Origin of the sequence: Embleya sp. NPDC005575 (assembly GCF_040605455.1) — a bacterium.
Lineage (GTDB): Bacteria > Actinomycetota > Actinomycetes > Streptomycetales > Streptomycetaceae > Embleya.
The window spans coordinates 1-45,204 of record NZ_JBEXCV010000063.1; the positions used below are offsets into that span (position 1 = coordinate 1).

Below are 45,204 nucleotides of genomic sequence, written 5' to 3' on the forward strand. Positions count from 1 at the left end.
CGGCCGGGCCCGGGGCGGTGGTGGTCATGATGGGCGTCCTTGCCGATCGGGGGCGGTGGGGCGGCGTGCCGGCCGGGGGAGGGCGGCGTGTTCCACGCGCGTGCTTGGGGTGCGCCGGGTGCTGCGGCTACTTGCTGTAGCGGCCGCTCGTGAACTCCTCCTGGAGCTTCTTCGCCTCGGAGGAGGGGTCGGATCCCTGGATGACCTTCTTGACCGTGTCGCCGGCGACCACGGTGAAGTCGCTCATGTTGTTGCGCTCGCCGACGGAGGAGTCCACGAGCTGCTGGAGCGCGGTGTAGCCGGTCTTCGCGGTCTCGGTGGACAGCACGTCCGGCGCGAGCGCGAAGTCCTTCTTGCTCGGGAACAGGCCCAGGTCCGCGCCCCATACGGAGACGCCGTCGCCGACGGTCAGGAACTTGAGCAGCTCGGCCGCCTCCTTGGGGTGCTTGGAGTTCTTCGGGACGGCCAGGCCGGTCTCGATGAAGCCGCGCAGCGAGGGGGTCGCGGTCGGGTTCAGCACGGGCAGGGCGGCGGCGCCGACGTCCTTGATGTCGATCTTGTTGGCGCTGCGGTAGCCGGGGGAGAGCATGCCCGCGTCCCAGGTGCCGCCCACGTAGAACGCCGACTTGCCGGACGCGAACAGCTCGGTGGCGCGCGTGCCGGTCAGGTCGAGGGTGTCCTTGCTGAGCGTGCCGTCCTTGTACAGGCTCGCGTAGTCGCGCAGCGCGCCGACGTACGCCTCGTTGTCCCAGCGGCCCTTGCCGTAGCGGATGTCGTTGAACAGCGTGGGTGTGCTCTGCCCGGCCACGGTGAGCGCGACCTCGTCCTGGAACCACGAGTCGCCGGCCATCACGACCGGGATGCTGTCCGGCGCGGTCGCCTTGACCTTGGTGACGGCCTCCTTGAGCTCGGCCATGGTCTTGGGCACGGTGGTGACGCCGGCCCGGTCGAGCATGTCCTTGTTGTAGAACATCGCGGCCGAGCCGAGTCGGCCCATCGGGATGAAGTAGAGCTTGCCGTCCTTGACCAGCTTCCGGCTCTGGTCGAGGGCCTTCGGCGCGAGTTGGCTCAGTACGTCGTCACCGATGCCCAGGTCGGCGATCGGGGTCAGCTTGGCGTGCAACTGCTCGGCCATCGCGGAGGTCTGCACGCCGACCAGGTCGAGCTTCTGACCGCTGTTCAGAGCCAGCGGAAGCTTTTTCTGGTAGTCGGAGTTCGTGCTGAGCTGAAGGTCGACCTTGATGTTCGGGTTCGCGGCCTCGAATGCGGCGATGGTCTTCTTGAGCGTCGCATCGGTCGGAAACCAGGTCGAGTACTTGAGGGTGACCTTGCCGCCGGTCGAGGACGACGAGCCGTCGTTGCCGCATGCCGAGGCCAGCATGGCGAAGGCCGCGACACCCGCCACCGTGGTGGCGAACCGCCGTATCCCTGAGCTCTTCATGGTTCTCCGTAAGTTGTTGGATGGCTCGCGGCTCGGACCGACCCCGTGATCGAGCCGCGCAGGGCACCTTTTGAGGCATCTGCGGAGGGATGTGAGGGTTTGCGGGTCACCCTTCAGGCGATCCCTTGCTGGGCTGGAGCTTATACATCCGATCTCTGGCCGCACAAGGGTTACAGAGCGCTGCGGCCGACTCGATACCTCAGGTCCCATTTCGCGGGCAATCCTGGCCTCGACGGTGCTTACGATTGCGGTTTTGGTGGTGAAATGTGCGATCTCGGATCAAGGGTGGGGTCATTGCTTCCGTACTGACAGTGACAAATACATCGGCTCTTTGTGATGGAGAGGAGTGTGCGTCGCGTTGTGACGTGGAACGGGCCGGTGGCGTCACAGACTCCAGACCAGGGGTAGGGTCGCCTCCTTGCCATCGGCCGAATAGTCGTGCGGTACCGCCGTCAATTCGCCCATGCGGGCCTGCCATTCGATGTTGACCGGCAGGTCGGCGAGGGAGGTGAGCAGTGCGGCGTAGTCGTCGCATTCGAGTACGTGGAACAGGTCCAGGCCGCTGCGCCAGATGTTCCACTCGTGCACGCCGGCCGCCCGGATCGCGGCGATCAGTGCGTCCGGCACCTGGCGGTGGGCCTGTTCGTACTCGCTCTCGCGGCCGGCCGCGAGTCGGGTGTGCAGGGCTACGCGCATGATGTGAACTCCCCGGTGGGTGATGGGTGATGGGTGGTGGGTGGTGATTGACGGTGACCGGTGTCGAGCCTTGACAGTAGGTCGGCCGTCACGCTTCAGTGATCGGATCAATTCTTCGGAGTTGCCTCAGCTTCTTGAGCAACTCGGACTCTAGACAACCCAATGATCCGATGACTACCTCTCATGTACAGGAGATCCGGGCGTGACCGTTTCGGTGCGAGTGGACGCGCATCATCACCTGTGGGACACGGCCGAGCGCGACTACGGGTGGATGGACGGCGCGTGGGCGGACCCGCTGCGCGGCCGGTTCGGACCGCACGAACTCGCGGCGGCCGTCCGGAACCGGGGAGAGGTGGCAACGATCGCCGTCCAGGCGCTCGCCGACGCCGCGGAGAGCGCCGAGTTGCTGGCGATCGCGGCCGATCCGAGCACGCCGGTCGCCGCGGTCGTGGGCTGGGTGGACCTGACCGCCCAGGACGCCGCCGATCACATCGCCGCGCTGCGCGCCGGCCCGGGCGGCGCGCACCTGGTCGGCATCCGGCACCTCGTACAGGACGAGCCGGACCCCCGATGGCTGCTGCGCCCGGATGTGGGCCGCTCGCTGGCCGCGCTGACCCGTGCGGGTCTGGTGTACGACCTCCTGGTCAAGCCGCCGCAACTGGCCGCCGCGGGCCGGGTGGCCCAAGAGCATCCGGAACAGTCCTTCGTGCTCGACCACATCGGCAAGCCCGAGATCGACGCCGACGGTTGGGAGCCGTGGGCCGAGGCGATCCGTGACATCGGCGCGCTGCCCAACGTCACGGTCAAACTGTCCGGCGTCGTCACCGAAGCCGATTGGCAGGACTGGACGTTCGATCGGCTGCTTCCGTACGCGCGCCACGCGCTGCAGACGTTCGGCCCCGAACGCACGATGTTCGGCTCGGACTGGCCGGTTTGCACGCTCGCCGCTTCGTACGACGACGTGCTCTCGCTCGCGGAGCGCACCTGCGCGGACTTGTCGACGGCCGAGCGCGATCGGGTCTTCGGCGGCACCGCTCGTGCGGTGTACGGGTTCTGACGGCCCGTTGGGGAAGCCGCTCCGGGCGGTCGACGTGCGGCAGGCCCAGCCCTTGCGAATCGCCGGTGCGCCGGCCTGGAATCGGCTGTCCGCATCCAACAGGGTGAGCACGTCGCCGACCCGGCGGCAGTAGGTGCGCTGCCGATGCCACGGACCGCGCCCGGCGCGGGCGTTCGCTCAGACGCCGTCACGATCGCTGCCAGTGTCCCGCAGGCGGCAATCATTCGGGCAGGTGCGGCGGGGAGCGGACGGCCCGTGGGCTGGGTGCGGGGCCGTATGGGGGCGTCGGCCGGGGCGACGGCTCGGGTGTGTTCGGTGTGTGGTCGGGTCAGCAGGCGTTGAGGATCGTGGTGAGCGCGCTCTTCTCGGTGGAGTCGATGGTGAGCGCGTAGTCGTGCTTGACCTGGACCCAGGCGCGGGCGTAAGTGCAGCGGTAGGACGCCTGCGGGAGCCACTCGGCGGGATCCCGGTCGCCCTTGGAACGGTTGGACGAGGCCGAGACGGCGATGAGTTGGGGTCGGTCACGTCGTTGGCGAAGGCGCGACGTCGGGTCGTGGTCCACGCCCAGGCGCCGGATGCCCAGGCTTCGGACAGCGGTACGAGGTGGTCGATGTCGAACGTCGACGGATTCGTGGTCACCACGTTGTCGTAGGCGCTGGTCCAAGTGCCGGAGGTCGCGGTACACGCGCTGTTCGTGGTCACGCCGGCGCCGTCGCGCTCGAGGATCCATTCGCGGGTGTCACAGGTCCCGGAGATGGTGATCCAGGTCGGGAACAGTGCGGTTCGGTGTCCTCGGCTACGCGGCCTACACGTCGGCCGTGGCCGGCGGCCGAGAGCCGTCCGCGCTCGTGGACGTGTTGGAGTTCACCGTCCGCGCCCTGACGACCGGCCTGGAACTGGGCCACGCCGAACCGGACACCCTCATCGAGGCGGCGAAGACACTGGCCGACCGCTACGACGAAAGCAACCGCCCCGACGACGCGGCGGCCGTCAGACGAGCGGCCGAGGGCATGGCCGAGCTGGACTGACCCGGTTTCCGCGGCGTCGCGTACCCCCGCAGGCAGCGGTCGTGCGGCCGAACCGCCGCCGGACCGCGCGGCGTTCGTATCGCGTTGCACGCCCGACGCCGTCATCCCGCCCCGCTCCGGGTGGCCCGCCGCACCCCGCTCGGGAGTTGGAGCGTGGTGCGGCTTTGTCGGCGTCGGCGTTGTGGTCGGCGGGTTCGTTCAGAGAGGGGTCACTTCGGTGTCGGTCACCGATACGTTGACCGAGCGAGTGCCGCCGAGAAGGCCCGGGAGGGTGAAGGCCACGTCGAGGCGTTTGTCGAATCGGTGGCCGACGACTACGCCCAGGGTTCCCGCCGGGACCGACTGGGCGAGGGCACCACCGAGGTCTTGGACGGCTTTGACCTTCGTTCCGATCTCCACAGTGGGCCTTCCCTGTCACTGGTGGGGTAGGGGTCTCGTGCTCCCGGCCCCGATGCCGGGCCTCGTGCCGGATGGGGTGGGCGGTTGGGCCTGCCAGCGGGTGGTGCGCTCGGTCACGGCCGGCCGTGCGATTCGGTGCCGCGGTCCTGTTGCAGGCGCCACAGTTCGGCGAACAACCCGTCCGTGTCGGACAGGAGTTCCTCGAACGCACCGCGTTGGACGACACGTCCCGATTCCATGACGACGATCTCGTCGGCCACCGCCACATTGGCCAGACGATGGGTGACCAGGACCACGGCGCTTTCCCGGGCGATGCCGCGCAGCCCGGCGAAGATCCGGTGCTCGGCCCGGGGATCGAGGGCGGAGGTGGGTTCGTCCAGGCAGATCAGGCCGGGTTCCGCGTACAGGGCGCGGGCGATGCCGAAGCGCTGCCACTGACCCACGGACGGATCGATGCCGCCCCACCACTCCCGGGCCAGGAGCGTGGCGAGGCCGCGGGGGAGCCCGGCGATGACGTCGTCCGCGCCGGAGGCCGCCGCCGCGCGATCGAGGGCTTCGGCGTCGTCGGCGCGGGGTTGGCCGAGGTTGATGTTCAGGCGGGCGGACAGCGGCCAACGGGCGATTTCCTGCGGGACGTACCCGAGGTGGGCCCAGGCGGCGTGCGGGTCGAGGTCCGCGATGTCGTTCCCGTCCCAGGTGATGCGGCCCGCGTGCGGCAGGTAGAGGCCGCACAGGAGGCGCGAGAGCGTGGACTTGCCGGAGCCGTTTTCGCCGACCAGGGCCAGGATCCGGCCCTTGCGCACCTCCAGGTCGACGCCGTCCACGGCAGCGGTCGCCTTGCCCGGATAGTTGTATGTGACGTTCTCCGCGCGTACGACGACCGGCGATTTCGGCGTGCGAGTGCCCCGCTTCATGCCGTGGCCGCCTGCTTCGTCGAGGAAGCGGGCCCAGTCGTCGAGGTAGAGGCCGACGCTGTACAACCGGCTGCCCGAGACCACCAGACCGCCCAGTGCCGTTCCGACGGTGCGCAGCGCGATGACGGCGGTGCCCGCGGCGGCCACCGACATCCGGCCGGTGGACAACAGGTAGGCGAGCGCGGCCCACACCAGGCTCGCGGCCAGGCCGCCCATGGCGGCACCGATCAGGCCGATCTTCGCGGTGGTCCAGGCACCGGCCTGGGTGACGCGTTGCACGCGCTCGGCGGCGATCGAGTACCGGTTCAGCAGGTACGGCGCCATCGTGCAGGCGCGCACCTGGTCGGCCCAGCGTTGGTCGGAGATGTGCCACCGCAGCATGTTGAGCAGCCGCCGCTCGTCCTGGGTGCGGAGCGTGGTCAGGTATTCGACCCTGGCCCCGCGTACCGCGGCGACTCCGCGGGGGAGGGCACCGAGCAGGAGGAGGGGGAGCAGCACCGGGTGCAGGATGGTGAGGACGGACGCGGCGGCGATCAGGGAGGCGCAGGCGGCGAGTACGTCCTGCGATTGCGGCATCAGGCCGCGCATCGACTGCAGGCCGCGATCGGCCGCATCCCACCGGTCCTGATAGCCGGGGTGGTTGTAGGCGGCCAACTCGGCCCGGGAGGCGGCCTGGAGGAGGAGCCATTCGGATTCGCGAGTCAGGCGAGGGGTGACCCGTGCGGACAGGCCGACGACGGCGATGCCCAGCACGGCGCGCACGCCGACCGCCGAGGCGAGCAGGACGATCGAGGGCAGCGCCTCGCGCAGCCGGTCGGCGACGTTGCCGGCGGAGATCAGCGCGGTGATCGTGCCCGTCGTCGCGAGCAGGCCGCCGGCTTCCAGGAGACCGGCGAGGGCCTGGCACACCAACAGCGCGATCAGCGCGCCCGGGTCGGCCCGCCAGGCCAGGCGCATCGCGCGCATGATCAGTCGGGGCAGGCGGGCCGCCATCGCCCGGGTGGTGATCCTGGTCAGCGCGACCTGGGTGTCGCGTCCGGGCGGTGCGAACCGCGGTTCCTGGTCCGCCGGTTCGTCGGCGCTCGGGGTGTCCGGCGCGGGCGGTCGATCGGTGCCGCTCTGGTGCGGAATGCCGGTCGACCCGGGTTTCGAGTGTGCCGAGGAGGGGTCTCCTCCGGTGGCTTTCGTGGTCATCGCGGTGCCTCCTGAACGTGCGGGCGAGATCGCCTGCGGGAGTGTCCGCTCATGCTTCTGGCGTGTGCCCGGCCCCGGCAGAGCGCACGGATGTGCGAGCAAGGCGCGGGGGTGACGAAGGCGCCCGGACCGGACGCTCCACCAACCGAGTCGCTGCCGGGCGTGATCGGACAGCCTCACGGAAGGGCCGTGCGGGGTCCGGGATTTCGTCGGCGCCGCCGCAGTGCGCCGGGCGCACGCGGGCGGCGCACGAGACCGGCTCCATCTCCGCGAACAGCGGCGTCGCGGACGGTTGCCCGGGCACGGGCGGTGCCCGGCGGTCGGATCAGCCCGCGGTGCCGCCGGTGGGGATCGTCCGCTCGAAGAAGGTTTCGAGCACGACCGTCGCCTGCGTGCTGCTGACCCCCTCGATCGCGTGGATGCGGCGCAGCACATCCTGCATCGCCTCGGTGGACGTGGTGCGGACCTTGAGCAGCACCGAGGCCGTTCCGGCGATCACATGCGCCTCCTGGATCTCCGTGACGGCCGTGAAGGCCGGTCCGGAGTCACCCATCCAGGCCACCGAGTCGACGGTGACGAAGGCCAGGACGTCCAGGCCCACCGCGGCCGGGTCCACGTCGACGACGGTACGGCGGATGACACCGCTCGCCCGCAGCTTGCGTACCCGCTCGTGCGCGGCACCGGCGGATAGCCCCACCTCTCTGCCGAGCTCGGCATAAGTACGGCCGGCGTCCCGCTGGAGCAGCGCGAGCAGGTCCCGATCGATGTCGTCCAAGGGGTTCCTCCGTAGTCGCGCCGATCGAGGCGGCTCGATGGTAGCGAGCCGTCCCGGACGCCCCGCGACCGAGTACGCCCGCGGCGCCGCCGACCTGCCGGGCCCCGGCCGGTCCGCTGCGCAACGGATCCGCCGGACGCCGGCCGAGCACTCGTCCGTGCCTCCGCACCCCCTGCGGCACGAGATGAAGTTCGATGACACCTTGACTTCGCCGAATCATATTCTGTATTCATGCAGAGAAGAAAGATGATGTTCGGTAGCCACGAGGAGTCGCGAGACGATGCCCGACGCCCGCACCCCGATCTACGACGTGATCGACGAACGTTTCCGCACCGAGCGCTGCATTTTCGGTGACGACCGGCTGGAGGCCCTCTACACCGGCGGCCGCTGGTCGGAGGGGCCGCTCTACTTCCCGGCGGGACGCTTCCTCATCTGGAGCGACATCCCCAACGACCGCATGCTGCGCTGGGACGAGACCAACGGCGTCGTCAGCGTCTTCCGCTCGCCTGCCGGACACCCCAACGGCAACACCCTCGACGGACAGGGTCGCCTGGTCACCTGCGAACAGGGCAACCGGCGCGTCACCCGCACCGAACACGACGGCTCCGTCACCGTGTTGGCCGACCGATTCGGGGGCAAGCGGCTGAACAGTCCCAATGACGCCGTCGTGCACTCGGACGGCTCGATCTACTTTTCCGACCCGGACTTCGGCATCACCACCGACTACGAGGGACACCGAGCGCAGAGCGAGATCGGGGCGACCAACGTCTATCGCATCGACCCGGTCACTGCCGAAGTACGCCTGGTGGCCGACGGGTTCGCCGGACCGAACGGGTTGGTGCTGTCCGGGGACGAACAGCGGCTCTACGTCTCGGACACCCGGGCCAACCACGTCCGGGTGTTCGACGTTCGCCCGGACGGGACCCTCTCGGACGGCGCGGTCTTCGTCGAATGTCGCCCGGGCGAAGGCCGGTTCGACAACATCCGCTTCGACGACCGGGGCCGCCTGTGGGTCGCCGCGATGGCCGATGGCGTGCACTGCTACGACCCCGACGGCACCCTCCTCGGCCGCATCCGCACTCCCGAACCCGTCGCCAACATCACTTTCGGCGGCCCCAAACTCAATCGCATGTTCCTCACCGCCAACAACGCGCTGTACTCGCTGATCATGGCCGTCACGGGCACTCCACGACTGCCCGGTCGCCGACCCGATCGGCGCGCGAGCTGATCACCCGCGACCTCGCCGGGAGATCGTCCGGGCGCGGCGTCGGGCCGCGCCCGTGGCAAACGCTGCGGGCGCCGCCGACGCCTTCCGAGTCGGTCTACCAGGGAAGCGTGCCCTCGGCGTCGAAATAGCCCCCCGTGGGGCCGTCGGGACCCACCCGCGCCATGCGCACGATGATCTCGGCGCCCTCCTCGACGGTCTGGATGCCGGTGTTGTCGTTCAAGTCGGTCCTGGTGAAGCCGGGTTCCACCGCGTTGATCCGCATGTCGGGGAACGCCTTGGCGAACTGCACGGTGATCATGTTGACTGCGGCCTTCGACGCCGGATAGGCCACGCTCGGGTAGTCGTACGCCGGTGTGCCCGAGGTGGCGACCCGGGCCAACGAGGCCAGGCCGCTGCTGACGTTGACCACGACGGGGGAGGCCGAACGCCGCAGCAGCGGGAGGAACGCGTGGGTGACGCGCACCGTGCCGAAGACGTTCGTCTCGAAAGTGCGCCGCATCACGTCCGCGGTCACCTCCGCGGCGCCGACGACCCTGCCGTCGGTCATCTCCGCCTGCACGCCCGCATTGTTGACCAGTACGTCCAGCCCTCCCTCGGCCTCGACCACCCGCACCGCGGCGGCCACGGACGCGTCGTCGGTGATGTCCAGGCGTACCGCCCGCGCGCCCAGTCGCCCGGCGGCCAGGCGCCCGCGTTCGGCGTCCCGGCTGCCGATGTAGACGGTGTGGCCCGCGGCGACGAGGCGGCGGGCACACCCGATGCGCACGACCGGCTCGGAGCGCGCCGAGGATGCGTCCCGCGTCCCGCTTTGCTAGCGGACGGCCAGCATCGGGAGCCGTGAGCGGGCGGAGTGCCCGGCGATGGTGGCCCAGATGTTCACCAGGTCGATCACCCCGTTCGCGTCGGGCGCCTCGCAGCGTACGGTCAGTTGGTCCACGCGCTCCGCGCCCGGCGTCGACGCCGCGATCTCGGCGGCCAGCGGGATCTGGAACCCGACCTCGAAGACGAACTTCTCCGGCAGTTCCAACGGCTCCACGGTCGCGGCCTTCTCCACGGCCGCAGCCGCGCCGGCCCGGATCAGGTCCTGGGCCGTGGACGGGTGCACGCTGTTCGCCGCGTGCACGCCCTCGGCGGTCTTGACCGGGACGGTGATCACGCCCGGGAACGCCGCGGCCGTCGCCGCACAGACCTCGTTGTCGCCGGTCACCAGCCCGATCGGGACGCCGTGCTGGGCCGCGAGCAGTCCGTTGACCTCGGCCTCGGTCACGGGCCGGTTGTTCAGCCGCACCGCCCCGAAGTCGGACGAGAAGGTGTGCGCGAGCACGCCCGGTGCCCCGGCCGCCGCGTGGTAGCCGATGAACAGCGCCACCCCGTGGTTCTCGCCCAGGCCACTCGCCATGCACTGGGCCTTGGGGCTGCCCTGGATCACCCGGGCCCGCCGGTCCAGGTCACGCGCGAGCAGGTTGTCCATCGTGCCGTGGCTGTCGTTGATCAGGACGTTGTCCGCGCCCGCCGCGAACGCGCCCTCGATGGCCGCGTTCGCCTCGCCGGTCATCATCTCCTGCGCATTGCGATAGCCGCCGCCCCCGCGCACGATCTGGTCGATGGTGGCGATGCCCGCGATGCCTTCCATGTCGATCGAGATGTATACGTCCATCGGGTTCTCCCGTTCGTTGCGCCCTGCTTCGGCCGGCCCGCGGGGGTGTGCGACGCCCCGCCGAGCATCACGCACATCACCCCGTGCGGGCGTTGGCGATTCGTACAGGTTCGCTGTCGGTTCTTCGTCGCGGGCGACGAGCCGAGGTTCTCGGGTGCTGCCTACCGTGAGCGCTCACCGCGGCGCTCCCGCCGCCGACCCAGGAGGTGCTCGTCCATGGCACGATCCGCCCAGCCCCCGGCCGCCACGCCGTCGTCCGGCCGCCCGGATCTGTCGAGTTCGACCGCGTCCCTGCCGACGCCCGAATACCTCGAGGCCAGGCTCGCCGAACTGGCCGAGAAGGCGGGCATACCCGGCGCGAGCATCGCGGTCCGCCTGGGCGATCGCACCGTGGCCGCGGCGGTCGGCGTGCTCGACGTCGAGACCGGCTATCCCGCGACGACCGACTCGCTGTTCCAGATCGGCTCGATCACCAAGGTGTGGACCACCACCCTGGTGATGCAACTCGTCGACGAGGGTCTGCTCGACCTGGACGTCCCCGTCCGCACCTACCTCCCCGACTTCCGACTGGTCGACGAGGACGCGGCCGCACGGGTGACGATCCGTCATCTGCTGTGCCACACCGGCGGCTTCGAGGGCGAGCTGTACGACGACCACGGCCCCGGACACGATGCCCTGGAGCGCCTGGAAGCGAGCCTGGCGACCGCCGGCAAGCCACTGTTCCCGCCGGGCGAGACGTTCTCGTACAGCAACAGCGGATTCGACCTGCTCGGCCGCGTCGTCGAGGTGCTGACCGGACGTACCTGGGAAGTGGCCCTGCGCGAACGCGTGTTCACGCCGCTGGGACTCACCGAGGTGGCCAACGACGCGGGCGAGTCGATCCTGCACCGCACGGCGATCGGCCACCTGGGCGGACCCGACGGGCCGGTCAAGGCGCCCATCCACCACATGTCCCGCGCCGGCGGCCCTTCCGGGGGCATGCTCGCCGCGAGCGCGCGGGACCTGCTGGAGTTCGCCGCCGCGCACATCCGCCGCGGGCTGCTCCCGGACGGCACGCGCCTGCTGTCGGAGGAGTCCGCGCGAGCGATGTGCGAACCGCAGGTCGAGGTCGTCGGGGACGGCCGACTCGGCGGGTCGTGGGGTCTGGGCTGGAACCTGTACGACTGGCCCGGCGAGCCCGTCATCGGCCACGACGGCGGCACGATCGGCCACGGTGCGATGCTGCGCGTGGTGCCCTCCCGCGAGTTCTCGGTCGCGCTGTTGACCAACGGCGGCGGGCTGTACGTCGCCTTCGACCTGGTCCGCGAACTGCTCGCCACCGTCGGCGGCGTCGAGGTCCCCGACCTGCCCGCGCCGCCCGCCGAACCGGTGTCGATCGACGTGGGCTACGTGGTCGGCTGCTACGCGTCGCCGGCCATGCGGATCGACATCGCCGAGACCGAGGACGGCCTGACCTTCACCGCGCGCCCCACCGGGGCCATCGCCGAACTGGTCGGTGACGAGGCCGCCACCAGCCGGGTCGTGCCGTTGGACGAGCGCACCCTCATCACCGCCGAACCCGAGGGCGGGCGACACCCCTCGTACGTGTTCCTCGGTGACGGCGAGCAGGCCGAATTCCTGCACATGGGGCGGGCGTTGCGCCGGGTCAGGGAAGCCGCGACCCCCGCCGCATGAGGGGGCGCCGGCGCGGCGCAGCCCATGCGCCCGTCGGCGTCTCGGACCGCTACGTCCATCCAACGGGCCGGGTTCTTGCGGGAGTCCAGGGGCCTGCGGCAGTTGGCGAGGAATTGCCCGACGGGATAATTGTTGACGGCGGCGGTCTTGGGCGCCGCGAGGTGGCCGTGGACGGCGAAGTACGCCCGGCACATCGCGAGTCCGTCCTCGAACGCGGTGTCGTCGGTGTTCCAGACCATGCCCAGCGCCTCTAGCAGCTCGATCCGGCGCAGCGTGATCGCGCCCGCGGCCCAGGCCCGACGCTGTTCGCTTGATCCACTGTCCGATCGGGAAACCGGTGCCGGTCTCGGGGTCGTAGTCGATGGCCTCCAGCGGGACGCGCAGATCTCCGTGGACGGCGTGCCGGCGGCGGGCCGCCAGGTAGCCGCGGCGCCAGTCGCGGCGCTCGGGGTCGATCACCCGCAGGTTGACGAAGTCGGCGAAGAGGGCGGGATCGCGCTCGGTCATGAACCGCACGAGGAAGCGTTCCTCGGCGTCCCGGTCGGCCGCGCGCTCGTCCCCGTCCGGGTACTCCCGGTCGTCTCGGTCCTCGGTGTCCACGCGCGCCTCGTGACTCATTGCCGGCTCGGGTCCGGAGTTTCCGGTGTCCTCGCCCGGGGTGTCGTCGTCGCGGGCCGGGCCGGCGTCGGGGGACAGGAGCCGAACGCCGCTGCCGCTGGGCGCGGGCGTGGCGAGCATGTCCAGGACGTGGCTGTCGTGCGCGGCCAACGCGTGCAGGACGCGCACCAGGAAGTGGTACGAGTCGGACACGAGCATGTCGTCCGGCTGCTCGCCGGCGGCCAGGAAGACCGGCACGATGATGGTCGCCAGGCGGCCCTCGTGCGGCTCCTGGCGCAGGACCCGGCCGATCGCCTGGACGATTTCGATCACGCTGAGCTTGGGGTCCATGAACGCGACCGCGTCGGCGCGCAGGTCGACGCCCTCGGCGAGCACACGCACGTTGGAGAGCACCGCCCGCCGGGTCGTCGTCTCCCGGTCGGCATCCATCGCGTAGTCGGCCGACGGCGCTCCGGGATTACCGGCTCGGCTTCGGTGCCGGTCGATCCCGTACGGAGAGCAGCACCAGCACGATGGACAGCACCGATCCGGCCGTGAGTACCGGCCACACCTGATGGCCGAGGCGGATGAACAGCCACCCGCCCACGACCGGGCCGACCGCCGCGCCCAGGCTCCAGGCGAAGTGGAAGCCGCCGATGTAGTGGCCCTTGAGGTGCGCGGGCCCGGCGACCACCGGATAGGCCGTGGTCGCCGGGCCGCCGAGGATCTCGCCGACGGACCAGATCAGTGTGCCGAGCAGGATGACCGCCGGGCCGAGCGGCAGCCCGTACACGCCGACGCCGATGCCGACCAGGACGAGCGCCCACGCGATCGTCAACCGTTGTGACCACGCCTGCGCGTACTTGGTGACCAGCAATTCGAACGAGATGACGATGAAGCCGTTCAGCGATACCGCGAGTGTGTACCAGAAGATCGCCACGCCGCTGTCCCGCACGTCCAGCGGCAGCGTGGAGAGGTACTGCACGTAGACGACGCCGAAGAAGAAGATCGCCACCAGGTAGAGCATGTAGCGCCGATCGCGCAGCATCGCCCGGTAGCCGGCCCGCCCGGTCTTGGCCTTCCCGTCCGCGTCCTCCTCCGCCACCGGTTCGGCCCCCGCAGCCGCGCCGTCGGCGGCCCGTGCCGGCAGGGTCAGCCACGCGAGGGTCGCGTAGAAGAGCGAGATCAGCGCCTCGACCCAGAACACCAGGGCGTAGCTCTTGGCGGCCAGGTTGTAGAGCGCGAAGCCGAACAGCGGCGCGACGGTGGTGCCCAGGTTCAGGCCGAAGCGGTACATCGCGAAGATCATCACCTGGCGATTCGCCGGGGTGAGATCGGACAGCAGCGTCGCCGACGCCGGGCGATACAGCTGCCCGGCCAGGCTCACCAGGGCCACGGCGACCAGGATCAGGCCGAACGAGGGCAGATAGAGGATGGCGGCCAACGGCACGCTCGCCCCCACCATGCTCAGCACGCTCGCGTTGCGCGCGCCGAGCCGGATCGACAGCGCCCCGCCCAGCAGCACCCCGACGATGGCGCCGCCGCCGTACACGCCCAGCGCGAACGCCGCCTGTCCGGCGGAGTAGCCCCGGGAGGTCAGGAAGAGCACCAGGAAGATATTCAGGAACGCGCCGAGGCGGTTCACGAACGCACCCGCGAGAAGCGTCTTCGCCGGGAGCGGAGCATGTCGGAACGTGGCCAGCACGGCGGCCCGTTCGCTCGGGTGGGTCTCTCCTTGGACGACGTCGGTCATGGTGTCAGCCGGTGACGACGCGGATGGCGCCGCGGACCCGCTGCTCCAGGGCGTCGAGTCCGTCGGGCGTGGGCGCGTCGATGAAGAAGGTGACCGAGCGATCGTCGGAACTGGAGAGCGGCACCAGCGAGCTGCCGCGCGCCTGGAGGACGAGCACCGCGCGCAACGTCGGTTCGTCGCCCGGTCCGCCGGGCTTGATGTCCGGCCAGACACCACTGTCGCCGATCCACTCCGGCCGTACGCCCGGCCAGTCCAGGAGGACGTCCTCCAGGATCCCGGGCGCGTGTTCGAGGTAGACCTGCCGGGTGTACCGGCGCGCCGGTGGGTAGTCGGCCGGTTCGCCGAGCGCGATGCGCAGGATCTCCGGTTCCAGCGGGCGTCCGGTGGCCAGTTGATAGAGCGTCAGCAACCCGTCGCCGGGGGTGCGCGCGGCCACCTCCATCAGGCGAGGGCGACCGTCCGCGCCGACCCGCCACTCCGAGTGAGTGATCCCGTTCTCGAACGCGAGGGCGTCGAGCAGTCGACGGTTGGCCGCCAGCAGCCCCTCCCGCAGGTCCTCTCGGACACCGGGCACGCTGTGTGCCATCTCCACGAAGGTATGCGCGTGGCTGTCGGTGGTGACCTTGTCGGTGACCGACGCGAAGATCACCCGGCCCTGCTGAACCAGGCTCTCCACGGAGAATTCGGGGCCGATCACCTTCTCCTCGACCAGGACGACCTCGTGGTCGGGATACGCCGACAGCCTGCGGCGCAGCGCGGCCACGTCCTCGACCGTCTCGACGCCGGAACTGGAGGCGCGCGAGGCGGGCTTGACCACGACGGGGAAACGCATCGCGGCCAGGTCGACGCTCTCGCGCTCACCCGCCGGGACGGTCAGCGAGGCCGGGCTCAGGTCGGGGGCGTACCAGCGCTGGAGGTACTTGCTGCGGCAGGCCCGGCTGGCCCGTAAACCGGGGGAGCGCACGCCGAGTCCGTCGGCGAGCAGGCCGGTCGGCTCGGCGAGATAGTCCCCCACGGCATAGGCGCCGGCGATGGCGTACCGCTCGCGCCAGACCGCGGTGCGGGCCACCGCGCCCGCGACGAAGGCACCCTGGACGGTGAAGTCGCCGGTGACGTAGGCGATTTCGGTGATCTGCGACGCCGGGTTCGAGGTGTCGGCCATCGCCGCGGTCGCCTGCTCCCGGTAGGACTCCGCAGTGATCACCAGGATCTTCAACCCGCGCCCGGAGAGTTCGGTCAGGTACAGCGGATTGCGGCGGATCACCGGGAAGGAGCCGGTCAGGATGAATGCCTCGGGCCGGCCGTCGGGAATCCGCGCATCGAGTCGGGCGTCGGTCATGCTTGGGTGTCCTCCTGCGTCGGCACCTGATCGGGGTGCGTTGCCGTGTGCTTTCGCGTTGTGCCGGCTCGCGACGCTCCGGCGTCTGTCGGCTCGGCGTGCGTCGGCTCGTCCCGTGTCGCCTCGGCAGGCGTCGCCCGGTCCTGCGTCGCCTGGTCCCGGTTCGGCGCGGAGCGCGTCGTCTCGGCGAAGCGGTAGTCGACGCCGTTCGCGCTCAGGAACGCCAGCCACCGGCGGGCGTCCTCGGCGTCCTCGGCGGCCTGGCGCAGCCCGGCGGGCGCCCGCCCGTCGAGAATCTCGGAGACTCCGTACGCCAGGGGCAGCGACACACAGCGCGCCATCGCGCTCTCGGTTGCCTCGCCGATCGCGTCGAGGACGTATTCCCCGCGCCAGGAGCGGCCGTTCGCGCCTCGGACGTCGAGCGCCACGGCGAGGATCACCCGGTCGCGGTCGGCGTCCGTGGTCGGGTGGCGGGCGGCGAGTTCGTCGGCGAGCGCGGTGATATGGGCGCCATCGCCGGTGCGCAGCGTGCCGAAGACGTCCTCCCACGCCCGCAGCCAGCCGTCCAAGCGCAGGGTGCCCCGGACGAACACACGCGCTTGCCACGCGTCGGGCAGGGCGTACTGGGTGAGGTAGGGGACGCTGTCGCGGTTCGGGTAGACCTCGAACGTCTCGCCGTTCAGCACGTGCGGGCGGGTGGCCGTCCACGGCAGCGCGACGGTGCGCTCCGCTCCCTCGTCGATGTATCGGGCCGGGGCGAGCAGCGCGCCCAGCACCCCGCGCGGCGCCCAGCTGAACCGGTAGCGGAACTCGTTGGGCACGGCGGGGACTCCACCGCAGTACGAGGTGAACTCCACCATGGCCGGTCCGTCGCCGACCACTTCGCGGCCCCTGGCCACCAGCAGGTCGGCGAACAGGTGGTCGATGCCCGGGTCGAGGCCGGCCTCGGTCAGCACCACCAGGCCGGCCGCGGCCGCGGCCGGCACCTCGGCCAGGATCGCCTCGGAGACGTAACTGCTGCACGCGAAGTGCGCGTTGCGCTCGATGCACAACCGCAAGAGCGCCACGTGCTCGGTCGCGGGCAGCATCGACACGACGATGTCGCCGGTGTGCAGTTCCTCGGCCAGTCGTGCCCGATCGTACGTGCGTGCGCCGGCCCGATCGCACAGGCCCAAACGAGCCAGGCATTGTTCGGCCTTGGCCTCGGTGCGGCCCCACACCAGCACGCGTGGTGCCCGTTCGGCCAGCACGCGCAGTCCGCTGCCGGAGGACAGGCCGGTGCCGATCCAGTGCACGGTCTTGCCGGCGGGTATCGCGTCAGACATGGGTGCTCTCCGTTTCCAGGCCGTTCGCTTCGCATGCCTCACGGAAGACCCGCAGGCAGCGCTGCCACGGCAACCCGGGTTCCGCCAAGGTGAGCAGATGGGGCGTCAACTCGGCCGAGAAGGCGACGCCGGCCTCCTCGGGCAGCAGCGACGGCAGGTTGTCGATGGCGATGATCCCCAGGGGGGCGCCGACGTCGGTCGACAGGCGTACCGGATCGTGCCATTCGGTGATCCGGTCGTAGATGGGCAGGACGTTGTTCCGCGAGGTGACGTCGCACGTGACGTCCGCGATCAGGGACAGTCGGCGAGGCCCCTGGCGCAGCAGGTCGGTGGTCACGAACGGGGGCGTCGGGGCGGTCACCAGGACGGTGTTGACGAGGATGTCGTGATCGAGCAGCGCCGCGTGGTCGAGCGAGGCGGTCTCGGCGACGTCCCAGCAGGTCGGCTCGATCCCGGCGATCGCCAGTGCGTCCCGGGCCCCGCGTCCGCATCGGCCGAGGGCGCCGACGACCAGGACCTTCGCCGGTGTGCGGGTGGCGGACGCGCGCAACTCCCGGTCCAGGGCCGGCTTCGCCAGCGGACGCAGCGGGCGGGCGAGGCGGCCCCGATGCTGCAGCACCGCGAGCGCGGCACCCACGTATCCGGCCCAGTAGCCGAAGGCGGCGAGCCGGCGCCCGTCCGCGTCGGTGAGGTACTCCAGGTCGAGCAGCGCACCGCCGCCGGCGGCGAACCGGCCCAGCAGCGCCGCAGCGTCGCGCTGGCCCTTGTACGCGTGACCGAAGTACACATGCCGATGCACCAACTCCGCCGGTTCGTGCGGTAGTTCCTTCAGGCCGACGATGAAGTCGGTCGCCGGGGCGTCGCGCCAACCGCCCGCCTCGGCGGCGATGCAGCCGGCGTCGAGGTAGTCCGCGATCGGGAAGGCCCGCTGCGGGGAGTGCTCGACGGTCAGCGCGACGCCGCTTCGGACCAGGAGCGCGGCGTCGGCCGGCACGATCGGAGCCCGCCGCTCGCTCTCGCGCACTTCGTGTCGCATCGTGATCCTGAGGTCGGCCATCGGTCTCCTGGGATCGGCCATGTGGTGCCCTCCGCTTGCCGGTTCGAGATTGCGCGTGCGCCGGGCTCAGATGACCAGCTCGGCCATCGTGTCGTCGTCGGAGTCGTCGGAGTCGACGGAGTCGTCGGAGCCGTCGGAGTCGTCGGAGTCGCTGGAGCCGCTGGAGCCGCTGGAGCCGTCGGATTCGGCGGCGGATATCCGCTTCAGCATCGGCTGTTCGAGGAAGTACGCGAACGACGCGTAGCCCCGCCAGATTCGGTGCCACTGCGCTGCCACCGCCGCCTCGCCCACGGTGCGCCGCACCCGGTCGAGGTAGCCGACGATGATGTCGGCGGCCTGTTTGGCGTGTCCGGCGGAGAAGTTGTCGATGGTCAGGTGCGCCTGCTCGTAGCAGTCGTCGATACCGTGATGGCGCAGCTTCTGTAGCTCGTGCAGCCGCATCTCGCCGGAGCCGAACATCTCGATCGCGAGGTTGTAGCCGAGGATCTCGTTGTGGAACCGATCCGGGAACAGGCACATGCACAGCTGTTGGATGGCGAACCCGTAGAGGTCGTCCGGAAGTTCGTTCTGTTCGATGAACGCCTCGTCGCGAATGTGCGGCAGTTCGAGACCCACGCTGGCCAGGACCCGGTGGGTCAGCGTGATGTGGTTCTTGCGCAGGTCGCCGTTGCCCATCTCGTCCGCGTAGATCGCGAACAACATGTCGTCGCTCTCCCGCTCGTCGCGGCCGAGATTGCCGAGCCGGTGCAGCCAGGCGCCGTCGATCAGATAGGTGAGGTAGTACGTGGATTGCCGGAAGATCACCTCGTCGCGGTCCGGGATCTCGCGCAGCGGCTCGTACGGATCGACCAGCTTCTCCCAGTAGACCCGCTCCGCCCGCTCGTACAGCGCCTGGGCGCTGTAGTCGAACCAGGTCGCGTCGGTGTATCTGCCGCCGGCGCCGTGCACGAAGAGGATCTCCGCATCCTCGAAGCAGCGTTGCGCCCGCTCGGCCGCCATCGGAAGGGTGTTGGCGAAGTTCTCGATGTTGACCAGGCGATGGAACAACTCGCGATGATCGCGTGGTTCGGCCTCGGCGAGCACCACGTCGGCGGGCGCACTGCGCGCGATGGCGGCCTGCCGGCGGCCGGCCGGCCCGTCCCCGGCGGTGTTGGACCCGATCTCGATCGCCGGCCGCTCGCCCGCCTGTACGCTCACCGCCCAGGCCCGGAAGGTCGCCGCCTCCCGCTCGTCGAAGATTCCGAACATCGGCCCGCCGAATCGCATCGCGTCGACGAGCCGGCAACTGCCGTCGCCGGGCCCGCGCAGGTACGGCGATTCGCGGAGATCGCCCAGGAACCGGACCGGGTCGATCCGGGCGGCGCCGAAGACCTCGGACAGCAGTTCGCCACCGACCCGGACGCCGCCGTGCTGTCGGCCGGCCAGTGGCGCGTGTCGCGCGATGATCTGTGCGACCCGGGCTTCGAGTGTGAGCCCGGCGTACCAGGCGCCGAGTTCGGCGAGCATCGCGATGTGCTCGCGCTCCAGGTCGAGTGTCAGACGCACGGCCGCGTACAACCGGCGCCGAGCCGCGGGGCCGGCGAGCGCCAGGTGTTCGGCCAGGGTCTCGCGCAGCACCGGTTCGGACAGCAGCGGCGGGGTGCCGGTCAGCAGGTCGTCGGTGCCCAGTGCCTGGAAGGTGTAGTGCACGCCCGAGACCTCGGGCAGGAAGTTGGCCGGCAGCCGGGACAGGGCCAGGTAGAAGCAGCCGTGCAGCGCGGTGAGCGGGCGGGCCCGGGCCTGGTCCAGGAAGTCGGCGGCGGCGATCTCCGGCAGGTGGATTCCGGCCTGTTCCAGTGCGCGGCGCCGCAGCCGCGCCTGCCCCTGCCGGGCGTTGCCGGTGCCGCGCAGGGTCAGGTGCTGGGCGAAGAGCCGGTTGACCACGATCGAGGGTTGGGTCGCCGGTTGCGAGACGGTGTCCAGCCAACACCCGGCCGGCATGGCCAGCGGGGCCCGTTGGCGCAGGACGGCTTCGCGCGGTTCCGGATCGAGGTGGGTCAGCGCGTCGATCGTCGCGGCCGATTCTGCGCGGGCCCGGCGTACTCGGGCGGCGATCGCATCGGCGTCCGCCTCCGCCTCCGCCTCGGCTTCCGCGTCGCCGGGCGTGTCCGCCGGGACGCCCATCGCGCCGCCCATCGCGCCGCCCGTCGCGCCGCCCGCCGGGCCGAGGAAGGCCTCGATGACGCGTCGCGCGATCAGCAGGGTCGACTCCGACTCCTGGTCGCGTAAGAGCCGCCGGTACAACTCGTCCGGCTCCGCGAGCACGGCCGCCGCCGCCTCGTCCCAGGCGGCGCGGCCGAACTCGAAGGATCGGTGCGGCAGCGCGTCGACGGTGTCCGGAAGCACGAAGGGGACGAAGGCGCGACCGCGGTCCGGGGTGTTCGGTGCGGTGGTCATGCGGGATCTCCTGCTCGGGTGTCGTCCGGTGTCATGCGCGGGCCCGGCGCAGCAGCACTCCGATCCGTTGACCGGGGACGCCGGCGGCCAGCATGTAGTGGCGGTCGGGTTCCACATGCCCCGCCGCGGCCCGGTCGACCAGGTTGATCAACGGGTCGGCGGCGAAGCAGTGCCCGATCCGGGTGATGTTGTCCAGGTGGAGCTGGGCCGGGGTGAAACCGGCCTGCCGCTCCTTCATCACGACCACGGGTTTGAAGATGTTCGCGTGCATCAGGCCCGCGACATCGCCGAGTTTCATGCCCGCAGGGGTGAGCAGGCGGTCGTTCACCGTGCGGGCGAGATCCGAACTGATCTCGTTGGCGTGGGCCAGCGAGCCGCGGTCCTGGGCGCTTGCGCACGCGAGGATTCGGTAGCCGCCCTCGATCTCGCCCTCGGCCGCGACCAGGCAACTCGCCGCCCCGTCGCTGAACAGCGCGTAGCCGGCCACCCGGTCGTCCTCGTGCGCGGCACGGTCGGTGGTGACCACCAGCACCCGTCGGTAGCGACCGGCGTCGACGAACGCGGTCGCCGTGTCGAGCGCGGCCAGCAGGTTCACGCAGCGGTTCAGGTTCTGTCCGTAGAACGGGATGTCGCCCAGACCCGTCTCGGTGAGGAAGGTCTCCATGAAGCTGCCGTGACCCTCCGGGGGCCCGGGAATCCGAGTGGAGCACAGCACGACCGCGTCCACCTCGGACGGGTCGGTCGCCGCGGCCCGCATGGTCGCGATCGCGCTCTCGGCCGCCAGCGCCTCCAGGCTGCGCTCGGTCCGGCGGACGTTGCCCCACCCCCACAGGTCGGGTGCCGGCGCCATCCGTAACTCCTCGGCGCGCGCGCTCAGATTGGCGATTCCGGTGTGGTGGACCTCGTTCTCGCCCAGGACGTAGCCGGGCCCGTGCAGATACGCCGCGGATGTGCTCACGAGCGCTCGCCCGTCGCCGGCTCGGACATCAGCGCGTTCAGTTCGCCGTAGGGCACGGCCTGCTCGGCGAAGGCGAACGTCCCGTGCTCGTGGACCTCGCGGGCCGCCCGCAGGAAGCCGCCGATCGCGGCTCGGGCGAACGCCGAGCCGAGGCTGATCCGCCGGGCCCCGCACGCCGACAACTCGGCGACCGACAGCGCCGGGCCGACCCCCGCGAGCACGTTCACCGGCTTGTCGAGCGTCGAACACACCGTGCGGATCGCCTCGACATCGGGCAGGCACGGCGCGTACAGGACGTCGGCGCCCGCCGTCTGGTACGCCTGAAGGCGCGCGACGGTGTCCTTGAGATCGTCCCGGCCGTACAGGAAGTTCTCGGCCCGCGCGGTCAGTGTGAACGGGAACGGCAGTGCCCTGGCCGCGGCCACGGCGGCGGCGACCCGTTCCACCGCGACCTCCACCGGCAGGATCGGATCCCGGGGATCGCCGGTGGCGTCCTCGATGGAGGCGCCGACGAGACCGGCCTCCGCTGCCAGTTCGATCGTGCGGGCGATCTCCTCGTCGGATGTGCCGTAGCAGCTCTCCAGGTCGGCGCTGACCGCCGCCGGCGTCGCGGCCACGATCGAGCGCGCGTTGTCCAGCGCCTGCTCGCGAGCCAGCAGGTTCACGCCGTCCGAGCGGCCGAGTGAGAAGGCCAGGCCGGCGCTGGTGGTCGCGAGCGCGGTGAAGCCGAGCTGCGACAACAGGCGGGCGCTGCCCGCGTCCCACGCGTTCGCCACGACGAACGCCCGATCGCCCTCGTGTGCCTTCCTGAAGGAGACGCCCCGTCGATACTGGTCTGCCGGGTCGAGCCGCATTGCCATTCCTTCCGATTCGATGCCGTCGGATCGCTTCCGGATCGTTTTCAGTGGTGCGGTACTAGATCACTTCGATGTGCTGGTCGGCCCGAACGCCGGCCAGCAGCAGGTCGATCACCGCGGACGGGCCCTTGTCGCGAAAGTGGAAGTGGCCGCCGTCGACCCAGTGGCACGCGGGCGGTGTCGCGCATTCCCGGTTCCACAGCGCCAACTTGTCCGCGTCCAGGTAGGCGTCGTCCCGGCCGGCGATCAGGGTGACGCCAACGGTCAGTGGAGGCGCCGGACGGTATCGGTATCCGGCGGCCATGCGAAAGTCCGCGATCACGCCGGGCAGCAGCAGGTCCAGCAGATCCTCGTGGGCCAGCACCTCGGGCGGGAGGCCCTCGAAGAATTGCAGCGCCTCGGCGAACTCCCGGCCCTCCAGCGCGGCGAGATCGCACACCCGTTGCGAGGGTGCCAGCGAGGGGGCCGAGACGCCGGAGACGAACAGCCGGCGCAGCGCGGGCAGATCCCGCAGCCGGCGTGCGGTCTCGAACGCGACGAGACTGCCCAGGCTGTGCCCGAACAGGTAGACCGGCCGTGCGTGCTCGGCTCCGCCGTCCCGGGCCACGATCGCGGCTGCCGCGCCCCGGGCGAACTCGGCCAGTGTGGGTCGCGGTTCGCGGGCCCGGTGGGCTCGACCGGGCGGGCACACCGCGACCAGCGCGGCCTCGTCGCCCAACTCGTCCTGCCAGGCCAGAAACGAGCGGGAGTCGCCGCCCGCGTGCGCGAAGCAGTAGATGCGCGGGACGTGCGCGGCGGCGTCGGTGCGTGAGACGAACCAGCCGGTGTCGTCCGCGGATACGGATACGCTCACGTCGTTGCCTCCGCCGGCTTCGGCACCGGAATCGTCCCGGGGGCGCGCAGCGTGAAGGAGTGTGTGCGGTTGTGCGCCGGATCGCCCGGGCGTACGTGCAACTCGCCCAGGTCCGGCCGCATCACGACGGCGGCCACCGTGCGCTCCCGGCGGATGTCGCCGTTGCCCTGGACTCGGATCGGCGCCGTCGACAGCAGTGCGAAGTGCTCCTCGACCCCGGCATCGGCCGGCAGCGCGGCCACACGCGTGGTGCAGGTGTCCAGCCGCTGCCGGGAGAAATTGCGTGCGAAGACGTTGAGTTCGTCGTGGGCGAGGAAATCGGGGTGCAGGAAGTGATTGGTGTGCACGCTCACCTCGGCCTCGGTGACCCGCTGTTGGTCCCCGAGGATCTCCACCCAGGCCGTCTTGCGGGAATCGCACAGCACCAGGTTGCGTGAACTCGCGGGCCTGAGGCCGCCCAGGATCCGCACCGCCTCGTCGACGTCGGCGGCGCTGTCCAATAGGTGCCGGATGGCGAGATAGGGCGGCAGACCCGGGCGCCACTCGCCGCCCAGCACCAGGTTGAGGCCCACCGCGAGACCGTCGCTGTTGACGCCGAGGTAGCCCAGGAGCCCGCCGAAGCCGAGCACGAGCACCCGGCGCGGCGAACCGGACCGGGCGATGTGCAGCACGCAGATTTGATCGTCGAGATCCCCGTTGAGGTCGACGGTCTGGGCCAGCACCGGGCCGGCGGCGCCGCGTCGGGCGTACGTCGTACAGTCACCCATGGTCGGTATTCGATGATATCCCATGATTTCCCGCCGCAGCTGCAACAACAACGCCTCGTCGGCGCTCAGCCCCGCACCCTCGGCCAGGCCGTGCAACTCCTGTGCCAGCAAGGGCGTCTGGGTCTCGATCTCGGCCCGGTAGGCGTCCAGCGTGGGGCGCAGCGCGGCCAACGACACCGGGCCCGACACGATCCGGTCCAGTCGGGTGAGCCCGTCGTCGAGGAAGCCGCGCAGGCTCTCGGCCCGCGCGACGCCGTGCTGCCGGCCGCATGCGAAGGCGTCGCCGCAAACCCGTACGAACGGCACGTGCGGCGTGTCGGCGTCCGTGGTCATCCGGTCCCCTCCGGCCGGGTCACCTTGGCCCGGGAGAGCAGCTGCTCGCGGATCGAGGGCCATTCGGCGCGCAGCACGCTGTAGTAGATCGCGTCGCGGCGCCGACCACCGGGCATCGGGTTGAAGCTGCGCAGCACGCCCTCCTCGGTGGCGCCGATGTTGCGCAGTCCGGCGCGGGCCTGGAGGTTGAGCACGTCGGTCTTGAACTCCACCCGCTCCGCCCCCAGTTGTTCGAACGCATGAGCCAACATGAGGAACTTCGCCCAGCGGTTGATGCCTTGACCGCGGAACTCGGCGCCCAGCCAGGACCAGCCGATCTCCAGGCGCCCGGCCGGCTCGACGATGGCGCAGAAGCTCATGCTGCCCGCCGAGCGGTCCGTGCGCTTGTCGATCACGTTGTAGACGACCCGCAGGCCGGCGGCCTGGTCGGCCAGCGCCGCATCGAAGAACGCGTCGAACTCGGCGTCCGTCGCGATGATCTGCACGAAGTAGCGCCAGATCTCCAGGTCCATCGCCTGCTTGCGCAGCCCCTCGCGGTCCTGTGGCGCGATCGGCCGCAGCAGGACGTGCTCGTTCTCCAGCGTCGTCGACGCGGTCTCCACCCAGCCCATCTCAGGCCGCCCTTCCGGCGTGGCGCGACAGCGCCTCGGTCACATCGCGCAGCGTGCTCATGGCCGCCACGTCGGGTTCGGTGAAGCTGGACAGGTCCACTCCGGCATCGTCGCAGGCGGACATGAGGAACAGGACCTTGTTCAGCGAGGTCAACCCGTAGCCGCCGACCATGTCCTCGTCGAGGTCGATGTCCGCCGGGTCGACGGCGGTCTCCAGGACCCGGGCGAGGTTCTTCCTGGCCACGGTCTCAATCTCGGACTGCATGGATGCTTCCCTGGTTGTCGTGGATCCGCGAGCGGTAGGTGTCGTGGATGCGCCCGCGCCTGGGCTTGAGCTGAGAGGTGAGCAGCCCGTTTTCGACGCCGAACCCCGGGTGCGCCACCACGACGTAGCGAATCTGCTCGTCCGCGCCGAACGCCGCGTTGGTCCGGGCCAGTTGCTCGGCGATGGCCTGCTCCTCGGCCGGTCCGACCGGCTCGACGGCGGGCGAGACCACGGCGACGAGATGGGTCTGCGTCGGGCAGAACACCACACACTCCTCGATCGCCGGGCTGATCTTCATGTGTTCCTCCAGCGGCCGTACGGCGATCTTCCGGCCGTTGTCCAGCACGATCACGTCGTCCGCACGGCCGTGGATGTAGAGGAAGCCGTCCTCGTCGAGCCGGCCGATGTCGTTGGTGCGGACCGTTCCGTCCGCGGCGAACACACGTTCCGAGACACCGGGCGGCGCCTGCTCGTAGCCTCGGCACACCGGGTGCTCGGCGCGCACGTGGATCACACCCTCGGCATCCAACAGCACCTGTTTGCCCGGCAGTACCCGCCCGACGCTGCCCTCCCGGTGCGCGCCGGGGTGGTTCTTGGCGACGATGCAGGTCTCGTTGAGCCCGTAGCCCTCGAAGATGGGCAGCCCGGCGTCGGTGAAGAAGCGCAACGTGCCGGCGGCGGCCGGCGCCGAGCCGGTCCACAGGTAGCGGATGCGGTCGCCGAACAACTGCCGGACGGCGTCGCGGCGCGCACCGTCCTCGTCGCCGCCCGCGGCGTCGCCCATCCGAGCCTGGATGTGCTTCCTGGCACTCTCGAAGAACCCCGGCACGCCCATCACCACCGTCGGCCGGATCAACCGGAGCGCGGGAAAGGCGGACTCGTACGTGCAGATGGTGACGTCGTGGCCCCACCGCAGCGCGGAGTACGTCCAATACCGCTGCTGCACCACCGACAACGGCAGGAACACGAGCAGGTTGTCGTCGGCGCCGTGCGCGAACATCTCCTGCACGGCCCGCAGGTCGTCGTCCACGCTGCCGACGCCCGCGGTGAGCGTCTTGGGCTCGCCGGTACTGCCCGAGGTGAGTTTCAACGACAACACGTCGTCGGGCGAGTACACGATCGGTTCGAGCACCTCCCCGGGACGGGGCCGCTCAGCAGCCGGGCCCACCTCGCCCAGCGACCTGCTGCCGGGCGCGGTGGGAGCACCGTCGGTGAACAGCACGCTCAGGCGGTAGCGCTCGCACAGACCGGTGTCCGTGTCGAACTTGGCCGGGTCGAAACCCACGCTCACCGCGCCCAGGCGGATCGCCGCCAGGTCCAGGAGCATCCATTCGAGACAGTTCGCAGCCAGGATGCCGATCCGGTCGCCCCGGCCGATGCCCAGCTCGCGCAACCACAGCGCGAGCCGACCGGCGCGGGCGTGGAAGTCGGTCAGTTCCACGGTCTCGATCCCGCCGAGGCGGAAGAAGGAGATGTGGTGTCCGGGGGAGGGGGCCTGCGCGACGAGGCGATTGATCACCGAGTCGGTCATGTCGCGTCCGCCTCCTTCCCGCTCGTCCCGGCCTTGCGGTCCCTGTCGGCGAGACTTCGCTCGATGTGCGTCGCCATGGCCCGCACCGTGTCCACCTCCGGCAGTCGGTCCAGCGTGATGGTCAGGCCGAACTGCTTGCGCACCCCGGCGAGGATGCGCGCGGCCACCAGCGAATCGCCGCCCAGGTCGTACAGCGGGCGGGTGACGTCCAGGTCCACGTCCGCGATCCGCAACAACCTCGCCCACAATCCGGTGATCCGCAGTTCCAACTCCGAGTCGGCGGCGGTGGGCGCGGCGGAGGACGGCGCGACGGCATCCGCCGCGGCCGTCAATCTCACCCGGTCCACCTTGCCGTTGCGGGTCAGCGGGAGGCCCGCGTGCCAGTGCACGGCGGCCGGGATCATGTATGGCGGCAGATGCCGGCGCAGCGCCTCGCGCACCGCCTCGACGCCCGGGCGGCTGTCGCCGGTCGGGACGAGATGGGCGATCAACCGGTCGCCGCGGACGCCGCTTTGCCGGGTGACCACCGCCCGCTCCACGGCAGCCAACGCCACCAGCCGAGTCTCCACCTCACCGGCCTCGATGCGATAACCGTTGACCTTGATCTGGAAGTCGCCGCGGCCGAGGATGTCGATCTCGCCGTTCGGCAGGTAGCGACCCAGATCCCCGGTGCGGTACAGGCGTTCGCCGCGCATCGGATCGATGACGAAGCGCTCGGCGGTGAGCGTGTCGTCGCCCCAGTACCCGCGGGCCAGGCCGACCCCGGCGGCCCAGATCTCTCCGGTGACCCCGTCGGGCAGGTCGCATCGGTGTTCGTCCAGGACGTACGCCCGGTTGTTCGCGTTCGGCCGGCCGTACGGGATGCTCCGCGAGCCGTCCTCGTCCTTGCCGATCGGGTGCAGCACGTTCCAGATCGTGGTCTCCGTCGGACCGCCCAGCGAGACGATCTCCAGATCGGGCTTGAGCCTGCGCAGGTCGGCGGGCAGCGTCGGGGGGATGCGATCCCCGCTCATCATCACCAGGCGCAGCGAGTTCAGCGCATCCGTGCCGTCCGCCGTCGCCTGGTCCCGCAGCAGCGACACGATTGCCGGAACCGAGTTCCACACGGTCACGCCGCCGTCCTGGCACAACTGCAGCCAGTGCGCGGGGTCGCTCGCCTTGTCCGCGTCCGGCAGCACCACCGCAGCGCCCGCGCACAGCGCGCCGAAGACGTCGTAGACGGACAGGTCGAAGTTGAACGCGCTGATCCCGAAGAACCGGTCCCGCGGCCCGACTCCGAACCGCGCGTTGCAGTCGGCGACCACGTTGGCCACGCTCCTGCGGCTGACCATCACGCCCTTGGGCTCGCCGGTGGTCCCGGAGGTGTACAGGACGTAGGCCAGGTGTTCGTCGTCCGCGCCGCCGGGCACCGGGCGCGGATCGGGCACCGGGCCGGGCGGAAGCGGGCCGTCCGGGTCGAGCACCAGGACCTCGCGTCCCGGGTCGTCGCCGTCCCGCGCCGCGGCCGGGTCGGTCAACACCAAGCGGGCTCGCCCGTTGGTGAGCATGTACTGCCGACGCGACGCCGGAAGCGCGGCGTCGACCGGCAGATAGGCGGCACCGGCCAGCATCGTGGCGAGAATCCCGACGATCTGCGCGGGGCCGCGGTGCAGTACGAGCCCGACCGGTTCGTCTGGACCCACCCGCCGGGCCCGCAACCAGGCGGCGGCGTGTGCGGCACGTGCGTACACATCCGCGTAACTCAGCGTCCCGGCCGAGGTGAGCACGGCCGGCGCGGCCGGCTCGCGCTCCACGTTGGCCAGGAACGCGTCCGTCAACATCCCGGGCGAAGGCAGCGCCGCGGCCGTGGCGTTGGCCGCCCGGCGCCGTTCGCGCTGGTGCTCGGGAAGCAGGTCGAACGTTTTCGCCGACCACGCCGAGTCGCCCAGGAGGGCGTCGAGCAGCCGTTGGTAGCCCGACACCAGGTCTTCGACCAGCCCGTCCGGAAACAGCCCGTCGACGCTGTCGAACTGCACCACCACGCCGCCGTGTTGTTCGAAGGCGGAGGTGTCGAGCCAGACCTGCGGCGTCTGACTCGAGGTGTACACCTCGGGACCGAAGAGTTCCAGGGCCGAACCGTCGATGTCGGCGTGCACGTAGCCGAGCGCGCTGTTGAACGTGTACGGCATCTGCCCGCGTGCCGCGCCGTCGCCGCGGCGGGCCAGTTCGCGCATCACCTCGATGCCGGTGAAGTGCCGGTTGTCCAACTCCTGGCGCAGCCTGGCCTGGAGGGCCCGTGCCCGGTCGAGGAAGGTGGTGTCACGGTCCACGGCGACCTCGACGAGCATCGTCTCGCAGAAGTTGCCGAGGGCGTCGAAGATGCGCGGGTGGATCGGCGGGCGGTTCGCCACGGTGGTGTTGACGGTGAACCGCGAACCGGCGCCCCACGCCGCGAGGGTGTCCGCGTAGACGGCGAACAGCAGTGCCGAGGGGGTGAGTCCGGCCGCGGCCGCCCGGGCCTTGAGCACCGTCCAGGACGGTTCGGCCAGCCGGGCGAAGTGCGCCGAGAAGCGGGGGGCGACGATCGAGGACGGGCTGGTGCGCAGCGGCAGGTCCGGATACGGGGCGAGGTCGTCCAGCCGGTCCAGCCAGTACCTGCGGGCCCGCTTGGCCGGGGCACGGGTGCGCGCGGCCTCCAGGGCCGCGACGTAGGCCGCGAAGGAAGCCTCCCCGAGCGGGTCCGAGGTCTCGGCGGCATCGGTGTCCGGATCGGCGTCGGACCGGTAGGCGGACCACCACTCCCGGAAGAACAGAAACATGCTGATCGCGTCCAGGATCAGCCCGTCGTGGTCGACGTGCAGCACCATGCGGTCGTCGGCCAGGATCGTCACGTCCGCCGTCAGCAGTGGGGCCCGGTCGGCGGGCAGCATGCGATGCGAGCGCGACTCCCGTTCGGCGAGCCGGTGTTCGTGCCGCGCGGACTCGGACGCGCCGCGCACGTCCAGCCGCCCGATGCGTACGTCGACGGCGTCCTCTTGGACCTGTCGGCCGTCGGCGGTGAAGCGGGTCCGCAACGCGCCGTGTCGCGCCACCACCGCGCGCAGTGCCCGCTCCAGGCGGTCGATGTCCCAGACGCCCTCGATCTCGTGGTAGACGTGGCTGGCCACGTTGCCGATCTCGACGTGCTCGCCGCGGCCGACCAGGTAGCTGCGCTGCAGGTCGGTCGGGGCGAAGCCGTCCGGCGCGTCGAGGTGGGCGATCAGTTCGGCCTTGTGCGCCTTGATCAGGCGCAACAGATCGGCGTCCATGCGCTCGCGCGGCCCCTGCAGGCGCAGATCGGTGCCGGCGGCGGTGATGGTCAGACCCCTCGCCTCGATTTCGCGCAGAACCTGCATGTGGCTCACGCGCGAACCTCCGCGTGTGCGGCGACCACCTCGGGGTCCAGGCCCCGCTCGATGAGCGCGCTCAATTCGGCGACGGTGTGCGCGCCGAGCAGGTTTTCGATCGAGACGTCGGCGTCGACCTGCTCGGTGAGCCGGTACTGCAGGGCGATGGCCTGGAGCGACTCCATGCCGAGCAGCACGAGCGACTTGTCGTGGACGGGCTCGTCGTCCGGCAGACGCAGGAGCTCACGCACCAGGCCGCTGAACCACGGGAGCAACGGCGACGACGGCTGCCGGCCCGGGGTCCGGTTGGTCTCGTCCGGGTTCGATGCCCGGTCCGGGGGCTGCTCGGATGCCTCCGGAGCCGCGAAGAAGACCCGGCCGGTCAGGTCGACGGCGGTGCCGGCGGGCAACAGGTCGACCGAGGTCGGCCATCGGGTGGGCGCAGGTCCGCCGAGGGCGGCCGAGAGGCGGTTCGCGAACCTCGGCATCACCGGCGCGACGCACGTGGCCAGCAGCCGCGCGGCCGCGAGTTCGAGGGCGATCGTGGTGCGCGCCTCGTCCTTCCAGGTCGCGACCTCGGCGGCGGGGGCCTGGCGCCTCGCGAACGTCGTGACGTCCTCGACGATGCCGTTCAGCAGCTCGGCGGCACGGTTGAGCGAGAAGCCGTCCTGGCCGAGAGCGCCGGTCAGCGCCGAGCGACGCCCCTCCAGCCGGGCCAGGAAGGCCGCGTGTTCGGGTCGCCATACACCCGCGTCCGGCGCGGCGCCGCCGTGCCGCTTGGCGACCCGATCACCCAGGTCGTTCAGCCAGTGTTGCCAGCCGCCGACCAGCGTGTCGCGGACGAAGGACTCGTACGCGTCGGGTGCGAAGCTGGTGCGTCGGCCCTCGGGGCGGGTCAATGCCAGGTAGAAGCGGATGGAGTCGACCGTGCGCGGATTGAGCACGTCCTTGCCCCAGATGGCGTGACCGCGGCTGGTGGAGAACTTGCTGTCCTCCAGCAGGTAGAACTCGTTGATGTGGTAATCGATGTCCGGACTCCACTGCGGATGAGCGATGCGGTAGAGCGCCGGGATGAACATCGGGTGGAAGAAGCTGCCGTCCGAACCCAGGAAGTGCACGATCTTCCAGTCGGCATCGGGTGCGTCCGCGTCCCAGTCCCGGCCCAGATCCCGGCCGAGCGCGCCGATGCCGTACAGGATGCTGAAGGCGTAGTCCAACCAGGACCAGATGACCTGGCCCGGCACATCGGACTCGGCGGGTGCGACACCCCATTCGGCCGGGTGCGTGAGCGGGATGTCCAACCGCTCGCGGTGGGCCAGCCGTTCGGCCAGTTCCTGCACCGCGGCCGGGACCCGCCCGAGCCGGTGGTGCTCGGTGATCTCCTTCCCGAGTTCGTGCAGCGGGAGGGTGTAGCGGGTGATCGCACCCTCGCGGGGCGCGACATCGGACCCGGCCGAGCGCGGCCCGATCAGGTCGGTGCAGACGTTGGGTTCCAGGCACGCCTCGCACACGTTCCCGCCGCTTTCGCTGCCGCAGGCGGGGCAGTCGCCGCTGACGCCCGACTCGTACAGATACTCCCCGGTGTCGGCGGCGAACAGTGCGATGCCCTCCCGGGGCGCCACGACGCCCGAGGCGGTCAGCCGGGAGAAGAACGCGCGCAGGGCGGCCGGGTAGTCGGCGTCCCGACTGGTCGCGGTGTACCGGTGTACGTCGATGTCCATCAGTTCGAGGGTGGCCAGGATCTCGGCGCTGTAGTGCGCGGCGGTCTGTGCCGGGGTCCGACCCTCGCGACGCGCGGCGGCCACGACGTAGTTCTGGTAGTCGTCGCTGCCGGTGATGTGCCAGGCCTCGGCGCCGAGCATGCGCTGATGGCGGACGAAGACGTCGGCGCCGAAGAACGGGCCGGACAGGTGTCCCAGGTGCAGGTCCCCGTTGGGGGTCGGCGCGGAGGAGAAGACGAACAGCGGGCGCTTGCCGAAGCCTCGGTGCCCGGTGTCGTTCGCCGCGTGTACCGCGCGTACGCCGTCGCGCCAGTAGAAGCTGACGAAGAGTAGAGGGGTGTCGCCGGTGTTGTGCACCGAATGTGTCTCGAACGGCTCGAACCGGGCGATGGAGGAGGCGGAGACCGGATGGCGTTCGCCGTCGACGGTCAACTCGCCCGTGCCCGCGACGAACACCCACGTCTCCGTCTCGTCGTGCTGGTGCGCCTCCGAACGGGCGCCGGGCGCGACGTCGATCCAGGTCGCGCCCACACCCGCCGGTGCCGCGGAGCCCTCCTCGACGGCGACCACCTCGACGCCCTGCGCGGCGGATCGGCCATCGGTGCCGTAGGTGCTGATCTTCACTACCGACTCCTTTGCTTCGCCGGCGCGTGCGGCGGCTTGGGGGGCAGGTGCAGCAGGTCCGCGGCTTCCGCCGCGATCGCCGGGGCGAGCCGGTAGCCGGAGCCGTTGGCGGCGCCCGCGAAGACGACGTGTCCGCCGTCGAGTACGCGCACCTCCGGTTCGCCGGTGATGCTGTACGCGTCACAGAACACGCGGCCCGAAACGCATCGTCGGGCCGACTCGGGGGCGTGCCGGCGCAGACTCGCGTGCGCTTCGTCGACGTCGTCGGGAGACAGTCCGTCGACCGCTTCGTCGGGATCGACGTCCCAGGTCGTGCAGGTGTAGCTGAACAGCCAGTGCCCCGGTTCGTGCAGGGGCAGCAAAAAGGCGTCCTCGTCCTGGAAGACCACAGCCCGGTCGGCCCGGGTCGGGACCCGGTCGATGTGCAGGGCGACGATCTTCTTGACCCGGGCGCCGAGCGGGGCGACCAGTTCGCGCCAGGCGGGGTCGGCGACCCAGGGGCCCGGCGCGAGGACCACCCGCCCCGCGATCAGCGTCTCGCCGGTGCCCAGACGCAGCTCGACGTGACCGGTGCGGGCATCGTCTTCGTCCGCGCCCGGGCCTTCGGCGCCGGGGTCCCGCCGGCCGATCGTGCGCACGGCGTCCACCCGGACGCCCTCGCGCAGGGTCACCCGGGAACGCAGCTCACGGGTGAGGTCCCGGACCAGCGCGTACACATCGGCGTACTGACCGCCTCGGCAGTCCCAGATCTGCGCGTTCTCGGGAAGGCGCAGATCGGGCCGGCCGGTCGGCTCGTGGCCGGACAGCGTGTGGACGCGGGTCAGTTCGGCGCTGTCGAGGTAGATCTCGCGCAGTCGCGGCGCGCTCGTGGGCGACGCCACCACCGACATGGGCACCGGGTAAATCGGCAGCTCGGGGGCGTCGGCCTTGAGCCCGGCGTAGTAGTCCTGGCTGTACCGCGTCATCCGCCGCACACGCTCCGTCGCACCGCGCGGGCAGTGCAGACCCGCCGATCGACGGCTCGCGCCGGTGCCGGCCGTGTCCCGATCCAGGAGCACGACCGATGCCTGCGGTGCGCGTGCGGTGATCTCCCGAGCGACCAGGCAACCGACGATACCGGCGCCGACGACGGCCACGTCGGTGCGGCCGGGAGTCACAGACCGTCCAGTTCGTCGGCCGGCGGTTTGGCCGACCACTCCACGAACGAGGGCAGTTGCTCGTCGGAGCCCACGCCGAGGATCCGGTCGAGGATCCGGCGGCTGCGCCATGCGGTCAGGCTCAGGTTGGGATCGGCCAGGCCGCGCTGCCCGCGGGCAGCGTTCTGCATGAAGATCAGGCGATCGCGAGGCCCGTCCCACAGCACCGCGAAATCCTGGTCGATGCGGTACTCGTCGCCCTCGCGCTCCAGCCGGTTCTCGATCGGTGCGAGGAAATCCGTCGGCGCCGGACGAAATCCCGTCGCCCAGACGATGGCATCCACATCCACGTACTCGGCCACGCCCGGCCGGTCGTTGTGGCCCAGCCCGATGGTCCAGCCGCCGGACTCGTTGCCGGTCACGTCGGTCACGCCACGGTTGGGAAGCAGGGCCAGCAGGTCGTGCGCCCCGGCGATGAAGCGGTGCTCGTAGCAGCGCTGGTAGATGTCCCGCAGCGTCGATTCGGAGATTCCGTCGCTGCTCAGCACGTTCCGATTGTTGAGCGACTCGCGGACTGTCCGGTCCAGACCGGAGAAGTATTCGGAGTAGCTCGGTACGTAATACTCGTTCGTGAACGGAGAGTCGTCGATGGGGAAATAGTTTCCGCGTCGTGATACCCAGGTCACCCGCCTGGGCAATTCCTGGAGCGGCCGGGATATCAGATCCAGGAACGCCTCCGCCCCGGACTGGCCGCCACCGACCACCGCGACCCGCTTGCCCGCCAGGCCGGTGCGGGTCCCGTCGATGAAGTCGGAGACGTGGAACTGGGTGTCGCCGAGCTTGTCCCGGGCCTGTTCCGGGACCCAGGGCCTGGTGCCGACGCCGACGCAGATGTTGTCCGCGGTCACGGTGCGACGGCTGGTGTGCACGACGAAGGATCCATCGAATTCGACGGTGAGCACCTTTTCGCCGAAGACTATGTTCTCGTTGCGCCGGCTGGCCCACTCCAGATAATTCCGGAACTCCCGACGGGGCACCGCGTCGTACTGGGCGTTGATGAAGTGGTAGATCTTCCCCTGCTCGTGCAGATACGAGAGGAAGGAAAACCCGTTCGTCGGGTCGGAGAGGAGGACGAGGTCCTTGAGCAGTGATACCTGCAAGGCCGCGCCGGGTATCTGCTGATTGTCGTGCCAGCCGAACTGCTCCCTCTGGTCGAGGAACAGGTTCGGCGTCTCCGAGCGCCCGTGCAGCAGCGATGCCAGGCTCAGATTGGCGGGACCGACTCCGATGCCGACGCAGCGGTACTGCGCCGACCGGTTTCCGCCGGTTTCCGGAATGCGATTCTCGACTGATTTTCCCACAGCTCGAAGACACTCCCAGCACTCGCGCAGGACTGATCATCCGGCGAAATTCCGCGTCGTTCCGTGGGCCACTCACGGGGCGGCGACAGAACAGCTCGGGTGTGGTCGGGAGCCGGCCCCACCCGGGGCTTCACGACAGATGCTTCTCGGAGATTCGCCGCCCTGCGCCGCCTGAATCGCAAAGCTCTCCACGGCGGGAGCCGGACGGCGAAAAGCGGTCGGGTCACATCCATGCCATGTTCACTGTTCGTTCCCTGTTCACTTTTCGTCGACGGCTACGTCACCGGAACAGGTGGCGGGATCCGATTCCAATCCATCCTGTCAGTCGACATCGGCAGGAGGGAGAACTTCGGGCCCGTCGGAGGTTATGGAACAGTTATTCGACTTCATTAAGGTGTCATCAAATCTACGCACACGAGTCTACGCGGGCTGATGACCGAGCAAGACTCTATAGGAGTCATCGCGGCTTGGCTAGTGTATCGAGCGGACCCCACGGTAAAGATCAGTTACCGGTTCGTGATCACCCAACTTGAAGATCGGATTCCGCTTGACTCGATCCAAAACAAGTTTTGTGCCGGCATTGGCCGGGTTGTTTCCGCCGGCTATTGCCCGGGAACACGCGGCGAACCTGCGGCGAGGGGCGCCGAGAGATGTCACGACTCCCCGACCCCCGCCACAGGCAGCAGGAAGAGCAGATAGCCGGTCATGAAGGCGGCGAAGGAGTCCTGGAAGGCGGCCGAGGCGAGGCCGATGGCCCGTAGCGCGGGAACGTGCGCGACGAAACGCACGGGCCGATCACGGCCTACGACGTCAACGCGCGCTCGGACGACCGGGCATGTCACGACTCCTTCCGCACCACCTGCGGCCTATTTCACGACGGCCGCGCGCGAGAAGCGCTTTCGGGCGGCATGCGGTGCTCGCGGGCGGGTGCGCCCGTGCACCGCCCCCTCCGTATCCGGCAACCCCCACGGCCGGCTCGCCGCACCGTGTGGCGGCCTCCGGCCCCGGCCGACGCACGGCGCGCCGAGCCGAGCCGGGGCGGAGGTCGGCGCTTTCGCGATTCGGGCACCGGCAGGGGCTGTTCAGGCGCGGCGACGCGGGGTTCACTCGGAGGTACGGCATGTCCCAGCCGCGGCGACCGCATCGAACGGACAGGAGCAATCCCATGGTTCGACCGCTGATCCTCACCCGCAGGGCCCCCTCTCCCGACCCTGCCAGGGCATCCCGCCCGGCACTGCCCGAGCACCACTTCGACGTCGCGCTCGGCCTCAACGTCACGGCCGACGGCACGCCGCTGATCCACGCGGACGGCAGCGCCGCGATCGGCGAGTACACCGGTACCCAGGAAGCCGGCCGGTGGAAGAAGGACGACTGACGTCCGCACGTCGTGCAGGTCGCCGCCGGGCTCAACGGCCCCACCGCCCGGCGGCGTTCCGCGTCACCCGGCGGTCGCGCCGGCGGCTCGTGCGGACCGCGAGGAGGTGACGATGGACCCGCTGCTCGCCGCAGCCCTGGAAAACCTGGGCATCGCCGAGGCGCCCCGCCCGCTGACCCGCGACCACACAGCCGCCTGGCGCACCCGGCACTGGAAGATCAGGACCGCGACCGGACCCGCCGATGTCGCGGCGCTGATGCACGAGGCCCGCGCCGTCACCCTCCTGCACGAGCAGGATCTGCATCCGGCGGGGGCCGCGAGCGCACGCCTCGGCGACGGTGCGTGGATCGCGATCGCCTGGCGACCGGGCACCACCCTGTGGGACTGGTGCGTCGCCGCCCGCCGCACCGGCACGCCCGGCACCCGAGCGACCCTGCGTCGGATCGCCCATCGCGCGTTCACCCCGCTCGCCGCACTCCACGCGGGCGGCTGGCGGCACGGCGACATCCAACCCGCCAACATCCTGATCACCCCGGCCAACACGGTCGAGTTCATCGACCACGACCTCGCCCACCACCCCGACCTGCCACTGCCGAGCCCCTACCGAGGCGGCATGGACCAGTCCACCGCACCCGAGATCGCCCGCGAACTCCTCGACGGCAAACCCGACGCCGCCGTCACCCTCACCGAAGCCGCCGAGGTCTACAGCATGGGCGCATCGCTGCGCTGGGCCTGGACCGGCCACGCGCCCGCCACCACCCGTCTGCTCGGCCCCGGTGTCACCGCCGAGGACATCCTCGGGGACATCGCCACCGGCCGACACCGTGCCGCGCTGACCGACCACCGCCCGTGGACCGACCCCGAACTCGAGGCCCTGATCGAGACGACCACCACCCGGGACCCGGCCCACCGGACCCGGAACCCCGCCCGCCGCTGAGCAGCGAGCGGAGCCGCCCCCGGACGCCGAATCGGCGCGCCGGTGACGCCTACGCGTTCCTCCACCAGTTCGGTGAACGCCTTCCGTTCCCCGAGTCGGCAGCGCATCACCAACAGATCGCTGTCTCTGTCGCCGACCACCGCACCCCCTCCATCGCACCGCATGTGCCGGGTAAGTCGGCACGCGCCGCGGAAACGTTCACGCCCCCGCCCCGGCTGAAAACGGCTGTTCGTGCCCGCGTCGCGAGTCTGTGGGCAACCGGCTCGTCGGCATGGGCACAAGATCGACAAACAACTGTTTTCCAGGGTTTGTGTGAACAGTTTGTGAGTATGCTTGGATAAGTGCCGGCCGGATATGAGCGGCTTGTTATAGCGGTGTTTTTGATCTGTGATCCACGTCACATTGACTCGCCTTTAGTCTCGGGGATTCACTTTCCAGGCGACGAGAATCGGAAAGTCGGATTCTGTAGCGATGGTTTATCGCCCGACCGCCCGAGTCATGCCCGACTCGGCCGGTTCACAGTCACCTGGAGGTTGTCGTGATCAAGATCGTCAACTCATTCTCCAAGAGGTTCCGGACCGAGAAGTCCCTGAAGTCCGCCACCTGGTTCATCTGGTACAGCTGATCGACACACCCTGAGAACCGGTTGATCATCGAACCGACGCGGGCCGTGCCTGCCGCCGCCGCACGATCGATACTCCTGCGGTAGCGCCGTCTCGGCCCGACGAAGCGTCGGTTCGCCGTCCGGGCTCGCGTCCGGTGCAGCCGTACGTCGGCGGCACCGGACGCGAGACTCCCACCATGTGGAGAGCACCGATGAGTCGATCCGATACGGTCGGGCGCGCCCGGGCCACGGTTTTTTCACCGAAGATCGAAGAACTCCTCCGGGAACGTCGCGGGGTGAAGTTTTTTCGGGTGGACGCCGACACCGTCGGAGTCGCCGATCCGGACCTGATCGAGAAACTCCTCGGGAGCAGGTCCGCCCATGAATTCGAGCGGCCGACTTTCAAGCCGTTGTACGGAAGATCCATTGCCCGTTCGGAGGCGGCCGATGTACTTCAGGCGCTCTCGCGGGACGTCCGTGCCGCTTTACACGGGCCGGTTCCCGATTCCGTGGATCTTTCCGGAGACTGGCCGAACGTGGGCCACGCCTATCTTCGTGATCTGCTTTTCCGCCCCGATCCGTTGCGACTGCGTGTGCTCACGGATCGTCGACTTGAGGCGCTGCCCGTACTGGCTCGGGCCGCGGTCCGCACGAGCGCCGCGCTACCCGGCACGCCCGACCCCGAAGCGCCCATGTCGCAGCTCGCGGCGCTGACCGCCACGGCAGCCGCGGACTCGGACAACCGGCACTATGCGCTGGGCCTGTACCGACGGGTGGCGGCCCCGGTGTGCCTGGGTGTGTCGGCGCTGGTCGCCAACGCCCTCTGGCTCGGCTCGCCGTTCGACGCCGACGTGTCGAACCGGCACATCGTGCTGGAGTCGCTGCGCCTGCTGCCCCCGTCGTGGAACATCCTGCGTGTGGCCTCACCCGAGTTTCCCGCCCTGGACTCCCGGATCGGTCCGAACGACGACGTGTTGCTGCTCCCGCTGCTCAGCCATCGCGATCCGGAACTGTGGGTCGACCCGGACGACTTCCGACCGGAACGCTGGAGCGACCCGGACGCCGACGACCACGCGGGGTACTTCCCCTTCGGCCACGCCTCCGATCGCTGCCGCGGCCGACACCTGATCATGCCGCTGGCCGAGCACCTCCTCGATCGCATTCGCTCCCAGGGCCTCACGGTGAACCCGCACCAGACCACCGCCAAGGTGCCCCTCGCCGGCCTGCTCGGCGTCACACGGGTACGGATGACGCGAACCGGCCTGTCACAAGTGTGAGTTCGGCATAGCGATTGCCGCCGATGTAGACCGTCGCGTCGCGTCGCGGTGACACGGGGCGGTGTGGTGTCGGTCCTCAGCGCACCCGCCCGGCCGGGGTGCCGTGCAGGATCGCCATTGCCGCGTTGTGCCCCGGGATACCGCTCACGCCGCCGCCGCGTCGCGCCCCGGCCCCGCACAGCAGGATTCGCTCGTGGGCCGTCTCGACACCCCACGTGCCGTGCGTCTCGGCATCCTGCGCGTACGGCCAGGACAAGTCCCGATGGAAGATGTGCCCGGCGGGCAGCCCGAGTTCGTGCTCCAGGTCCAGGGGCGTGCGTACCTCCAGACACGGATTGCCGTCGCCGTCGCGCAGCAGGCAGTCCTCGATCGGCTCGGCAAGCACGCCGTCGACCGAGTCGAGCATCGCGCGCAGCGCCTTCGCCCGAGCGCCGTCGTTGTCCTCGGCGAACAGGCGCGCGGGCATGTGCAGGCCGAACAGCGTCAACGTGTGCACGCCCGCGGCCCGTGCCCGCGGACCCAGGATGGAGGGGTCGGTCAGCGTATGGCAGTACATCTCACCGGGCGGCGGCGTCGGCATCTCGCCACCCGCGGCACGCCCGTAGGCCGCCGCGAGTTGGGCGTAGCCCTCGTTGACATGGAACGTGCCCGCGAACGCCCGTTGCGGGTCCGCGAGCGGGTCGCGCAGGCGCGGCAGCCGGGCGAGAACCATGTTGACCTTGAGCTGTGATCCCTCCGGCGCGGGCCCGTCGGGAGGATCACCCAGGAGCCGGTTCAGCGTGTCGGGCGCGACGGCGGCAAGCACGTGCCCACCCGTCACCCGATACTCCCGGTCGCCGATCGTGTATCGCACCTCGCCGTCGGGGTCCACGGAGCCGACCACCGCCCCGGTACGCAGCTGTGCCCCCGCCGCACGGGCCGCGTCGGCAAGGCCCGCGGTGACGGCGCCCATGCCGCCCACCGGTACGTCCCAATCGCCCGTTCCGCCGCCGACGACGTGATAGAGGAAGCAGCGGTTCTGCCGCAGCGCGGGGTCGTCCATCGGGGCGAACGTACCGATCAGCGCGTCCGTGGCCACCACGCCGCGCACCGTGTCGTCGGCGAACTCCGCCTCGATCAGGCCGGACAGGGGCTGCGTGAACACCGCGTCCCAGATCCGTTCGTCGTCCACGAGCCGGCGGAACTCGGCTGCGGAGCGCAACGGTTCGGTGAGGGTGGGAAACACCCGACCGGCCAGTCGCGCCGTGGCCGCGCCGAATCGCTCCCACGCGTCGGCCTCGCGCGAGCCCGCGAAGCGGGTCAATTCGGCGCGGGTGCGTTCTGGGTCCGCGGCGTCGACGAGGAAGCCGCCGGCGCCGAGCGGGGTGTACGACCCGACCCGGCGCCGGCGCAGCTCGATGGGCAGCCGCAGATCGTCGACGATCTTTCGAGGCAGCAGACTGACGAGGTACGAGTAGCGGGACAGCCGCACGTCGACCCCGGGAAACGGCCGGCACGACACCGCCGCGCCGCCCACGTCGTCCAGCCGTTCCAGCACCAGGACCGACCGGCCCGCCTGTGCCGAATAGGCGGCCGCGACCAGACCGTTGTGCCCGCCCCCGACCACGACGACGTCGAATCTCCCACCGTCACGCACCACATCCGCCTCCGGAATCAGCGATCTCGGGCCACCGGGCAACCACGCACGAGGCAGCGTAGGCGCACACCCGGCTCACCGGCCCGACAAATCGCCCCGGCCGTCGTCTCCAGGACCACGTTCACCCCAACTCGCGGAGCCGGCGCCGGAGGTCCCGGGACCGCCGTACTCGTCGATCCGCCCGACCACCAAGCGGGGTCGCCCTACGGCGCCGGTGCTATCGGACCGAGCGGTCCGACCGGTCAGAGCGATCCGACCGGTTCACCTCGGCGGTACCGGCGCGAATCGTTCGGTGAACGCCGCACGGTTGATCGAGTCGGGCGAGCGATCCGGGACCGCGAAGACCACCGTTTCGAAGGCGGTGGACAACGAGCCGTGCGCGGTGAGATGGGCATGGAACGCCGCGGCGACCACGCGCGGGTCGTTGCGGAACACTCCGCACCCCCAGGCACCCAGCACCAACCGCCGCGTCCCGTGCCGGCGGGCCACGGCCAGCACGCGCTCGGCGCGCCGGTACAGGGCCGCCCGGATGCGGTTGTGCGCGCTCGGGTCACGGCGCAGGACCTCGCCGGCATTGGGCGCGGCGCAGGTGAGGAAGGACACTCGATACGGCTCGCCGAGCAGTCGACCCCACTCGTCGCGGTGCACGGGGACGCCGGGGGACCACAGGACCCGGTCGCTGTAGAGCAGGTCGGAGCCGGCGCGATGGGCCGCGTAGTAGTCGGGGGCCGCCAGGAGGCAGGGATGCAACAGGCTGTTGCGGCAGAGATCCTCCTCCTGGGCCCGGGCCCCGCGCAGGTAGCCGCCTCCCGGGGTGCGCGCCGACGCGAAGTTCAGGACCGCGACCGGTCCGACACCCGTCGACACCAGGCGCCGCGCGGCTTGGAGGCTGTTTTCGACGGTCACCTCGAACGACGTCGAGTGCCCGGCGCCCGTAGGGCACGCTTCGAGGGGCTCGTCCGGCGGATGGCTCACCGTGCCGGAGATCGCCGCGCGAAGTGCGGGCGCCACCACGACGGTGCCCTCGGGTGTCGAGTACGCGCCCGAGGCGACGATGCGCGCGTTGGCCTCCGCGACCTCTCGCAATGTATTGCTCACACGCCCGTACGCTAGGGGCGGTCCGCCCGATGCTCAATCGTATATTCCGCCGAAGCCCATGTGCTCCGGAGCCCATTCGAGCCGGAGCAGCCGCGCGCCGGAGCATTCGCGCGCCGGACCGTGCCGCCTTCGACAGCCGGGCGTTTCTGGCCGTCTTCGTGCCGATGCACACATCTTCGTGGTGTCGCTCGTGCCGGAGCCCATGATCCACCGGTGCGGTCGCGGCAATACTGAGGGGCACCAGGGATGTCGGCTCACTCGTACTCGAAGAGGCTCCGTATGCAGGTCGATCTCGTTGTCCGCGAAGGTTCTCTCGTCGACGGGAGCGGATCGCCCGCATTCGACGGCGATCTCGCGATCGACGCCGGACGTGTGGTCGCGGTCGGAGACGTCGGGGATGTCCGGGGCCGCGACGAGATCGATGCGCGGGGCTGCGTGGTCTGTCCCGGTTTCGTCAACGTGCTGAGCCACGCCTACTTCACGCTCCAGCAGGACCCCCGCGGCCTGTCCGATCTTCATCAGGGCGTCACCACACAGATCTTCGGCGAAGGCGTCTCGCTCGGCCCGGTGACCGGTGCGATGACCGAGGGGATGATCGAACTCGGCCCGCCGACCGAGGGAACCCGTCGTTCCTGGCCGCGACTGCGCGACTTCCTGGAGCAGCTGGAAACCCAGGGCGTGGGCCAGAACGTGGGCAGCTTCGTCGGAGCGGACAATCTCCGGATGTCCGTCGCCGGGCTGGAGGACCGCACGCTGGACGTCGACGACCTCGCCCGCGCCTGCGCACTGCTCGAACAGGAGCTGGCGGACGGGGCCCTGGGCGTCGGCTCAGCGCTGATCTACCCCCCCGGCACCTACGCCGACACGGACGAACTCATCGCCTATGCCCGCGTGTTGGCGCGGTACGACGCGCTGTACATCTCGCACCTGCGCAACGAGGGCGACCGCCTCCTGGAGGGTGTCGACGAACTCCTCGACATCGCCCGGGCCTCCGGCGCCCGCGCCGAGATCTACCACCTGAAGACCGCCGGCCGCGACAACTGGCGCAAGATGCCCGCGGTCCTGGACCGGATCGAGGCCGCCCGGGCCGCGGGTGTCGAGGTGACCGCCGACATCTACCCCTATACGGCCGGCAGCACATTGTTGTCGGCCGCCATCCCTCCGCCCTTCCACCTCGGCGGCCCGGAGCAACTTCGCCGGCGCCTCGGCGATCCCGGGAGCCGCGCGCAGATCGTCGACGCGGTGCGCGACGGCGGCGAGTGGGAGAGCCTGTGGCGGATGAGCGGCGGCGCCGAGGGCATCGTGATCCTGTCGAGTCATCCGGACATCGGCGTCCCCACCGGATCCACGGTCGCGGACATCGCCAAGGCACGAGGCGACGCCGACTCGATCACCACGATGCTGGACATCGTGCTCGCGGCGCCGCACGCCGACGCGGCGTACTTCATCGGGAACGAGGACAACATCCGACTCGCCTTCGCCCGTGACTGGGTGTCGGTGGGCTCGGACTCGGACGCCCCGGCAGTCGACGAACGCTTCGCCGACCACCCCGTGCACCCCCGGGCCTACGGCACCTTCGCCCGGGTGCTGGGCCGCTACGCGCGCGACGAGGGGATCGTGTCGCTGGAGGAGGCCGTACGCCGGATGACCGGCCTGCCCGCGACGACGCTGCGGCTGCGCGATCGCGGCGTACTGCGCGTCGGTGCGCACGCCGACGTGGCGATCTTCGCGCCCGACGACATCGTGGACACGGCGACCTACGCGAAGCCGGCGAGCTATGCACGCGGCATGCGGCACGTCCTGGTGAACGGGACCGCCGCGCTGCGCGACGGCCGGCCCACGGGCGCCCTGGCCGGTCGGGCTCTGCGCCGCGACGTGTCCTGACGAACCGCGTCGCCGCGCGGGTGGATCGGCGGTGCGGGTCCCCGGCGTGCGATGTGTCCGACGCCTTGACGATTTCCGCCGAGCCGGCCGTGGCCGTGGCGCCGGCCACGGCCGGGGACCGCGCACCGGAATACGTCTTCTGCCGAAAGCGACCCCGGCACCGATCCGGGCCGGGGCGGCGCTCAGGAGGGCAGGCGGATGGCGAAGACCGAACCGACGTCTGGTGTGCTGCGCACCGTGACCGAGCCGCCGTGTGCCCGGGCGAGGCGATGGACGATCGCCAGGCCGAGCCCGCTGCCGCCGGTGCGGCGGTTGCGGGACTTGTCCGCGCGCCAGAACCGGTCGAAGACGTGCGGAAGATCCGCTGCCGCGATGCCGATTCCGGTGTCGGTCACCTCGAACACGATCTCCGGCCCGTCCGGATAGGCATGCACGGTCACATTCCCGCCCTCGGACGTGTGCCGCACCGCGTTGGACACCAGATTGCCCACCATCTGGCGCAGCCGTACCGGATCGGCCGACACCCGCAGGTTCGCGTCGCCCCGCACCACCAGCGCCACACCCTGTGCCGTGGCCCGGGCCAGGTGCGCCGCGACGACCTGCTCCGAGACCTCGTGCGGCGACACCGATTCCATCCGCAGGCCGAGTCGGCCCGCGTCGGCCTCGGCGAGGTGCTGGAGATCGTCGATCACGTGTTGGAGCAACAACGCCTCCTCCAACAGCGAGGACGTCAACGCCCGGTCCGGCACCGCGACCCCGTCCTCGACCGCCTCCAGCCAACCGCGGATGTTGCTCAGCGGCGTGCGCAATTCGTGTGCCACGTCGCCGACCATCTCCTTGCGCTGCTCCTCCATCCGCAGCCGGTGCTCGGACATGTCGTTGAACGCCTCGGCGAGCCGGCCGATCTCGTGGTTCGCGGGCAGGTCCACCCGCGTCGCGTCGTCGCCGTCGCGCATGCGCAGCGCCGCGTCGGTGAGTGCGGTCAGCGGCCGAATCAACCGGGCCGCGACCAGGCCGGTGACCGCCGCGGTGAGCAGCAGGATCAGCGCGGCGACGCCGGCTATCCGTACGGTGTCGGCGCGGCTGAGGTCGAACACCGGGGCCGTGGAGCCGTCGTGGTCGCCCACGAACAACAGCGTCGCGGGCACGACGTACGGGGTGAGCTGCTCGCGTCGGGCGGTGTCCACGCACGCGGCGACGTCCCGGGCGACGACGGGCGAGGCGTCCTTGTCCCAGGTCAGGTCGAGTCCGAGGGTGAGCGGCGCGATGCGCTTGCGGTCCAGGCAGGCCGTGAACAGGGCGTTGAGTTCGTCCAGCGCCTTCTGCTCGGTCGCGGTCGGCGCGTTGGGTCGTGCGAGGCCGCACGATGCGGCGATCGCGCTGTCCGAGGCCCGGCCGGCGTCGGCGCCGGGGCGCGCGCCGGATGCTTCGGACACCACGC

36 protein-coding genes and 2 pseudogenes are annotated in these 45,204 nt (G+C 70.4%); 9 read left to right on the forward strand and 29 right to left on the reverse strand.

The annotated features are described in order from the left end of the window. Positions 1-127 precede the first annotated feature (127 nt). Positions 128-1,441, reverse strand: a complete 1,314-nt coding sequence (locus tag ABZS54_RS21710) for a sugar ABC transporter substrate-binding protein (protein ID WP_355538337.1) — start codon at positions 1,439-1,441, stop codon at positions 128-130. A gap of 384 nt (positions 1,442-1,825) precedes the next feature. Beyond that, the gene (locus ABZS54_RS21715) at positions 1,826-2,137 is read right to left on the reverse strand and encodes an L-rhamnose mutarotase (RefSeq protein ID WP_355538340.1); all 312 of its coding nucleotides are present in this window, start codon (positions 2,135-2,137) and stop codon (positions 1,826-1,828) included. A 202-nt stretch (positions 2,138-2,339) separates the two neighbouring features. Between ABZS54_RS21715 and ABZS54_RS21720 the strand changes: the two genes are divergently transcribed. Continuing rightward, positions 2,340-3,194 (forward strand): amidohydrolase family protein, encoded by an 855-nt coding sequence (locus ABZS54_RS21720; protein ID WP_355538343.1) that lies wholly within the window; start codon positions 2,340-2,342, stop codon positions 3,192-3,194. A gap of 328 nt (positions 3,195-3,522) precedes the next feature. Here the strand turns inward: ABZS54_RS21720 and ABZS54_RS21725 are convergent. After that, positions 3,523-3,971: pseudogene (locus ABZS54_RS21725) on the reverse strand (HNH endonuclease family protein); the annotation flags it as partial. On the opposite strand from ABZS54_RS21725, the gene ABZS54_RS21730 reads away from it, so the two are divergent. After that, entirely contained in the window at positions 3,971-4,222 is a 252-nt protein-coding gene (locus ABZS54_RS21730; RefSeq protein ID WP_355538346.1) for a hypothetical protein, read from the forward strand. The pseudogene ABZS54_RS21725 and the gene ABZS54_RS21730 sit on opposite strands and share 1 nt — an antisense overlap. A gap of 198 nt (positions 4,223-4,420) precedes the next feature. On the opposite strand, the gene ABZS54_RS21735 is transcribed toward ABZS54_RS21730, so the two are convergent. The 3 genes from ABZS54_RS21735 to ABZS54_RS21745 form a co-directional block, all read right to left on the reverse strand. Beyond that, complete coding sequence (locus ABZS54_RS21735; RefSeq protein WP_355538349.1) at positions 4,421-4,621, reverse strand: hypothetical protein; 201 nt, start codon at positions 4,619-4,621, stop codon at positions 4,421-4,423. Positions 4,622-4,734: 113 nt separating this feature from the next. Then, entirely contained in the window at positions 4,735-6,729 is a 1,995-nt protein-coding gene (locus ABZS54_RS21740; protein WP_355538352.1) for an ABC transporter ATP-binding protein, read from the reverse strand. A gap of 325 nt (positions 6,730-7,054) precedes the next feature. Then, positions 7,055-7,504, reverse strand: a complete 450-nt coding sequence (locus tag ABZS54_RS21745; protein WP_355538355.1) for an Lrp/AsnC family transcriptional regulator — start codon at positions 7,502-7,504, stop codon at positions 7,055-7,057. 280 nt (positions 7,505-7,784) lie between these two features. Between ABZS54_RS21745 and ABZS54_RS21750 the strand changes: the two genes are divergently transcribed. Further along, the gene (locus ABZS54_RS21750) at positions 7,785-8,732 is read left to right on the forward strand and encodes an SMP-30/gluconolactonase/LRE family protein (protein ID WP_355538358.1); all 948 of its coding nucleotides are present in this window, start codon (positions 7,785-7,787) and stop codon (positions 8,730-8,732) included. 94 nt (positions 8,733-8,826) lie between these two features. On the opposite strand, the gene ABZS54_RS21755 is transcribed toward ABZS54_RS21750, so the two are convergent. Together ABZS54_RS21755 and ABZS54_RS21760 are read right to left on the reverse strand one after the other, a co-directional pair. Further along, positions 8,827-9,498, reverse strand: a complete 672-nt coding sequence (locus ABZS54_RS21755) for an SDR family NAD(P)-dependent oxidoreductase (RefSeq protein ID WP_355538360.1) — start codon at positions 9,496-9,498, stop codon at positions 8,827-8,829. A gap of 45 nt (positions 9,499-9,543) precedes the next feature. Next, positions 9,544-10,389, reverse strand: coding sequence for a M55 family metallopeptidase (locus ABZS54_RS21760; protein WP_355538363.1), 846 nt, complete (start codon positions 10,387-10,389; stop codon positions 9,544-9,546). A gap of 216 nt (positions 10,390-10,605) precedes the next feature. Here ABZS54_RS21760 and ABZS54_RS21765 point away from each other — a divergent pair, with 216 nt between their 5' ends. Further along, entirely contained in the window at positions 10,606-12,063 is a 1,458-nt protein-coding gene (locus ABZS54_RS21765; protein ID WP_355538366.1) for a serine hydrolase domain-containing protein, read from the forward strand. Between the two features lie 98 nt (positions 12,064-12,161). Here ABZS54_RS21765 and ABZS54_RS21770 read toward each other — a convergent pair. Beyond that, positions 12,162-12,302 (reverse strand): annotated as a pseudogene (locus ABZS54_RS21770) (helicase associated domain-containing protein); the annotation flags it as partial. Between ABZS54_RS21770 and ABZS54_RS21775 the strand changes: the two are divergent. Beyond that, positions 12,289-13,218: a hypothetical protein gene (locus ABZS54_RS21775; RefSeq protein ID WP_355538369.1), complete on the forward strand. Its 930-nt coding sequence runs from the start codon at positions 12,289-12,291 to the stop codon at positions 13,216-13,218. The pseudogene ABZS54_RS21770 and the gene ABZS54_RS21775 overlap by 14 nt on opposite strands. Here ABZS54_RS21775 and ABZS54_RS21780 read toward each other — a convergent pair. From ABZS54_RS21780 to ABZS54_RS21860, 17 genes are all read right to left on the reverse strand, one after another. After that, complete coding sequence (locus ABZS54_RS21780) at positions 13,139-14,413, reverse strand: MFS transporter (RefSeq protein ID WP_355538372.1); 1,275 nt, start codon at positions 14,411-14,413, stop codon at positions 13,139-13,141. The two genes, ABZS54_RS21775 and ABZS54_RS21780, sit on opposite strands and share 80 nt — an antisense overlap. 4 nt (positions 14,414-14,417) lie before the next feature. Next, on the reverse strand, positions 14,418-15,752 hold the full coding sequence (locus ABZS54_RS21785) for an ATP-grasp domain-containing protein (protein ID WP_355538375.1): 1,335 nt from the start codon (positions 15,750-15,752) through the stop codon (positions 14,418-14,420). Further along, positions 15,749-17,077 (reverse strand): saccharopine dehydrogenase family protein, encoded by a 1,329-nt coding sequence (locus ABZS54_RS21790; RefSeq protein WP_355538378.1) that lies wholly within the window; start codon positions 17,075-17,077, stop codon positions 15,749-15,751. Before ABZS54_RS21790 ends, ABZS54_RS21785 begins: the two co-directional genes overlap by 4 nt. Further along, on the reverse strand, positions 17,070-18,134 hold the full coding sequence (locus ABZS54_RS21795; RefSeq protein ID WP_355538381.1) for a saccharopine dehydrogenase: 1,065 nt from the start codon (positions 18,132-18,134) through the stop codon (positions 17,070-17,072). The genes ABZS54_RS21790 and ABZS54_RS21795 overlap by 8 nt, the downstream gene beginning before the upstream one ends. Positions 18,135-18,200: 66 nt before the next feature. Continuing rightward, positions 18,201-20,570, reverse strand: coding sequence for an iron-containing redox enzyme family protein (locus ABZS54_RS21800; protein WP_355538384.1), 2,370 nt, complete (start codon positions 20,568-20,570; stop codon positions 18,201-18,203). A 31-nt stretch (positions 20,571-20,601) separates the two neighbouring features. After that, positions 20,602-21,528: a 3-oxoacyl-ACP synthase gene (locus tag ABZS54_RS21805; protein ID WP_355538387.1), complete on the reverse strand. Its 927-nt coding sequence runs from the start codon at positions 21,526-21,528 to the stop codon at positions 20,602-20,604. Further along, a complete protein-coding gene (locus ABZS54_RS21810; RefSeq protein ID WP_355538390.1) occupies positions 21,525-22,382 on the reverse strand; it encodes an isocitrate lyase/phosphoenolpyruvate mutase family protein in 858 nt (285 codons plus the stop codon). Before ABZS54_RS21810 ends, ABZS54_RS21805 begins: the two co-directional genes overlap by 4 nt. A gap of 61 nt (positions 22,383-22,443) precedes the next feature. Further along, entirely contained in the window at positions 22,444-23,238 is a 795-nt protein-coding gene (locus ABZS54_RS21815; RefSeq protein ID WP_355538393.1) for an alpha/beta fold hydrolase, read from the reverse strand. Continuing rightward, on the reverse strand, positions 23,235-24,338 hold the full coding sequence (locus ABZS54_RS21820; RefSeq protein WP_355538396.1) for a C45 family peptidase: 1,104 nt from the start codon (positions 24,336-24,338) through the stop codon (positions 23,235-23,237). Before ABZS54_RS21820 ends, ABZS54_RS21815 begins: the two co-directional genes overlap by 4 nt. After that, positions 24,335-24,949 carry a GNAT family protein gene (locus ABZS54_RS21825; RefSeq protein WP_355538399.1) on the reverse strand — a complete coding sequence of 205 codons (615 nt, stop codon included), beginning with the start codon at positions 24,947-24,949 and terminating at the stop codon, positions 24,335-24,337. Before ABZS54_RS21825 ends, ABZS54_RS21820 begins: the two co-directional genes overlap by 4 nt. Before the next feature lies 1 nt (position 24,950). Beyond that, positions 24,951-25,214: an acyl carrier protein gene (locus ABZS54_RS21830; protein ID WP_355538402.1), complete on the reverse strand. Its 264-nt coding sequence runs from the start codon at positions 25,212-25,214 to the stop codon at positions 24,951-24,953. Continuing rightward, the gene (locus ABZS54_RS21835; RefSeq protein ID WP_355538405.1) at positions 25,198-26,745 is read right to left on the reverse strand and encodes an AMP-binding protein; all 1,548 of its coding nucleotides are present in this window, start codon (positions 26,743-26,745) and stop codon (positions 25,198-25,200) included. Before ABZS54_RS21835 ends, ABZS54_RS21830 begins: the two co-directional genes overlap by 17 nt. Continuing rightward, positions 26,742-30,119: an amino acid adenylation domain-containing protein gene (locus ABZS54_RS21840; RefSeq protein WP_355538438.1), complete on the reverse strand. Its 3,378-nt coding sequence runs from the start codon at positions 30,117-30,119 to the stop codon at positions 26,742-26,744. Before ABZS54_RS21840 ends, ABZS54_RS21835 begins: the two co-directional genes overlap by 4 nt. A gap of 5 nt (positions 30,120-30,124) precedes the next feature. Then, the gene (locus ABZS54_RS21845) at positions 30,125-32,455 is read right to left on the reverse strand and encodes a class I tRNA ligase family protein (RefSeq protein ID WP_355538408.1); all 2,331 of its coding nucleotides are present in this window, start codon (positions 32,453-32,455) and stop codon (positions 30,125-30,127) included. After that, positions 32,455-33,612, reverse strand: coding sequence for an FAD-dependent oxidoreductase (locus ABZS54_RS21850; RefSeq protein WP_355538411.1), 1,158 nt, complete (start codon positions 33,610-33,612; stop codon positions 32,455-32,457). The genes ABZS54_RS21845 and ABZS54_RS21850 overlap by 1 nt, the downstream gene beginning before the upstream one ends. After that, positions 33,609-34,952 carry a SidA/IucD/PvdA family monooxygenase gene (locus ABZS54_RS21855; RefSeq protein ID WP_355538414.1) on the reverse strand — a complete coding sequence of 448 codons (1,344 nt, stop codon included), beginning with the start codon at positions 34,950-34,952 and terminating at the stop codon, positions 33,609-33,611. The genes ABZS54_RS21850 and ABZS54_RS21855 overlap by 4 nt, the downstream gene beginning before the upstream one ends. Positions 34,953-35,605: 653 nt before the next feature. Next, on the reverse strand, positions 35,606-35,740 hold the full coding sequence (locus ABZS54_RS21860; RefSeq protein WP_355538441.1) for a hypothetical protein: 135 nt from the start codon (positions 35,738-35,740) through the stop codon (positions 35,606-35,608). Between the two features lie 377 nt (positions 35,741-36,117). Between ABZS54_RS21860 and ABZS54_RS21865 the strand changes: the two genes are divergently transcribed. From ABZS54_RS21865 to ABZS54_RS21875, 3 genes are all read left to right on the forward strand, one after another. Further along, positions 36,118-36,327 (forward strand): hypothetical protein, encoded by a 210-nt coding sequence (locus tag ABZS54_RS21865; protein WP_355538417.1) that lies wholly within the window; start codon positions 36,118-36,120, stop codon positions 36,325-36,327. A gap of 112 nt (positions 36,328-36,439) precedes the next feature. After that, positions 36,440-37,264, forward strand: a complete 825-nt coding sequence (locus tag ABZS54_RS21870) for a hypothetical protein (protein WP_355538420.1) — start codon at positions 36,440-36,442, stop codon at positions 37,262-37,264. Positions 37,265-38,080: 816 nt separating this feature from the next. Further along, positions 38,081-39,145, forward strand: coding sequence for a cytochrome P450 (locus ABZS54_RS21875; protein WP_355538423.1), 1,065 nt, complete (start codon positions 38,081-38,083; stop codon positions 39,143-39,145). 76 nt (positions 39,146-39,221) lie between these two features. On the opposite strand, the gene ABZS54_RS21880 is transcribed toward ABZS54_RS21875, so the two are convergent. Beyond that, positions 39,222-40,784 (reverse strand): NAD(P)-binding protein, encoded by a 1,563-nt coding sequence (locus ABZS54_RS21880; protein ID WP_355538426.1) that lies wholly within the window; start codon positions 40,782-40,784, stop codon positions 39,222-39,224. Positions 40,785-41,042: 258 nt separating this feature from the next. Continuing rightward, a complete protein-coding gene (locus ABZS54_RS21885) occupies positions 41,043-41,879 on the reverse strand; it encodes a TIGR02452 family protein (protein ID WP_355538429.1) in 837 nt (278 codons plus the stop codon). A gap of 279 nt (positions 41,880-42,158) precedes the next feature. Here ABZS54_RS21885 and ABZS54_RS21890 point away from each other — a divergent pair, with 279 nt between their 5' ends. After that, positions 42,159-43,763 (forward strand): amidohydrolase family protein, encoded by a 1,605-nt coding sequence (locus ABZS54_RS21890; protein ID WP_355538432.1) that lies wholly within the window; start codon positions 42,159-42,161, stop codon positions 43,761-43,763. 182 nt (positions 43,764-43,945) lie between these two features. Here ABZS54_RS21890 and ABZS54_RS21895 read toward each other — a convergent pair. Further along, on the reverse strand, positions 43,946-45,204 hold a 1,259-nt coding region (locus ABZS54_RS21895), incomplete at its 5' end, for a HAMP domain-containing sensor histidine kinase (protein ID WP_355538435.1).

What these genes read in the sequence shown, in the direction of transcription:
- ABZS54_RS21750 (WP_355538358.1), top strand. Translation starts at nt 7,785, where the DNA reads ATGCCCGACGCCCGCACCCCGATCTACGACGTGATCGACGAACGTTTC.
- ABZS54_RS21875 (WP_355538423.1), top strand. Translation starts at nt 38,081, where the DNA reads ATGAGTCGATCCGATACGGTCGGGCGCGCCCGGGCCACGGTTTTTTCA.
- ABZS54_RS21790 (WP_355538378.1), bottom strand. Translation starts at nt 17,077, where the DNA reads ATGTCTGACGCGATACCCGCCGGCAAGACCGTGCACTGGATCGGCACC.
- ABZS54_RS21865 (WP_355538417.1), top strand. Translation starts at nt 36,118, where the DNA reads ATGGTTCGACCGCTGATCCTCACCCGCAGGGCCCCCTCTCCCGACCCT.
- ABZS54_RS21715 (WP_355538340.1), bottom strand. Translation starts at nt 2,137, where the DNA reads ATGCGCGTAGCCCTGCACACCCGACTCGCGGCCGGCCGCGAGAGCGAG.
- ABZS54_RS21800 (WP_355538384.1), bottom strand. Translation starts at nt 20,570, where the DNA reads ATGACCACCGCACCGAACACCCCGGACCGCGGTCGCGCCTTCGTCCCC.
- ABZS54_RS21870 (WP_355538420.1), top strand. Translation starts at nt 36,440, where the DNA reads ATGGACCCGCTGCTCGCCGCAGCCCTGGAAAACCTGGGCATCGCCGAG.
- ABZS54_RS21710 (WP_355538337.1), bottom strand. Translation starts at nt 1,441, where the DNA reads ATGAAGAGCTCAGGGATACGGCGGTTCGCCACCACGGTGGCGGGTGTC.
- ABZS54_RS21835 (WP_355538405.1), bottom strand. Translation starts at nt 26,745, where the DNA reads ATGACCGACTCGGTGATCAATCGCCTCGTCGCGCAGGCCCCCTCCCCC.
- ABZS54_RS21840 (WP_355538438.1), bottom strand. Translation starts at nt 30,119, where the DNA reads ATGCAGGTTCTGCGCGAAATCGAGGCGAGGGGTCTGACCATCACCGCC.
- ABZS54_RS21825 (WP_355538399.1), bottom strand. Translation starts at nt 24,949, where the DNA reads ATGGGCTGGGTGGAGACCGCGTCGACGACGCTGGAGAACGAGCACGTC.
- ABZS54_RS21765 (WP_355538366.1), top strand. Translation starts at nt 10,606, where the DNA reads ATGGCACGATCCGCCCAGCCCCCGGCCGCCACGCCGTCGTCCGGCCGC.
- ABZS54_RS21780 (WP_355538372.1), bottom strand. Translation starts at nt 14,413, where the DNA reads ATGACCGACGTCGTCCAAGGAGAGACCCACCCGAGCGAACGGGCCGCC.
- ABZS54_RS21740 (WP_355538352.1), bottom strand. Translation starts at nt 6,729, where the DNA reads ATGACCACGAAAGCCACCGGAGGAGACCCCTCCTCGGCACACTCGAAA.
- ABZS54_RS21810 (WP_355538390.1), bottom strand. Translation starts at nt 22,382, where the DNA reads ATGCGGCTCGACCCGGCAGACCAGTATCGACGGGGCGTCTCCTTCAGG.
- ABZS54_RS21760 (WP_355538363.1), bottom strand. Translation starts at nt 10,389, where the DNA reads ATGGACGTATACATCTCGATCGACATGGAAGGCATCGCGGGCATCGCC.
- ABZS54_RS21785 (WP_355538375.1), bottom strand. Translation starts at nt 15,752, where the DNA reads ATGACCGACGCCCGACTCGATGCGCGGATTCCCGACGGCCGGCCCGAG.
- ABZS54_RS21890 (WP_355538432.1), top strand. Translation starts at nt 42,159, where the DNA reads ATGCAGGTCGATCTCGTTGTCCGCGAAGGTTCTCTCGTCGACGGGAGC.
- ABZS54_RS21830 (WP_355538402.1), bottom strand. Translation starts at nt 25,214, where the DNA reads ATGCAGTCCGAGATTGAGACCGTGGCCAGGAAGAACCTCGCCCGGGTC.
- ABZS54_RS21795 (WP_355538381.1), bottom strand. Translation starts at nt 18,134, where the DNA reads ATGGCCGACCTCAGGATCACGATGCGACACGAAGTGCGCGAGAGCGAG.
- ABZS54_RS21820 (WP_355538396.1), bottom strand. Translation starts at nt 24,338, where the DNA reads ATGACCACGGACGCCGACACGCCGCACGTGCCGTTCGTACGGGTTTGC.